40 protein-coding genes (1 of these 40 only partly in view) are annotated in these 49,987 nt (G+C 46.4%); 7 read left to right on the top strand and 33 right to left on the bottom strand.

Features of this window, described 5'->3' with window-relative positions:
• Nucleotides 1–356 precede the first annotated feature (356 nt).
• From AC787_RS29055 to AC787_RS28970, 19 genes are all read right to left on the bottom strand, one after another.
• A complete protein-coding gene (locus tag AC787_RS29055) occupies nucleotides 357–2,405 on the bottom strand; it encodes an alpha-glucuronidase family glycosyl hydrolase (RefSeq protein ID WP_054028450.1) in 2,049 nt (682 codons plus the stop codon).
• A gap of 28 nt (nucleotides 2,406–2,433) precedes the next feature.
• A complete protein-coding gene (locus AC787_RS29050; RefSeq protein WP_054028449.1) occupies nucleotides 2,434–3,453 on the bottom strand; it encodes an endo-1,4-beta-xylanase in 1,020 nt (339 codons plus the stop codon).
• An 18-nt stretch (nucleotides 3,454–3,471) separates the two neighbouring features.
• A complete protein-coding gene (locus AC787_RS29045) occupies nucleotides 3,472–4,416 on the bottom strand; it encodes a carbohydrate ABC transporter permease (protein WP_082361249.1) in 945 nt (314 codons plus the stop codon).
• Nucleotides 4,417–4,431: 15 nt separating this feature from the next.
• Entirely contained in the window at nucleotides 4,432–5,388 is a 957-nt protein-coding gene (locus tag AC787_RS29040) for an ABC transporter permease (RefSeq protein ID WP_414731011.1), read from the bottom strand.
• A gap of 210 nt (nucleotides 5,389–5,598) precedes the next feature.
• Nucleotides 5,599–7,308 (bottom strand): ABC transporter substrate-binding protein, encoded by a 1,710-nt coding sequence (locus AC787_RS29035; RefSeq protein ID WP_054028447.1) that lies wholly within the window; start codon nucleotides 7,306–7,308, stop codon nucleotides 5,599–5,601.
• 136 nt (nucleotides 7,309–7,444) lie between these two features.
• Complete coding sequence (locus AC787_RS29030; protein WP_054028446.1) at nucleotides 7,445–9,220, bottom strand: sensor histidine kinase; 1,776 nt, start codon at nucleotides 9,218–9,220, stop codon at nucleotides 7,445–7,447.
• Between the two features lie 47 nt (nucleotides 9,221–9,267).
• A complete protein-coding gene (locus AC787_RS29025) occupies nucleotides 9,268–10,851 on the bottom strand; it encodes a response regulator (protein ID WP_321166182.1) in 1,584 nt (527 codons plus the stop codon).
• Nucleotides 10,852–10,871: 20 nt separating this feature from the next.
• Entirely contained in the window at nucleotides 10,872–11,666 is a 795-nt protein-coding gene (locus tag AC787_RS29020) for a Nif3-like dinuclear metal center hexameric protein (RefSeq protein WP_054028444.1), read from the bottom strand.
• A 636-nt stretch (nucleotides 11,667–12,302) separates the two neighbouring features.
• Complete coding sequence (locus AC787_RS34580; protein ID WP_054028443.1) at nucleotides 12,303–13,328, bottom strand: InlB B-repeat-containing protein; 1,026 nt, start codon at nucleotides 13,326–13,328, stop codon at nucleotides 12,303–12,305.
• 39 nt (nucleotides 13,329–13,367) lie between these two features.
• On the bottom strand, nucleotides 13,368–17,789 hold the full coding sequence (locus AC787_RS29010) for an S-layer homology domain-containing protein (RefSeq protein WP_054028442.1): 4,422 nt from the start codon (nucleotides 17,787–17,789) through the stop codon (nucleotides 13,368–13,370).
• 377 nt (nucleotides 17,790–18,166) lie between these two features.
• A complete protein-coding gene (locus AC787_RS29005) occupies nucleotides 18,167–20,296 on the bottom strand; it encodes a right-handed parallel beta-helix repeat-containing protein (RefSeq protein WP_054028441.1) in 2,130 nt (709 codons plus the stop codon).
• A 41-nt stretch (nucleotides 20,297–20,337) separates the two neighbouring features.
• On the bottom strand, nucleotides 20,338–21,153 hold the full coding sequence (locus AC787_RS29000) for a carbohydrate ABC transporter permease (RefSeq protein WP_054028440.1): 816 nt from the start codon (nucleotides 21,151–21,153) through the stop codon (nucleotides 20,338–20,340).
• On the bottom strand, nucleotides 21,150–22,043 hold the full coding sequence (locus tag AC787_RS28995; protein ID WP_054028439.1) for a carbohydrate ABC transporter permease: 894 nt from the start codon (nucleotides 22,041–22,043) through the stop codon (nucleotides 21,150–21,152). The genes AC787_RS29000 and AC787_RS28995 overlap by 4 nt, the downstream gene beginning before the upstream one ends.
• A gap of 60 nt (nucleotides 22,044–22,103) precedes the next feature.
• Complete coding sequence (locus tag AC787_RS28990; protein ID WP_054028438.1) at nucleotides 22,104–23,471, bottom strand: ABC transporter substrate-binding protein; 1,368 nt, start codon at nucleotides 23,469–23,471, stop codon at nucleotides 22,104–22,106.
• A 112-nt stretch (nucleotides 23,472–23,583) separates the two neighbouring features.
• The gene (locus AC787_RS28985; protein WP_054028437.1) at nucleotides 23,584–24,912 is read right to left on the bottom strand and encodes an ABC transporter substrate-binding protein; all 1,329 of its coding nucleotides are present in this window, start codon (nucleotides 24,910–24,912) and stop codon (nucleotides 23,584–23,586) included.
• Nucleotides 24,890–26,455 carry a response regulator transcription factor gene (locus AC787_RS28980; RefSeq protein ID WP_054028436.1) on the bottom strand — a complete coding sequence of 522 codons (1,566 nt, stop codon included), beginning with the start codon at nucleotides 26,453–26,455 and terminating at the stop codon, nucleotides 24,890–24,892. Before AC787_RS28980 ends, AC787_RS28985 begins: the two co-directional genes overlap by 23 nt.
• 3 nt (nucleotides 26,456–26,458) lie before the next feature.
• Entirely contained in the window at nucleotides 26,459–28,291 is a 1,833-nt protein-coding gene (locus tag AC787_RS28975; protein ID WP_054028435.1) for a sensor histidine kinase, read from the bottom strand.
• Nucleotides 28,292–28,471: 180 nt separating this feature from the next.
• Nucleotides 28,472–28,675, bottom strand: a complete 204-nt coding sequence (locus AC787_RS33905; protein WP_152970795.1) for a hypothetical protein — start codon at nucleotides 28,673–28,675, stop codon at nucleotides 28,472–28,474.
• Between the two features lie 53 nt (nucleotides 28,676–28,728).
• Nucleotides 28,729–30,702, bottom strand: coding sequence for a glycoside hydrolase family 127 protein (locus AC787_RS28970; protein ID WP_054028434.1), 1,974 nt, complete (start codon nucleotides 30,700–30,702; stop codon nucleotides 28,729–28,731).
• A 137-nt stretch (nucleotides 30,703–30,839) separates the two neighbouring features.
• Between AC787_RS28970 and AC787_RS28965 the strand changes: the two genes are divergently transcribed.
• A complete protein-coding gene (locus AC787_RS28965) occupies nucleotides 30,840–31,712 on the top strand; it encodes a helix-turn-helix domain-containing protein (RefSeq protein ID WP_054028433.1) in 873 nt (290 codons plus the stop codon).
• A 1-nt stretch (nucleotide 31,713) separates the two neighbouring features.
• On the opposite strand, the gene AC787_RS28960 is transcribed toward AC787_RS28965, so the two are convergent.
• Nucleotides 31,714–32,736 carry a dienelactone hydrolase family protein gene (locus AC787_RS28960; protein WP_054028432.1) on the bottom strand — a complete coding sequence of 341 codons (1,023 nt, stop codon included), beginning with the start codon at nucleotides 32,734–32,736 and terminating at the stop codon, nucleotides 31,714–31,716.
• Between the two features lie 144 nt (nucleotides 32,737–32,880).
• Between AC787_RS28960 and AC787_RS28955 the strand changes: the two genes are divergently transcribed.
• Nucleotides 32,881–34,089, top strand: coding sequence for an aspartate aminotransferase family protein (locus AC787_RS28955; RefSeq protein WP_054028431.1), 1,209 nt, complete (start codon nucleotides 32,881–32,883; stop codon nucleotides 34,087–34,089).
• Nucleotides 34,090–34,205: 116 nt separating this feature from the next.
• Here the strand turns inward: AC787_RS28955 and AC787_RS28950 are convergent, their stop codons facing one another.
• Nucleotides 34,206–34,931 carry an SDR family NAD(P)-dependent oxidoreductase gene (locus AC787_RS28950; protein WP_054028430.1) on the bottom strand — a complete coding sequence of 242 codons (726 nt, stop codon included), beginning with the start codon at nucleotides 34,929–34,931 and terminating at the stop codon, nucleotides 34,206–34,208.
• 109 nt (nucleotides 34,932–35,040) lie between these two features.
• On the opposite strand from AC787_RS28950, the gene AC787_RS28945 reads away from it, so the two are divergent.
• Nucleotides 35,041–35,283, top strand: a complete 243-nt coding sequence (locus tag AC787_RS28945; protein WP_054028429.1) for a hypothetical protein — start codon at nucleotides 35,041–35,043, stop codon at nucleotides 35,281–35,283.
• A gap of 26 nt (nucleotides 35,284–35,309) precedes the next feature.
• Here AC787_RS28945 and uxaC read toward each other — a convergent pair whose 3' ends face one another.
• Together uxaC and AC787_RS28935 are read right to left on the bottom strand one after the other, a co-directional pair.
• The gene (gene uxaC / locus AC787_RS28940; protein WP_054028428.1) at nucleotides 35,310–36,716 is read right to left on the bottom strand and encodes a glucuronate isomerase; all 1,407 of its coding nucleotides are present in this window, start codon (nucleotides 36,714–36,716) and stop codon (nucleotides 35,310–35,312) included.
• Between the two features lie 21 nt (nucleotides 36,717–36,737).
• Complete coding sequence (locus tag AC787_RS28935) at nucleotides 36,738–38,030, bottom strand: Gfo/Idh/MocA family protein (protein WP_054028427.1); 1,293 nt, start codon at nucleotides 38,028–38,030, stop codon at nucleotides 36,738–36,740.
• A 129-nt stretch (nucleotides 38,031–38,159) separates the two neighbouring features.
• Between AC787_RS28935 and AC787_RS28930 the strand changes: the two genes are divergently transcribed.
• From AC787_RS28930 to AC787_RS28915, 4 genes are all read left to right on the top strand, one after another.
• The gene (locus AC787_RS28930; protein ID WP_082361243.1) at nucleotides 38,160–39,014 is read left to right on the top strand and encodes an AraC family transcriptional regulator; all 855 of its coding nucleotides are present in this window, start codon (nucleotides 38,160–38,162) and stop codon (nucleotides 39,012–39,014) included.
• A gap of 159 nt (nucleotides 39,015–39,173) precedes the next feature.
• Entirely contained in the window at nucleotides 39,174–40,178 is a 1,005-nt protein-coding gene (locus AC787_RS28925) for a Gfo/Idh/MocA family protein (protein ID WP_054028425.1), read from the top strand.
• A gap of 41 nt (nucleotides 40,179–40,219) precedes the next feature.
• Nucleotides 40,220–41,167 (top strand): helix-turn-helix domain-containing protein, encoded by a 948-nt coding sequence (locus AC787_RS28920; RefSeq protein WP_054028424.1) that lies wholly within the window; start codon nucleotides 40,220–40,222, stop codon nucleotides 41,165–41,167.
• Nucleotides 41,168–41,200: 33 nt separating this feature from the next.
• A complete protein-coding gene (locus tag AC787_RS28915; protein WP_054028423.1) occupies nucleotides 41,201–42,280 on the top strand; it encodes a Gfo/Idh/MocA family protein in 1,080 nt (359 codons plus the stop codon).
• Between the two features lie 86 nt (nucleotides 42,281–42,366).
• On the opposite strand, the gene AC787_RS28910 is transcribed toward AC787_RS28915, so the two are convergent.
• From AC787_RS28910 to AC787_RS28865, 10 genes are all read right to left on the bottom strand, one after another.
• A complete protein-coding gene (locus AC787_RS28910; protein ID WP_054028422.1) occupies nucleotides 42,367–43,062 on the bottom strand; it encodes an SDR family oxidoreductase in 696 nt (231 codons plus the stop codon).
• A 66-nt stretch (nucleotides 43,063–43,128) separates the two neighbouring features.
• Complete coding sequence (locus AC787_RS28905; RefSeq protein WP_054028421.1) at nucleotides 43,129–43,587, bottom strand: VOC family protein; 459 nt, start codon at nucleotides 43,585–43,587, stop codon at nucleotides 43,129–43,131.
• 252 nt (nucleotides 43,588–43,839) lie between these two features.
• Nucleotides 43,840–44,889 (bottom strand): LacI family DNA-binding transcriptional regulator, encoded by a 1,050-nt coding sequence (locus AC787_RS28900; RefSeq protein WP_054028420.1) that lies wholly within the window; start codon nucleotides 44,887–44,889, stop codon nucleotides 43,840–43,842.
• Between the two features lie 246 nt (nucleotides 44,890–45,135).
• Nucleotides 45,136–46,350 carry a GTP-binding protein gene (locus AC787_RS28895; protein WP_054028419.1) on the bottom strand — a complete coding sequence of 405 codons (1,215 nt, stop codon included), beginning with the start codon at nucleotides 46,348–46,350 and terminating at the stop codon, nucleotides 45,136–45,138.
• Between the two features lie 179 nt (nucleotides 46,351–46,529).
• Nucleotides 46,530–47,024 carry a shikimate kinase gene (locus tag AC787_RS28890; protein WP_054028418.1) on the bottom strand — a complete coding sequence of 165 codons (495 nt, stop codon included), beginning with the start codon at nucleotides 47,022–47,024 and terminating at the stop codon, nucleotides 46,530–46,532.
• Between the two features lie 40 nt (nucleotides 47,025–47,064).
• Nucleotides 47,065–47,628 carry a hypothetical protein gene (locus AC787_RS28885; RefSeq protein WP_054028417.1) on the bottom strand — a complete coding sequence of 188 codons (564 nt, stop codon included), beginning with the start codon at nucleotides 47,626–47,628 and terminating at the stop codon, nucleotides 47,065–47,067.
• Nucleotides 47,629–47,720: 92 nt separating this feature from the next.
• Nucleotides 47,721–48,209, bottom strand: coding sequence for an NUDIX domain-containing protein (locus AC787_RS28880; protein ID WP_054028416.1), 489 nt, complete (start codon nucleotides 48,207–48,209; stop codon nucleotides 47,721–47,723).
• Between the two features lie 57 nt (nucleotides 48,210–48,266).
• Nucleotides 48,267–48,674 carry a VOC family protein gene (locus AC787_RS28875; RefSeq protein ID WP_235561153.1) on the bottom strand — a complete coding sequence of 136 codons (408 nt, stop codon included), beginning with the start codon at nucleotides 48,672–48,674 and terminating at the stop codon, nucleotides 48,267–48,269.
• The gene (locus tag AC787_RS28870) at nucleotides 48,661–49,050 is read right to left on the bottom strand and encodes a tautomerase family protein (RefSeq protein WP_054028414.1); all 390 of its coding nucleotides are present in this window, start codon (nucleotides 49,048–49,050) and stop codon (nucleotides 48,661–48,663) included. Before AC787_RS28870 ends, AC787_RS28875 begins: the two co-directional genes overlap by 14 nt.
• Nucleotides 49,051–49,142: 92 nt before the next feature.
• Nucleotides 49,143–49,987 carry the 3' portion of a PLP-dependent aminotransferase family protein gene (locus AC787_RS28865; protein WP_054028643.1) on the bottom strand. It continues 559 nt past the right edge of the window, so 845 of the gene's 1,404 nt are visible here — the last part of the coding sequence; the start codon falls outside the window, past its right edge; it ends in the stop codon at nucleotides 49,143–49,145.

The raw sequence follows: 49,987 nt of genomic DNA, 5'->3' as shown, positions 1-49,987 counted from the left end.
CTCTTTAAGAACATATATGTTCTTAAAGACCGTTATCTGATGCTGTTACACCGCTATAGCAGCAAATAAGCACGTATATGTTCTTACAGACTCCAGACTAACCCTGCTCCGCATCTTTAAGAACATATATGTTCTTAAACATTGTCATCTACGAGTTACTTCCCACTTTTGGAGCATATAGGAACCTATGCGTTCTTACAGCCTGCAATCCAAGCCTGCCACGCCACTTTAAGAACATATATGTTCTTAAAAACTCCAACTAGATACGAGTTACTTCCCCTGTGTCCGCCGCTTTGCTCGTCTATCAAATACAAAAACGAGGTGAAAGACTTCTCCACCTCGAGAATAAAAATCAATTAAAATATCTTCCGACCAAGCACATCTGAGATACCCGATTTCCGGTAAAAATACGTATTGATCACATCGCGCCAATGCTTGGCATGATTAGCTTGAAAGCCCAATCGCTCAGCGACATGAGCAAATCTTTCATCGTCGATCTTTCCGACCAAGCCAGCCCAGTCCCGCTGCATCTGTTCCGCTTCATTCGCACCCGTGAAATGAGTATCATAAATATGCTGAATGACCGTTTTTCCAGATTGGAGCACATGGGTGTAAGGCACATGGTGAAAAAATAGAAGCAGCTCGTCCGGGCAAGTCTCAATACAGTCGAACTGCGAGCTGTTTGGTTCATTATACTGAGCGGTATATCCAGTTCCCCTCGCCTGCGTCCGATCAACGCCGATACCGTCCCGATCTGCAAAATGATAGGTTCCCCATCTCGAATACTCGTAGCCGTCGACATCCGGACCAAAATGATGATTAGGTGTGACCATCCAGCCGACGCCAAGCGGTGCCGTATAGCTTTCATACATTGGCCACGACCTCATCAACATTCTACTAATCGTGGCTACAACCACAGGATCATTCCCGAACGTTGCTATTGTCCAATCGCAGGAAATCTCCTCGGCTGTAACATTCGGGTTCCACACCAACCGTCCAAATCCGTAAAGATTGGCTTGAGCTAAAATATGGCCCGTCCAGCTTTCTTCATTACCGATATTGGATACGGCAGCAATCCCGCTATGCTTCATGCCAAATAAAGTCCCATCCACGACTCGCTTAACTTCAGTCCCTGAACCTTCCGCATAAGTATCAAAATCCAATACCTGCTTCCATTGCGGTACGAGGTAGCACAAATGCTGCTGCTGTCCGGTATACTCTTGGGTAATTTGAAACTCCATCATCTGATTCGTTTTTTTCATTGCGCCAAACAGCGGAGAAACGGGCTCACGAACCTGAAAGTCCATGGGTCCATTCTTGATCTGCAGAAGTACATTACTCCGAAAACGACCATCTAACGGTTTAAAATGATCAAATGCCGCACGCGCACGATCTATCTTCCGATCACGCCAATCCTGCATGCAGTCATAAACGAAGCAGCGCCAGATGACGATTCCATCATGAGATGCCAGCGCATCAGCAAGCATGTTCGCTCCATCTGCATGATCACGTCCATAAGCGAAAGGGCCCGGCCGATGTTCGGAATCTGCCTTCACGACAAATCCTCCGAAATCGGGTATGAATGTGTAGATCCGCTCAGCCGTTTCTTTCCACCACTTTTGCACGCCAGCATCTAGCGGATCTGCTGTGGGCAAACCTCCATTCTGCAGAGGTGCTGCAAAGTTTACACTCAGGAACAGCGTAATGCCATATCCGCGGAAGATGTCAGCAATATACGCTACAGACGGAAGCCTTTCTTCTGTGATGAACGTAGACTCAATCTCATGAACGTTCACATTGTTGATAGAAATCGCGTTAAGACCGACCGATGCGAGCAATCGCGCATAATCGATTATTCGTTTTCGATCACTCGTTATATCCCCATTTTCATGAAAAATTGAACGTCCCGCGTATCCTCTCTCGACCGAACCGTCAGCATTATCCCACTGATTAATCATTCGAAGCAACATGGCTGGGGATTCTTTAACATTCAGCTCTTTCATGGGCTTCCTTGCGCCTAATAGACGCAGCAGATGAAAAATACCATACAAAACAGCTGCATCCGATCCTCCCGTAAGGGATAAATAGACATGATCTTCACCATATTTATACTGAAGTGTATAGGCATCTTTCCCTTGCGCCCATTTCTCCGAGTCCATGATTACGGAATCCACTTTGATGTGAAAGAAGCTGCAAGCCTCAGGCTCTGGCTTTTCCTTTACTTCTGGGGTTATTCCAATTAACGTATGAATGCCATTTTGAAACTCTTTTATTGCGGTTTCCAAAACAACAGATGTTTCACCATCAAAAACGATCTGTCCGAAAAGAGCTGAATAATCTTCTATTAATTGTCTATCCTCAATCGGCAGAGGATTCAGCCAAGCCTTATACGTATGACTATTCATTAAACAAAGTGCCTCCTTATAAGCTGACTTACGACTGTGAGGGCTGCTTAATGACGCTCCAAAACGAACCTTTAGGCTCGTGATTCTCATTAAATAGCAGCGGCCAATTTTTCCGTCCACGAACAGGAAAATCGCTCAACCACGTATAATCATCCGCTGCACCCCAGAAAGTGACGGCATCAATGTGGTCCTGATACTCCGTCAGCAGATGAAAAAAGGCTTCATATCGCTTCGCCTGCTGCTCCAGCATCTCCTCGGTAGGATGAACTAAATCTGTACGAAGGTCATCATGACGGAACATGGAAACATCAAGCTCCGTTAATTGCAGTCGTAGACCAAGCGAAGCATACTTCTCGATAGCGGCCCGAATTTCGTCCAAATGAGGACTATATAAGCTCCAATGCGCTTGAAGACCAACCCCATGCACCGGCACATCCTGCTCCAGCAGCGATTTGACCAATTGATAGATTTTATCGCGCTTTAGAGGATTGGATTCATTATAGTCATTGTAGAAAAGCTGAGCTTTAGGATCTGCTTCATGTGCGAAATGGAACGCTTTGGCGATATATTCCGGTCCAGCAATATCAAGCCATTTGGTAGGTCGCAGCAATTGTGAGCCTTCGTCAGCAATGACTTCATTGACAACATCCCATGCATAAATATCGTCTTTATAACGACCAACAACAGTATGAATATGAGTTCTCAATCGATCAAAAAGCTTCTCGCGGCTAACCGGGCTGCCATCCTCTTCTTCAAATACCCAATCGGACGTCTGATTATGCCAAACTAGCGTATGCCCTCTCATCTTCTTCCCATGCTCTCTTGCAAAAGCTACGATTTTGTCTGCCGCTTCGAACGTATAGGTATCTTCCGCAGGATGCAAGCTCACAAATTTCATTTCATTCTCAGCGGTTAAGCTATTATAATGGGTGGCAATTAGATCGCGAGCCTGAACGATTGTACTTGGATTAACTGCTGCCCCGATATCGAATGACGTTTGAAATGCCTCGTATAACTTTGGAATAGGATTAGCTTCAATGCTGCTCATTATATTCCCCTCCATCTATTAACCTTTCACGCCGCCTACCGTCATACCTTTTACAAAATATTTCTGTAGAAACGGATACACCATAATGATCGGCAAGGAAGCCACAATGGTCATCGTTGCCCGGATTGCAAACGGCGTCACTGTATTTGCTCCTGAGTTCGCAGAATTGGCGAATGCGTCGCCCGCCGTCTTCGTCGTCAAGGAAGCGTTGGAGTTCTGTAGAATTTTTTGCAGCTCATATTGCAATGTGCTGAGATCGATATTCGAGGAATTGTATAAGAACACATCAAACCACTGATTCCACTGATACACCGCCGAGAATAGCGCAACAGTCGCGAGAACAGGTACACAAAGTGGCAGGACGATGCTGTAAAACATTTTGAAGTCGCCAGCTCCGTCTATTCTCGCAGACTCCAAAATACTCTCAGGCAATCCTTCAATAAAGGAACGAATGATGATTAAATTAAACACACCGATCAAGCCTGGGAAGATGTATACCCAAAAATTATTAAGCAAACCTAAATCACGGATTAATAGAAAGTTCGGAATAAGTCCGCCGTTAAAATACATCGTTAAAATAAACGCAATGGTGACGAATTTCCTAAGAACGTACTCTTGTCTAGTAATCGTGTAGGCCACCATCGCTGAACAAAAAACAGTAGCTATCGTTCCGATCACCGTTCGAAGAATCGAAATCAGCGTCGCATGAAAAATCGTTGCTTCCCTCAACACATAAACATAATTGTCCAGCGTCCATATCCTCGGCAGCAAATAAATGCCGCCCTTAATTGAATCCGTCGCATTGTTAAGCGATACAGCGGCTGTATTCAAGAAAGGATATAAGGTTACAACCATCAGTAAGGTAAGAAAGATATAATTGCAAATATCAAATATGAGATCGCCGTGTGACGAGCGGATGCGGCTTGATTTGTTAGACACAGCTTCCGTTGCCGAATGACTCATGTTGTACCCCTCCCTCTAAAACAGTCTGGACTCGCCCATACGCTTCGCAAGATTGTTCGCTGCGAACAATAAAATGAAGCTGATAATTGTTTTAAACATGCCTGCTGCTATGGATAGTGAGTAGTTGCCTTGCGCAATTCCGTATTTTAGAACAAATATGTCAAGGTTTTCCGAAAAATCGACGTTCATGCCGTTCCCCAGCAAATACTGCGGCTCGAAGCCCGATTCCAGCAAATACCCGATATTCATAATGAGCAATACGATAATAACCGGTTTAATACCCGGAAGCGTCACATACCACATCCGTTTAATTCGGCCTGCTCCATCCATCTCTGCTGCTTCATATTGCGCAGGGTCAATCATCGTCATTGCCGCTAGATAGACGATTGTATTCCAGCCTACATCTTTCCATACAGAGCTTGCTCCAAAAATGGTCCAGAATTGCTCGGGTATTCCGAGAAATAAAATTTCCTCGCCCTTTTCCACCAAGCCGGTCCAAAGCAGCATTTGATTGATGATGCCATCTGGAGATAACGTTGTTTGAATAATGCTTGCCGCAACTACCCATGAAATGAAATGGGGCAAATAACTGACCGTTTGAACTATGCGTTTAAAAGCAACCTTGCGCACCTCATTTAATAACAGCGCAAGTGTAATCGCCGTAACGAAACCGAGAATCAGGTTGATTCCGCTCATCGCTATCGTATTTCTTAAGACGCGAAGAAACCGTTCATCCTGAAACAAAAATTTAAAATGGTCAAACCCGATCCATTTTTGCTCACTGAAGGTTTTGGCTGGCTTATAGGCTTGAAAGGCGATGGTCCACCCCCATAGAGGCATATATTTAAAAATAAACAACCACGCTAGAAACGGCACAGACATAAGAACAAGCACGCGCTGCTCAATGAGCTTTTTCGCAAAATTCTTCAGTCCTGACGGCTTCTTAGGCAGCACCAGGGCGCTCGATGACATATCGGGCTTATGTTCCATCTTGATTCTCTCCTTCCGGACTGAATGATGCTGGATAGCAAGTAAAAACGCCTTCGGCGACCTCAGGACGCTGAAGCAGCTTTGAAGGAGAAATATAAGCCCTTTATAAGCTAACAAACTTATAAATTCTTATATTTGAAGAAAGGCCGGCATTTTGCATGCGCAAGCCGGCCTTCACCGATCCTTCTATCTTTATTGTTTGGATGCTTCGATCAATTTTTCCACTTCATCTGTCGTCCATTTCTCGTAAGCAGCTGTATCCAGCTTGTTGAATGCATCTGTGTATTCTGTCCATGCTTTTTCAAAATCGGCAGGCTTCGCAAGGACAAGCTTAGGGAAGTATTTTTTCGTTAGCTCGTCTTTTTTCGTTTCCCATATTTGCTGCGGGGAGCCTTGCTCCTTCGCAATTCCCCATGACGGGTACCATGGCCGATCATCAGGAGCGGCGAACATCTCGGCATACGTCTTAACGCCATATTTCTCAAGGATCGTTTTATCAGCATCCGTTAAGCTCATTTGGAACACTTCAGGCTGCAAGCCAGGAGCAGCGGAGTTGCCATCTGGAAGCGATGATCCATTACCGTACAACGGCCAGTTCCATGAATAATACTTGAAGCCGAACGATACGTTAAAGTCTTCGTTGATCTTCGTGATTTGTTCAGCGGTACGATACATCCGGCCCTTATCGTCTACCTCGAACGTATCGCCTTTGATACCCCATTTTTGAAGAATTTGGTTCTCGTCTGTCAGCAAATTATCCAAGTATTGAATAATGCGAACGGGATCTTTGGCACTAACGGTAATGCCCATACCGCGGTTTTTAACGAAGCCCGGAGGATCCAAGTATTGATCCTTCTGCCCGTCAAAGGTTACCGGAAGTGGGAAATATACAAAATCGTCTTGCGTGGGATCTTGCTTAGCAGCATCCTTAAGCGCTGCTTGCGCATTATTGAACTGCCATCCATAATCAAAGAATCCAACAACTTTATGAGAAGTTAATTTCGCCAAATATTGATCGTAGTTGTCTACGAAAGATGCTTTATCAAATAAGCCTGCAGCATTCATATCATTCAACTTTTGCAGCCAGCGCTTCGTATTGTCGTCCGCTGCATATGTTTTCGCTTCAAATGTGTTCATATCGACGATGACATTGCCGTCATTCGGGTAACCTGCCAAATGGTTCGGCGGATTAGAAGTAGCGAAAAATCTCCAGTCATGCGTCAAAGAAACCATACCCGTCAAATCTTCATCCTTATGCTTTTCCACGAAATTTTTAATTAAATCCATGTAAGCATCAAGTGTCGTAATTTTCGGATAACCTGCTTCTTTCAGCACGCGTCTCTGTATCCAGAAGGCGCCTTGGTTAATGTTCGGATCTGGAATATACTCGCCAACCGTGTTTGAAAACGGCAGGAAGTAAATTTTACCGTCCGCAGCTTTCATTTGGTTAAAATACTTACCGTATACGCGTTTAATGTTCGGACCGTATTGTTCAATAAGGTCGTCCAGAGCAATAAATGCACCGGCATCTAAAATTTTGTCAATTGCAGCATCCGGAATCATAACATCCGGATATGCGTTTGATGCGATCATCGTTCCAACCTTCGTATTCAAATCCCCAACCAAATGCTCGATTTTAAAGTTGACACCTGTTTGATCTTCTAAAATTTTGCCGATTGTGGTTTCATTGGAGTTCGTATCCTTGGCCGCCGCAACGCCGTTGAAATAAGTAAAGGTCACTTTCTCAACTGGCTTCTTCTCCTCTGCGCCGTCGTTTGCCTCAGTGGTAGGACTGTTCGTGCTGTCTGTCGGCTTTGTTTCTCCGCCATTGCCATTGTTCGAGCATGCAGCAGTAAAAATCATAAAGGCAGTCATACAAATTAATAATATTTTCTTTGTCACTTTCCCCAGCCCCTTTCGAGTACAACTTTATTTTGTAAGCACTTTCATTATAAATAATACAAAATACTTTGTTTACCCAATAAACTATAGTTCAAACTTTAAAAACCATATACGATAATCACTTTAACGAGCACCGCTACATTTCTACGGGTACAGCAACCCGAATAAATGTACCTTGTCCAGGCTCGCTCTTAATTAATAGCTGAAAACGGTCGCCATAAATCAGCTTCAAGCGATAAATAACGTTTTGAACGCCAATTCTCTCGCCCAGCTCTTCATCGCTTTCCAAATATCCATAAAACTGTTTTACTTTTTGCTCGTTCATGCCAATTCCGTTATCTCTGATCGAGAAGATTAACGTGTCCGCATCACGTTCAACTTGCACATGAATGCTGCCTCCATGCCTTAGCGGTTCAATACCGTGTATGCTGGCATTTTCTACGAAAGGCAAAAACATCATTTTCGGCACCATACAATCTTTAGCGGATGGGTCTATGTGAATGTGATAATTCATCCGATCCTCGAATCGATACTTCTGAATTTCGAGGAAACACAAAATAAATTCAATTTCTTCACTAACCATGACGCGATCCTTGCCCCAAGTGAGCGAGGTTCTAAATATTTTCGCCATATTGTGTATGATCTTTGCCGTCTCCATCTCGTCCTTAATTAGGCTTCGCATTCGAATGGTTTCCAGCGCATTAAACAGAAAATGAGGATTAATCTGGCTTTGCAGCGCATTCAGCTGCGCTTTCCTCCGTTCGAGCTCTAATGTTTTGGTCTGAATATCCGCAATATAAACATCATCAATCAAACTTTTCACTTGTATCGTCATTCGATTGAATTCGCTCGTTAATTGTCCGATTTCATCCAAGGATTCACCTTGCTTAATCGTATCGAAATTCTGGTTTTTCACTTTTTTCATATGTCGCAAAATACGAACTAACCGTTCATGCAGTGAACGAGAAATCCATAATATAATCAGTGTCGGAATGAAAATATTTAAACAGGCCAACACGATAACAAATTCTCTGGATTGTCTTACGTCCTTAAGCACCTCTTCCTCCGAAATCGTCCCTACAATTCGCCAATTTTCCAAATAACTCACATAGGCATTCGTAGAAGGAAACTCAATTGAATCCTTAGGAAAAGCTAATTCATCAAACGCAACCGATTCTGTAATCCAGTCCACCTCAGGGTCTGTCGTATACTCAACTTGACCTTTATCATCAATTAAATAAATGTTGCCTTGGAGGTTTTGATTTCGAAATATTTGATCAATCGTGCTTGTTTTCAAATCGATTTTCAAAAACTTTTCCCAATTATTTTTTGATTCAAAATAATCCATCTCGCGTATAATGCTGAACGTATTCCGGTTGGTAGACTTATCGCTTTTCAGATATAAATCCTCTTGCTGCGTTCGAATGAAAATGGGGTACGAATTGTTTCTTTCTTTGAGCAATTGATACCATTCAGACTGCTTAATTTCATTCGATAAATAACCAACGCCGCCCGAATGCAGCATCGTCGGATTTTCCACGAAAATTTTGATGTTCTGAATGGAGGCATAAACAGGCGTGTAACTATTCAAAATTCTTCGAAAATACGTATCGTAGGCTTCAACATAAGCAGCCGGCTCTTGATAGTCCGTTTCTAAAATTTCATTTAAGTTATAATCTGTATAAAACACAGAAGAAATCGTAACGGCGTCCTCGACTTCAGACCGGAATTCGTTGTTGATCTGTTCTACCGCTCGTGAAATATCCTTCATCCGCTGATTTCTCACATTATCCGTCGTCACATTATAAAAAATAACGTTGGTTAATACGATTGGAAGAAACACCGAAAAAATATAAAGAATGAGCAGCTTATTTCGTAGACGAACATTATTGAGACTTAGGCTCAGCTTCACGGATATTCTCCTTTTCTTCAATAAACGGATGGTTTAAGCGCGCAAACCTACAAGAGCTTGTTCCGGTATTCTGTAGGTGTCATATGCTCAATCTTCTCAAATTGCGTGACAAAATAATCGGCGTTGCTGAAGCCAATTTTCTCCGCAATCTCATAGATACGCATGGTTCGTGATTGCCTCAGCAGCTTTTTCGCCTCGTTGACCCTAAGCTGGAGTAAAAATTCATTAAAATATACACGATAAGTCTTTTTAAACAATTGGCCTAAATAGACGGGATTGACGTAAAATAGCGCAGCAATGCTCTTCAAGCTGATGTTTTTCGAATAATTCGCTTCAATATAGCTTTTGATTTTCTGAATATCGCTCTTCAGCTGTTCCTTTCTAAGCTCAGCAATGCTTTGCCCACTCTCTTCGATAAATGCAATAAACAGTTTCTTTAGTTCGCTGAGCGACAAATGAGAATCATGCCAATTCAGCAGCGGTCCCAGCGCCGTCAAGGAATTTTCGTCTCCTTCCATATTACGGATGGTTTTCAAAATACCCATCAAGCACAGCTGAATGTTCATCTTAACAGCTTCTGGAGCATATCGTTTCTCGCGAAAATCAATAAACCATTTATCGACAATTGTTTTCACTGCACCCAGCTGAAGCTCTTCCATCTGCTCCATAAACAGATTAAATTCAGCCGGATCAAATCCGATATAATTTAGCCTCTCCGTCTGTATTTGATCAAAGATAACGATACGACTGTCCTCGTTAATATATTTATATAAACTCGCTTCCTTGGCGGTCTTGTACGATTCACGAATCTTAGACAAAGCGTGAACAGCAGATCCCGCATAAAGAAATACGCCTTTTCCCAAATGAGCATCCAACGCTTCTCGAAAAACAATCAATAATCGCTCAAGTTCCCCACCCCATCGTGCTAGCAAATAACTAGGCAGCAGAATACCAATACGATTGCGATGCTCATTTAAGCAAATAGGTTGGTCTGCTGAAGTAATACGAATAAGCTCTTGTTGAACGAGCTCCTTGAAACGTGCGTAGGAAACTTTCTCCTCATAAGGATGCCAGTTGTAGTTATCGTTCAGCTCAGCAAACAAATAATATAAACGATCAGCTTCTCTTAAGTTCAAGCGATGCTCCCATTCTGCAATGGACGTTTCACTTGCTTCACCGAGAATCAGTGATTTAATCATTTCGCCGCCCAGCAGCCTATCATTTCTAACTTGCTCCTCTTGTTCGAGCTTAAGCTTGTCATTTAATTTGGTTAAGGTAGCGGCAAATTCAATCTCATCCACCGGTTTAACCACGAAATCATGAACACCATAACGCATCGCTTGCTGAGCATAATTAAAGTCGTTGTAACCGCTTATGATAATAAAATAGGGTACTGCTATATTTTCCATCATGACGCATCGAATCAGCTCAAGTCCATCAATGACCGGCATACGAATGTCCGTTATGACAAGTTCAGGCTGCACACGCTTGATCAGCTCTAGCGCATCCTCTCCATTATCGGCCTCCCCTACGACCTGAAAGCCGCAGGCTTCCCAATCGATCAGCTTCATCAAGCCTTTGCGGGTAAATGGTTCATCATCAACTAGAATTGCACGATGTAAATGCATCATTTTCCTCCTCTTATTGGGGGTTACATCACTTTGAAAACAGGATCTACAGGCATATAATGAACTGGAATACTTGGATATTTTTTGCGGAGCCGATCAGCTAACAGCATCATGCCTGGCTGCTCGCTTTCCGAATGTCCAAGAACGACAAGTGCATGATGCCTTCCCATATAGACTGCATCTCTCACATACTCTGGAGTCTCCCACTCAGGACCTTCACCGTAGAGAATTAAATCTAATTGGTGTTTTGCAAACAATGGAATCGCGTTTTCCCCTGCTCCTCTGTAGCCGGCCAACAAACCAATGCGGCTGCAATTCATTGATAAATCACCCGATATACGAAGATAATGGATTCCCAGTTTTTCTTTGATATGTTGAGTGACTTGTTCGAGCTTCATAGGTTCAATAGTAATAAGTGTTGCGATTGGCAATTGCTCCGTAACATAATCTTCCCAAGCTAAGGCACGAATAAGCCCCTCCATAACGCCATCTGGTTTGTAACGATGCCAATAATCGTGAAAGCGATAAATAGCTAAACCGTTCTCCTCAATAAAGCGGCTTTTAGCCATATAAATAGGATCATGTATATACGATGATTCCTTAGAATCATGGTGGCTGAAAAATGTCCCCTCATGCGTAATGATTAGATTCGCCCCTAACTCGACGGACTGTTCAAGTACTTCCTGAGTAGCCATAAACGTAACAGCAATTCCCTTGACTTCCGTTAGAGGGTTTCCAAACTTTAACGTATCCACACTGCCTACAATGGGATGAATGGGAGCCATCAACTCATCAATCACTTGGTGTATTTTTATCATCTTTTATATCCACCCCAATAGGTTTTATTATGACATGTAATTAAATAAAAACATGAAATAAAGCGTATTCATGATTAATTTAATTGTAATTTCAAAAAATAATCTACACAATGTAAAAAATATAGTGTCAACCCTATAAACTATATATATTGCAACAAAAATTCTACACCATCCACTTGTTCTACTTCGGCGGATCACCTAGCTTGGTTAGTCTCATCTTTTGAAAGCTTGGGCGGACTAATGCTTTGTGTAGATGAGCTTTACTTACGGTGATATTCATATTTAACCCCTCCAAGTTTTTGGACAAAAAAAGAGGAGACGCAAAAAACACACATGTCCCGTGTGTATCTTTGGTCTCCTGTACGCGGCAAATGCCGGTGAAAGAGCAAGCTCCTTTTCCCAATTACCTTTAGCTCCGCCATTAACGTTTCTATTTCCTATGCCGTTACTATTCGCGGCTCCGGCTTCCAGCACCTCCAGTCGGTGCAGACATGAGAACTACCGATACGCAGAAGAAAAGAAAAAAAACGCATCAGCGGAAACGGGCGCGACATGAATGGATCATGTCCCGCCCGTTTGATTGCATTTCATTCTAGTTTCCGTTGTCAGTCACCATATCGTCAGCTATTGATTACTTTAATTACTAATTAATTCTTCTAGTTTGTCCTTACTTGGTATCACTCTCATTTTATAAAGCGCGTATTTAAGATTATGATTTGCTAAATCAATATCCTCTTGAAGTGCACTCGGGTTTTCGGATACTTCTTCAGCATTTGCAAGAGCATCTAAGAGTTCTGCTTTTCCTGTTTCCAGATAATGATCAAGATTCAGGTTTTGGGAAAATTCAATATGGGCAACAAGCCAAGCTTTATTCACTTCGGAAGAACTTTTCAAAGAAAATTTAGCGTATATCCATTTAGCGTAAAGCGTTGTGTTTTCGTTTACTCGCGTTATGTTAGTAAATTCATGGGCATAAGTATTGTTGTCCGTATACCAGCCCAAAAAAACATATCCATCCCTGGTCGGCGGAGGCGGCAGCGTAATGGTCGATTCCTGAGGTATTGCTGTAAGCGGAGCTACTGCACTGCCTCCGTTTGAGTTAAAGCTAACCGTATTCTTGACTGGCTGAGCTTCTTTCGTATTATAAACCTCGAATTCGCAAATGCTTGGAAAATCCCCTTCAGCTTGTACAACAAACAATCGCACTTTTTGGGCTTGTACCGATTCAAACGTAAATACATTAGACCCTTTGGCAAAGCGATCTCCCGTCTTTATCGTTTTCCAATCTGAACCGTCAAAGTACTCAAGTCTCCAGTTTCTAATCGTTTTAAGATAATCAAATTCATAAATATCGATTTTGTCAAAAGTGACGACGGATCCAAAATCCACTTCTAGCCACTGGTCATTAAATGCTTTGGCAGCCCATCGACTGTTTTCCCAATCTATACGATCTCCATCAAAAGCCTTGCTAACCGGATAAAGAGGATCTTCCGAGCTCGCTTGGTATGTTACGCCTGATTGTCTTGCAAGGTTTTCATTCGATGTTGTTTGTATTTGCATCTCGGCTTGTTTATCTTCGGCATATACAGAAAAAAAACTCGGAAAAATCGCTGTCATCAAAATAACCATGGATAGCAACGTGCTAATCATTTTTATTTTCACTGCATTCACTCCCCGTAAATTTGTTCCGAACGTTGGCGGTCACCTATTATACAAGTTATAAAGCACCACAGCTGCCTGCGCTCTGGTTGTTGTTCCTTTCGGATCAATTCCACTTCCGGTGCCCGATATGATTCCTTCTCTCACCAATGACGCTACGCTCTCTAATGCATATCGAGATATTTCCTCCACATCAGCAAATGAATCTAGATCAGACTTATCCCCTAGGCTAGGCGCTTTTCCTGCAATCTTCAGCGCTCTATCTATCAGTACGATCATATCCTGTCTGCTAATCTCGGATTCCGGATTAAAATGATTGTTTCCTACACCGGACGCCAAGCCAAGCGCCTTGGCTATCGCAATCTGCTTATAATAGTGTGCATCCTCAGCCACATCATGAAAATTATTTTTGGCGTCTGCGCTAAGCTCCAAGATGTCTACTAACAGCTTCAAGAAGTTTGCTCTTGTCATACTCTTTTCAGGCGAATAGCTAGTTTCACTTGTTCCATTTATGATGCCTTTGGATGCAAGTACCGATATCTGTTTTTCAGCCCATTTAACGTTTGATGTATCGTCAAATGTCTTTTTCACAAAACCTACCGCATAGATTGCATTTGCTTGTCCTGATACTGTAACTGTTCCGGTTGCCGCATCATATTTGCCATTAGCTACAATGGCAATTGAACCGTCTTTCGCCACTTTATATACTACAATATGTTCAGAATCAGCCCGTTCCTTTTCATTTGGAGCATAATTTATGAACACTTTTGCGGTTGCATTTATTTTTTTATTATTTTGCAAAAGTTTCACATCTACAATCGGTCTATCTCCTACAAGTCGCTGTGTCTCCTTCGTCCATTGATTTTTGTCAGAACGACTTATAATTAGATCAATCTTGCTGTTTTTATCATTTGCCAGCTCTTTTACGACATGATTCAGTAATGAAACGCTGCCCATTGCTGTCTCCAGCACAATATCAACCTTTTCCTTTGCTGCCGTATCTAAAGGAATGGTTATCGTATATTGTTGTATATCTTCCTTGCTGTTAAGTCGTACTGTTATTTGCTTACTTCCATCTTTTTTGATTTCTGCAGCTTTTATAGCCGCATCCATATCCAGCTCACCGATCAGTACTATTGTATTTCCGTCATTGTTCGGCTTTAGGTTTTTAAAGATGATCCCGTCTTTCGATATTTCTGGTGTTGATGGTGTCGGCTGTGTCGGCTGTGTCGGTGTATTCTCTACCCATCTCGCATGCAGAGTCATGTTTCCCGCTACTTTATCCGTTGAAAAATTCCATGCGGTTTTAAATGTCGCTTCTTTGTACCAACCGTTAAAGGTATATCCTGTTTTGGCAGGAGTATTAGGTGCCGTGATCGTGCTGCCGCTAGTAACATTGGACAGGTCAGAAACATCGCTACCGCCATTGCTATTGAAAGTTACGGTATAGGTGGCTGGCGCTATCGTCCCCAAACGATCGATTGCTCTTTGTAGTTCGTTTTTTGCCAGATCGATTTCAGCCTGTAATACATTCACATCAGCTAATGTATCCTTCGCTATCGCCAATGCCGCCTGAAATACTCCCCATACTTCGTCAGGCACATCGCCTTGTGCGAGGTCTTCATGTAAGTTATACAAATGGCTCAATTCCGTCTTGTTGCCTGTAAAACTCATTAACTGCACTTTCGCAAGAAGGTTTTCATAAGCTGCCGTGATTTCTGCTTCGGATGCATCATCCTTCATATAGATGACATATGCTTCTTCCAGCGCTTTTTTGATAGCTTCCTTGACCACAGGTACGAGATAGGGATAATCCAGCGTTAATTTTTGTTCTTCAACATAATCGATTAAATCTTTAATCTCCTTTTTGTGCGTAGATGGACTATTAACAGATTCTTCTATTCGGAAAGAATACACTTCTACATAACTATTCGACGACGCTTGATTTTTGCTGTCCTGCACTTCAATTTTGATCGTGTGCTGACCGCCTCCCAAATCTTCCGAACGGAACAGCAAAGCTCCGGTCTCTCGGCTCGTCGAATACAGATCTACGTTCGTCACATATTGGCCGTCGATATAGACATCGGCAATGCCATGATCGTCGCCGATAACGCCATACCATTCGATGATATTGCCCATAAAGCTGTAGCTGGCCGTTGCGCCCGCCTCTGTTGAATCGATCGATTTATTGGTAGCTCTCGTTGTCCACGTGCCCTTCTTCACGACATCCGGGTCGTTTCCGTAGACCGTTGTCACTTTCGGCAGCACTTTGATCGTAATAAGCTTCTCTGCAACGATTGCCCCATTTGATTTGGATTTGGCAATAACCTTAACCGTTCCCGTTGCCTGATTGGATGTCAGCAATCCGTTGCTATCGATCGCGGCGAGAGTTGTGGTACTACCGTTAACATCCCCGACAGACCATTCGACCGACTTGTCGCTTGCGTATTGCGGGATGACCGAAGCCGTCATTTGCATAGACGATGATAATCCCATCTCATGGCTTTCGCTGGAAATCAGCACATTTTTTACAGGATAATCGTCTTCTGGAGGCTGAGTCGTATTGTTATACACTTTAAACGCATCCAATTGCGCCTCTTGGGCTCCGGACTTATACACCACTTTGATTTTATGAGGCCCGTATGGCAGATCCGTCTTTTTGTAAGCCTCGAATCTATTTTGTTCGGGGCTGCCGTTAAAGGCCCCGCTGCCCGTAATCGTGCCCGTCGCGATATCTCCATCGATATAAACGTCCACATTCGCAGACCATGACGCTTTATTGCCGATCACGCCGATGCCGGTACCCGTAAACTCAAATTCGACGGACGGAGATGCCGCCGTACTTTTGGAATAGTGGGTGTCGTTGTTATGGTAGCCGCTGTAGACGTTCGGGCCATAGGTCCAGCCGGTATTCTCGGAGTACCTGATCCGGGCGTCGTTATCGTTCACCAACACTTCCGGCTCTGGCTCTGCTTGACGGATCGCTTTCTTCAACGCAAAGAGAGCTTGAATCGTCGAATCCCCGGTCATGCCTCCCTCCCACATTTTGATGTTAAGCGCTATTGGCACCTTTCTCTCCGATGCGCTCTTTACATTGGCAATCAATGTATTCGTATTGACTGTCAGATCAATCGTTTCGTTCTGGCTCGTAATGCCCCAGTTGTCGTTATTCAACATCGGCATCCCCACTTGCTGCAGGCCTGCTTCTCTGCCCACCTGGAATATACCGTCCGCCGTAGGCTCCGTAATGTCTCCCCAAGTGCCTTCGCCAAAAATCATATCTTGGAACTCGGTGATCTTCGTCCCTTCCCAGGAATTATAAGATACAATCCGATTCGGATTGCCCGCCTTCGTCGCGAGGGCCATTCTCTCGAACGGCGCAGGATAATAGACACAGCCATCGTCGAAAAACCAGCCGTCCAAATTCGTTCCCAGAGTTGTGCCTATTTCCTTAACGACTTTTTCCCAGTTATCAACAAATGTACTGCGATCTCCGACTCCGTATTTTGTAAAATCGTTCGGCCAATTTTGTTTCGACTTCCAAGCCGGCTCCTGCTGAATACCTTGGTGGTAATACAAATAAAAGTCGATGCCTCTGGCCTTGGCGGCAGCTGCGATTTCACCCACCAAATTGCGTTCCGTCGTCAGTGAAGAATCGCCCATGATGTCATCAACCGCCTGCACAGGCATTTGCATTCTGTACTGCCACCATGTGATCGACCAGATGACGAAGCTTGCGCCCGTATCTTCCAGCATGTCCACAAACGCTTCGACATCAAAATCATTCGTGGAATCTTCCGCGTTCTTTTTCGATCCGAATTGCGGGTACCCCCATGTGCCGTACTGGAAAAACAAACCGTAGCCGGAATTGCCGAATTTGGCCCGTTGCTCGCTTCCCGCGGCTTTATAAGAGGTTGCCCTGTCCAAGTATGCCGCCTTGTCGGAGTGGCGGATCATATCGAGTCCCTTAATGGAGATATTCTGATCAGCGCTCGTCACCTTCGTAAGCGTGATCGTGCTTTCCCCCGGCGGGATTTGCAGTGCGCCGACTTCCGCTACTTCCCAACCGTTGTGCTCTTTGGTGAAATTCGTTTCGGTAGAGGATTGATTTTGCGTAACGGTCAGTTTGAACTGCGTACCCGCCGTTGCTTTCAAATGCAGCCAAGCAAAATAATCGGTTGTTTCGTTCAAATCCGAACGCACGGTCCATTTCAAATAGTCGCTGCTTCTTGCACCAAAATTGTTGATCCAAAAATATTTCGGCACCCCCGCGTTAAATATGGTGATCGCATCGTCCCGTTCCGCCGCCGCCGCCGGCAGCATCTCCAAATTATCGATCGTTCTTGCCGGGTTAAGCACAAACGTTCCGCCTTGCTGGGCTTGTGCCGACACATTCGCCGCCGGCAGGAAAGGAAGTGCCAAAACTAACGCCAATACCATCGCCAACCACTTTTTTGCTCTCATTTTTCATTTGCCTCCCTCTTATTTTTCACTCATGATAGAAGCTGATCCTTTATGGCATAACGGTTTCACCTCCTTTTCGTAAGGTCGAAAGCGCTTACATTTAATGCTATTAAATTCCCCACTTAATAGTATTAAGCAGGGGTATGGTGAGAACGTCTCAATGCTTGGCCTTCGTGCTGATAGGACAGGGGTTTCGTTATTTCAAAAAATATGGCCTCGTCACCACCTTCAGCGGACATCCATTCCGTTATTCCAATGAAATACGGGTTCGATCTTACAAAATACACTCGTTAGCGGAACGGATGTCCGGATTCAATCGGAAACGGGTAGATTGACTCGTAATAACGGATCAGATGTCCGCGTCTTCCTCTCAGAAGTCAGCCGAAATCAGGGAAGTCATCTTCCAAGCCGAATTGATCCATCGGGAAGTTGCGGAATCCAAGCGCCAGCGCGGGGGAATCCGGTCTAACGCGATAATCGCCTCCCTCGGGATCGATGAACAACGGGTCGCCGAATACGGAATGGGCGTCCCAACCCATCGCCTGCCAATCGGACCATTCGTACGTCTCGGTCCGGCTCCCTAACGGACGGTAATGAACTCTAGCAAGAAACCGTCCCACATCGCTGTAGAACACATTGCCATCCAGCTCCCGCACCCATGCGCCATGAACGGGAGGGCCGATGAACTCATATAATACGCCTTTGGACACGCCTTTCTGGAAATCGATGTCGACCTCGGGGTTGTCCCATTCGCTGTCCGCGACGACGATGTTCCGGATGAACCGGTCGCTGTTCCCCTCGTATCCAATATGGATGCCGGGAGGATTGGCCCCGTTCACGAAAATATTATTTTCGACCGTTCGGTGATCGCCTTCCCGCAGTTTAATCGATACGCCGATGCACAAGTTTTCCCGCACGACGTAATTGGAAGAGCCGTCATCCAGGTCGATGCCCCATCCTTTGCGATCGCGGAACCGATTGTTGCGGATGACGACCGGCTTCCTGGCATCCAGAAAGACATCCCCGGCGCCATGCGACGCTGGTCCGTGGGACTGGGACATGCACCAGAATCGGTCTCGTCCCCATGAATTGAAGGGGCCGTGATCCCCGGTCTCCCTAACCGTGTCGTAGATATCGTTAAACTCAATGACGTGCCCGCCCCAAGTGCCGTCGTTTATGCAGATAGCAGCTCGCGGCAGCCGGAATATTTCGTTATGGCTGACGATATTGTCCCGGCTGACCGAGATGAACACGCCGGCTGTCTGCTTCCCGTATACGCCGATATCGTGGATTTTGTTGTTGCTGACCGTAATTTCAGCAGGGTAAGCATGCTGGCTACCGAGCGTGAGCGGCTTCGAGCCGACCAGACAAACGCCGCTTTCTCCGATGTCATGCATCCAGCAGCCATGTACCCGGTTCCCCCGGTTGTACAGGCTCATGAACACAGCATTTCCACCCACGGCGTCGAAGCGGCAATACGCGATCTCGCAATGCTCCGCCCCTTCCAGTAAGACGGCTCCTCCTCGGTGGATCGTCCAGTCTCCAAGCGATGGCGCCTCGTAAGCTTGAAGGTAAGTCGGCGCCGCATGCCTAAAGGTTAGTCCGATAAACGATACATGCCGAACGGGATTCCGTTGCGTTCCCCTGCATAAGACGATACCATCCAAGACCGGCACTTCCACGACGGCAGCACGGAGATCGAGGCCGACAGGCGGATAATAATAGAGATGTCCACATTCCCGGTCCGCATACCATTCGCCCGGCGCATCCAGCTCCTCGAACACGTTCTCGATGTAATAATCGGAACGCTCGTCGATGCCGGTGCCATCGGCCCCTTGCATAATGTCGTTAATCTGATTGCCGCCGTCGCCGAGATGTATGAAGCCCGCTTCACGGTCGACTTTTTTCACGCGCCATTGCAGGTTGCCCCATCTGGTTTTGCCGAAGATGTGTACGACCGCTTCTTCCGGGTGCGCCCAATCCTTGCCGGTAAATGTGACGGGGTCGAAGGCGAATTCGGCATGAGGCCACGTAGCCGGTTCATGGAGAGGACGCAAATAAGCAGGTTCGCCATTTAAGGTATTCGGATAGCGGGCCCGTATCTGCCTTGCGCCGTTCACGTACAGCTCGGTGAACAAGCTCTCCTTCGAGACGCCTCGCCACTCTGGGATTTCGCATACCCAGATGCCGTCCCGGTACGGTTCCCATTTCCCGTGAATCCGCATACCTCCACTAACGACGGGACGCTCGCCGGGGTAGGCCCGGTAGCGAATCGGAGCTTCTCCCGTCCCGGAATCCTCCGCCGTCAGCGCGAACGTCACGCCCACGTAATGCGTGCCTTCCCGCAGCCATACCGTTGCCGAGCGCACCCCCGCGGTTCCCGTACTTCTAAGTTCCCTTCTTGCCCGATCCAAGGTGGCGAACGGCTCTCTCTCCGTTCCCGGGGCGCGGTCGTCCCCATGCAGGCTAACGTAATAATTGACCTGCGTCTGTTCTTCTTGTCGCATTGTTCCATCCTCCTAAACGCTTTGGCTTCGCTAGCATTTACCTAATCTTTGACTGCTCCAGAAGTAATTCCACTTGTGATGAACTTGCGCGCAAACGTAAAGATGACGACACCCGGCATCCCCAGCACAACTAGCGCTGCGTTGAATTTCCCCAGGTCGGCGGGAGAAAAGCCGAACAAGCCTTTTAGCGTATTGACGGCAACCGTAGCCGTCAGCACGGACTTATCCGTCAGGAACATAAGCGGCAGTAGAAAATCTTGGAACGACCACATGATCGAAAGCACCCCGAGATTAATTAACGCAGGGATGGATAGCGGCAAATAAATGTGTATGAACGCCTGCAGCTTGGAAGCACCGTCGATCGAAGCCGACTCCATCAGCTCGGGCGGCAGATTGTCGTAGTAGTTCCGCAGCATCAGGACGGCGAACGGCAGCGTAAGAACCGCTTCCGAGAAGATGACGGCCCAAAGCGTATTGTAGAGATCCAAGTTTTTCAAAATATAATAAAATGGAATCAAAATGACGACGCCAGGTACGGCCAGACATAGTAGAACCGATACATAAATGGCTTCCTTCGCGAAAAATCGAAGCTTGGAGAAGGCGAAGGCAGCAAGCGCGCCTATCGACAGCAGCAGAAACGTCGAGCCGATAGCAATAAGCGCCGAGTTCCAGAACGTGCCTATAAGCGAAATACCGTTCAAATCGCTGGTGAACAAATCGACGTAATTCTGAAACCCGTTCACTTTCAGCGAATTGCGGATTGCGGTATAAAACGGAAACAGCCAAATAAGAGCGAAAGCATATAAAAATACGCTAATGATTCTCTTCTGCTTGCGGTTTGCGAGAGCGAAATTCATGCCCGTCCCCCCTTTCCCGTCCGAGGACGATAAGCGATAAGCTGGATGACGGATATCCCCAAAGCGATAAGGAGCACGATGACGGATGCCGCGCAGACGTAACCGATATTCGCCCCGGCGGACCGGGCAAAGGAATAGATATAGACGCTCGAATTTTCCGTTGTGCCCGCCGGACCGCCTTGCGTAAGCAGGAACACCCTTTCGAATTCGCGGAAGCTCCCGAGCAGCGTAGACAATATTATCGTTTTATGAGCGTTCTTGAGCAGCGGAAACATAACGCTCCACAGCATACGTCCAAGTCCCGCCCCATCGATAACGGCCGCTTCGAGTATGCCGGCATTAATCGTCGTCATATCTGCGTTATAGTACATCATGGGTAGCCCGATTAGAAACACGGAGATGGAGATGATGGACATGTAAGCGAGCGTCGGATCGCTTAACCACCGTTGGGCAAGGAAATCGAGACCGATGCCGTGCAGCAGCTGATTCAGCGTGCCAAAGCGAAACTCCAGCATGATGGAGAATACCATCGCGATCAGAGCCAGCGGCATGAAAGACGGGATAAAAAACAGCGATCCCAGCAGCTTAGAGCCTCTGATCCCCATGTTCAAAACGACGGATACCAAAAATCCGACCGACAAGCTGATGAGAATGGCGGCCGCCGAATAAGCCAAATTGTTGACAATAGAGCGCAAAAATCGGTTGTCCGACAATGCGGTGACATAGTTGTCCCAGCCCACGAACGTCGCATCCCTGAACGAAAGCGTCTGGTCGTAGAAGCTGGCATGCACGATAAAATAAAATCCATAAACCAAAAAAACGGAAAACAAAAGCAGCAGCGGCGCGATAAACATAAACCCGACTACATGTTCCCTGCCTGTGATTTTCATAAGATGCACACTCCCTCCTTAGCAGGACAGGAGCAGCGACATGCCGCTCCTACCGGGCTATCATTCGTTCGGGTATTTGCCCGTCTGAAATTCTTTTTCAATCGCTTTGGCCGTCTCTTCAGGCGTCTGGCTGCTTATGAGCAGCTTCTGAAGCTGTTGGCCCGCGACATCGGAGAACGGGGAATTGTTGTTCCGATCGGCCGTCGGGAAGCTGAGCAGATCGGTTAACGTCTTATAGGATTGCTGCGCCGTCGGTGTCGTCAGAAGAGAAGCATCCGGCGTGAAGCCCGTCTTGTTGGTCGAGAAGGCGAACGTCGAGGCGAGCATGTCGTTGCCTTCGCCGAATACGAGGAAGTCGATCAGCTGCATCGCTTCCTTCGGATGTTTGGAATGCGCCGGTATGCCGATGCCGAGATCGATGAAGGATCGGATTGACGGTTTGCCGTTTGCTTCGATGGCCGGAATAGGCAGGACTCCTACGTCGCCCACGTCCACTTGGTTGGACTTGCGGAAGCTCTCCAGCAGCAGGTTCGCCTCCCAAGTGCCTTGGATAAAAAACGCCGCTTGGCCGGAAGTAAAGGCGGTACGGGAAGACGTATAGTCCATATCGAGTACGTCGTCTTTGCTTATGATGCCGTCATCGAAAATTTTCTGGAAGCTAGCAACTGCCTGCGTAAACTCGGGTCCGTCCAGCTTCTTGCCATTGTATCGCCACTGGTTGAACAGGTCGGATTGCTGACCGGCGATCGCCCAGACTAGCTCATCCAAAATCCATGCGTCCTTGCCGCCGACGGCTACGGACAACTTGTCGCTCTTCGTCTCGCCAAGCTTATCGGATACGTCCTTCCACTCCGCGTAGGTTTGCGGTGCCGGCAGACCAAGCTCATTCAAAATGTCTTTGTTGTAATACATAACCATCGAGCCGACAGAAGCCATCGGTAAGAACTTCAGGCTGTCCGCCTGGGACTTCGCTTGCGCGACGCTGTTCTCGCTAATGACCGATTGCCAATCTGGCCGCGCTTCGGACAGCAGACCCTCCAGCGGCAGCAGATCCGCCTGAATTTGCTTCGGCATCGCCCCGGTCTGAACGCCTACGACATCCAGGTCTTCCTGCGTGCTGAGCGCCATCGGCATCTTCGTCTGGAAGTCTTTGCTCTCCATGACCGTAAGCTCGACTTTAATGCCCGGATGCGTTTCTTCGAATTTCTCGATAACCGGCTTGTAAAGATCCGCGGACGGATGCCACGTCCAAAATTTCAAGGTGACGGACTCCTCGCCGCTCGCCGTCGCGGACGGCTTGCCGCTTTCAGCCGGCGTACTGGCATTTGGCTCGCCGCCCCCGTTCGATGTGCCGCACGCGGCCAGCGTCATGGCAAATACGAGGAGCACGCTTAGCAACGAATTAGCTTTGTTGACTGGTTTCTTCATGATTAAACCCCCTTCGAGCATGTATAAAGCGCTTGCAAAACAAGCATAACATGCTCCGAAGGGGGCACCCATGGACATTCCACATGAGTCGATATGGAAATCTTACATCGTTTTAGCGGGGATATTGGAACTCGGGGATGCCGCGATCAATCGCGGCTTGCTTGCGGTAATTGTCCATACCGGTGAGCGCTTCCCGGGTCGTAATGGCGCCTGTCATCGCTTGCCGGACCCACTTGGCCATCTCATACTGGCTGTAGCCTATGATAAACGGAGTGACGGAGGGAGAAGTGTGACGATCGATCTGCTCCTTGTTCTCCACATATTGAGGGGTTGGCTGATTCGTCGTCACGCTGTAGAAATACGTTCCCGTCTTCAGATCGCGGTAAATGTCATTCAGCATGGAGGGCTGTGCAAGGAAACGGATGAACTGCATCGCCTCCTCGGCATGACTGCCGTTTTTGTTGACCATAAGCATAGCTGCATTCGGTCCTTCGTACAGCTTGGCGTCCTTGCCGCCTACGAAGAGGGGCATTATCCCAAAATCGCCTGCCAAACCGGGATATTTCTCCTCCAGATCGGAATACAAATAATCGTCCCATGACATGACCATAGCGTAATCGCCGCTATGCAGCGCGGTCGGCAAGCCGTCCCAGTTGTTGCTGGCCGAATCGCTACCGAAATACCCGTGATCATACATCGTCTTGTACCAATCTACGACTTCCTGGACAGCCGGCACGTCGGCCAAATTCACTTGGTTCGAATTCAGCGCTTCCACCAATCCCGGCGTTCGTTTGGCTGCATAATCCATGCCGAATTGAGGCATTAGCGGCCATACGTCTTTGCTAGCCAAATAGACCGGAACGATGCCTGCCTCGAACAGCCTCTCGCACAAGGAAAAAAATTCCTCCTGCGTCTCAGGAACCCGCAAGCCCAGCTTTTCAAATATGCGTTTATTATACAAAGTCCCACTGGTGGAAGCCATCCATAGGGGCAAGCCATACAGCTTGCCGTCCTTCGACAGGCGCGGCTTCACCTCTTCAGTCAGGTCTGCCACCCAGTCCTCACCGCTCATATCGACGAAGTTACGCTCTGGATGCAAGTCGCTGAGCGCAGCCCCTCCGAAGTGCATGACCAAGTCCGTAATTTCGCCAATCGCGACCCTCTTGCTGATTAATGTATCGACTGTATCAATCGGAAGAGCCTGCAGCTCGATCCGGTTGCCGGTCTGCTCCTCGTAGAGCGCGATAGCCCGCTTCAGAATCGGCTTGACCGTCCAATCCTGGTTGCCCATCAGCGTTAGCGTAATCGCCTGCGACTTGCTCAGTGCAACCTCCGTCTCATTATTTCCTGTGCTGCATCCGAAGAGGAGCGCAGCGAAGATGAGCATCAGTATAACACTCGTACGGATGAACTGCCCGTTACATGCCCCCGTTCTGCCCATCCTTCGCCCTCCTATCCTTGTATTCCCTAGGGCTGATCCCCGTCGCGTTTTTGAATACCTTGCTGAAGTACAGACTGTCTTCGTAACCGACGAGCTCCGCGATCTGGCGGAGCGACAGCTCCGGCCGTTCATGGATGAGCGCGATCGCTTTGTCGATGCGGAGCTTCGCCAAATATTTTCCAGGCGGCATGCCGACTACGTCGCTGAACACGTTTGAGATATACGTTTTGTTATAGCCGAACACTTGCTGAAGCCTGTCGCTTCCGATCGGCTCCATGAAGTGTTCGTCCAAGTAACGCCGGACGCTTTCCATCAAGTCTTTCGCCGAACGGTCCGGGCGGCTCTTGGCCAAAGCCGCATATCCTTCCTTCATATATCCGCAGAACTGCTTTACCGCTTCATCCAGTGTTCGGCAGACGGATAAAAGCTCGTTGGCATCAAAAGCGGCAATTGTCGAAGCGATTTCCTTCGGCCAATGTGCATGGAAGGAACGGACGATCGCTGCGAATAAGCTCTCCACCTCGGGCTGCCCATAGCTTTCTTTACGCCACTCTCTGACCCATCCTTGCATAGCCTTCTCGAACGATTCATATTCGGCCGAATGAGTCAGACTGCGGCAGGCTTGATCCAGCTCAGACGACAAGACGAAGCTAGGACGCCGCATATCGCCTTGCATCCATACACGCGCTTCGCCGAATCTCGTCTCACGGGCCAATGCTTCCCTGAGCGTACGAAGCGTAACCGCGAGATTCTCCTCGGCAACAGGCTCGGAGACGGCCATATTAACAACCCCTTCATCCGCTTTCGCATGGGATGTCCATGCTGCCAGCATGGATTCCGCAGCCTCCCGGTGAACGGTTCCCGATTTGGGGCCCATTATGGCGCGAACCGTGATTCTCTCATTCGACGCCCATCCGCTCATCCACCATACGGGATCCACTTTCCATTCGGGGCTTATCGCCGCCTCCATGGCGTCATCATCCCATTGGCTATAGAAGTCGCCTGGCGAAGGCAGCCGATCTTCCCAAGCGCCTGTCCGGTAGGGTCCTCTCCTTATGAGCAGCAGCTGATAATGCAGATACCCCGGATTAGCGGGTTCCTCTCCAAAGTCATCGGAGAGCTGCAATGCCCGCTTTATATAGGCTCGTTCCGCTTTAGATTTGCGCTTGCGAAGCATGACGGAAGCTTTGGCCAGCGCTTGCTCCAGATGGTCTTCTTTTAGCGGCTTAAGCAAATAATCCCATGCGTTTTGCTGCAGGGCTTCGCGGGCGTAGTTAAAGTCGCTGTATCCGGACAAGATGATGCAAGGGATCTCATACCCTCTACCGGACAGCTCCCTCATCAATTGAAGCCCGTCCATAACCGGCATCCGGATATCTGTCACGATCAAGTCCGGCTTCGCTCCGTCCTCCAGCAGCTTTAGCGCTTTCGCACCGTTGAACGCCGTATGCGATACGGCAAAGCCTTGGGGAGAAGACTCGATCATTCCCTTAATCATTTGAAGGATGGGCGGTTCGTCTTCAATGAGCATAATTCGGTTCATGCCTTATCGCCTCCCCGTTATCGTAAATACCGTGCCGCCGGCCGGAGCTTGATCCACCCGAACCTCGACGGCCTCGCCGTAAAATAAGTATAGTCGGGCAACCACATTCGCCAGGCCGATGCCATTGCCCTCGCGTATCGACAAACCGCCATCCGCATCTGCCACTTCAGCAAGACGATCCGTTTCCGCTCCGGGGTCGTCTCGGAGTCGCCCGATTTGCTGTCGTACTCTCTCCAGCAGCTCCGGCGACAAGCCGATTCCGTTATCGGCGATAGAGACGGACCACGTGCTTTCGCCGACCGTACCCGACACGGCAAGCTTCCATGGCGGTTCGATTCCCGCGAATCCGTGCTGGAATGCGTTTTCGACGAGAGGCTGCAAAGATAATCGCGGAATGGAAACGGGACCGATCGCCTGATCAATGTTCATTTCAATCTCCAGAAATCCTTCGTACTTGCTCCGCATCAACGTTAAATATTGCTCCACATGTTCCATCTCCGCCCCGACTGTGGAATCCTTTCGGTCGAACTTCATCGTGTAGCGAAGCATATCCGACAGCGCGATGCACATCTCCACCACCTTCGGATTGCCCGAACTTCTGCCGTTGGCCGCGATTACCGTCAACGTATTATGGAGGAAGTGAGGATTGACCTGCGCTTGCAGCGCGTTCATCTGCGCGACCATCTCTCGTTGCTTAGCCACCTCCTCTTGGCGCATCGTCCGCTTCAGCTCGTCGAGCAAGCCCTGAAACGCCAAGCCGAGCAGTGTAATTTCGTTGCGGGTTCTCAGCTTCGAGGGGAGAAGCTCCAGCTTCGCAAGATCGACATTAGCCAGAGAATCCTTCAGTCTACTTAGCGGTCTTGTCACACGGCTGGTATAGAGATAGAGCGCCAGCAACAATACGGCCATCACCGCCAAAAAAATCGTAACGGAGCTATAGCGCAAATACGCGATAGGCCTGCGGTAAACGGATACGTCCTCGATCAGCAGCACCGTCCAATCAACCTCCGTCAGCTTCGAATAAAACACCATCTCGTCTGTCCCGGAAAACTGCATCTGAAAATGCCCGAATTCTTCATCCAGCAGCATCTTCGAGCGGTCGTTCTCCTCAATATTGCCGGCAATGTCTAGACTTAAGCTGCTGAACAATTCGCTGCGGTCTGGGCCGAGAATAAGCACGTTGCCGAAGGACAGGTCGTTGCGGAAGAAAAAGAGGTTTTCCAGCTCTTTTACCGAGTAGCTGACCTCCACGTATCCGTACACATTGTAGTTATCCCTAAGCGGACGTACGATCGAGACGACCTTATCTCCCGATTCAGACCACGGATCAGGATGGGGCGGTAAAAACCGTTTATAATCGTCCATGCCCAAGTATTCTCGAAACATAGGCATGGCGCGAACTTGGAATTTGTCGGCTTTCAGATTGTCCATCTTATTGCTTAATCCCAAATAATCGCCGAAGCGACTGACGATGCTAATTCGTCCTTTGAGCGGCTGCAGCGACGTGAAGGATAGCAGTGTATTGCGCACTTCCGCACTAATTTCCGGGTGTGTGGTGAAGTAGTTCTCCTCGGAATTGGACGCGATCCCCTTCAGCACACCCAAAATCGAGTCGGATGCATTGACGGAGATTGAAAGCTTGTCCATTTCCTCCAGCATGTCGTCGACTTGCTCCTGAAGCTTGATCGTCGTCTGCTGCTTGTTTTGCGCCATATCGTTTTCGATCAACGATTCATTACGAAAATAATGAATGACGTTAACGATCGTAATCACGGAGAACAGGAAGATGGACAATGTCAAAAATATACTAGTCTGATATCTTAACGATCCGAACATGCCGCCCCCTTGCCGCGCAAAAAAGTAAGCGCATTCTATATTGCTTCTACTAATGTAACAAATATGGAGTGTCGAGTGAACAGGATAATCTACAGATGGCGGTATGGAAAATTTACGGAGCAGAAAAAAGGCCATCAAGTCGGGTTTCCCCACCGTGAATGGCCTTCTCGCTATCTAATCTTATTCAATGCCTTGCTCTTTCGCTTTCGCGTTTACTTCCTCGATCATTTTGTCTAGACCTTTGGCCTTGTAGCTGTCTACAATCTTCTGCCAATACTGCTCTGCGGAATCCTTAGACAATATGATGTTCAGCAGGTCGTCATGGTCGAATACGGTCAAGCTGTCTCCATAAGCGATTACTCCCGAATAAACTTCGGTTAGCAATCGCCAAGTTATGTTCTTATTTTCCGTTCAAAAATGCTGGAATTCCAAGTTGTCTATATTCGCTCCTTCACCCATACCGCCATCTCGCCTTTGCCGCGATTCGCCCATGCGTAATATGGAATGAACGTAACATCCGCCATCTCAAGAGCTGTCTCTGCGTTGGAGCGGTATAGCTGCGTGCCCCAGTCCTCGAATTGAAGCTTCAGCGCTTGCGCCTTAATCACTTGAATACCACCAATCAGATGATCTACAAAGGTTTCTTCCAACTGGGCATCCTGTGGCAAAAGCAGCTGCTGAAGCTGCTTTCCGTTATCCGCTTCTTCTATGCAATACACGAGAGGACCTCGCTGAAGCGCCACCTTACCGGCATTCTGCTTCACGAGCGGATGACTTCTTACTCGCAATATAGACATATCGAGCGTAAGCTCTACAACATCGCCGGACGTCCACTGCCGATCAATCCGAGCGTAGCCGTCTACGATTTGATTCGTAATGGAATAGGCTTCTCCGTTTACGAATACCGCTGCTTCAGAAGACCAATCTGGTATCCGCAGCGCCAAAGTGAACGCTGCAGGCTCATCAAGCGTCACCTCAAAGCGTGCCGATCCCGTCCATGGCATGCTGGATTGTTGATTCAGCTTGATTTTGGCATCTCCCAATGAAAGCTCCATATCTCCGCCAATATATAAATTCAAATAAATGGTATTTCCTTTCGTCGAATATAAATACTCGCCTAACGATGCAAGCAAACGAGCAATATTCGGCGGACAGCATGCGCAGCCGAACCACTCTTGGCGAACTGGCTTCACGTGGTTAAAGTTTTTGTTTCTGCCCTCACATACATCCGGCGTTACCTCTAGCGGATTAACATAGAAGAAATGTCTACCGTCGCGCGACATGCCCGCGATAACCGTATTGTACAAAGCACGCTCCATGACATCAGCATAGCGGCTGTTAGGCTCAAGCTGAAGCATGCGATGGGCGAAGAAAATGAGGCCGATCGATGCGCATGTTTCTGAATATACCGTATCATTGGGCAGATCATAATCAAACGAAAACGCCTCGCCATGCGCCATCGAGCCGATGCCCCCAGTAATGTACATCTGCTTCGAGGCAATATTGTCCCATAATCTGCGACATGCCTCAAGCAAAGACTCGTCACCAGTCTCGCGTGCCACGTCAGCCATGCCCGCAAGCATATAAACGACACGTACCGCATGGCCGACCGCCGCTTCCTGGTCACGAACAGGCAAATGTGCCTGGAAATATTCAGGTTCAATATGGATCTTATTATTGCTCCAATGCGAAGTTCTACCTCTGCGGTCAGCTTCTTCTTCGAAGAAGCTAGGCTGTTGTCCACGCTTATCAATAAAGTAGCTGCTAAGCTCCAAATATTTGCGATCGCCAGTCGTCTCATATAACTTCACAAGTGCCAGCTCCACCTCTTGATGACCATCGTAGCCTGCTATTTGCCTTGGCCCATCACCAAATACGACAGCAATATCATCCGCAATGCGGCATACGATCTCAAGCAGCTTCTTCTTGCCTGTTGCTTTATAGTAAGCCACACCAGCTTCGATCATATGGCCAGCAGTATAAAGCTCATGGCACTCCGTCAAGTTTGTCCACTTCTTGCCCGGCTCTTTAATGGTATAGAAGGTATTCAAATAACCATCAGGCTGTTGAGCTTTCCCAATAATATCTATCATTTCGTCGGCAATTTGCTCAAGACCAGCATCTGGCTTTGTCTCAAGCAAATAAGCTACAGCCTCCAGCCATTTGGCTACATCGGTATCTTGAAATACGAAGCCGTAAAAATCTCCTTTTTCTAAACCTGCCGCAATCTTGAAATTACGAACCGCTCCGCTTCGTTCTGCTCCCTCTACTCGGTCATTTATAGCATCCCATTGATAAGGAACAACGACATCTCTTACTAGGTTAATATAATAATTCCAAAATGAATCCTGAATATTGACCTGCTTAAGTGATACGGGTGTGGCATGGTCCTTGCTTACGGTTTGCTCCATCGATTAAGACCTCTCCTCCGTAATAAATAACTTTCATACTGCTGATCTCTATTCTATGGGTTAAAATGAAACATAAATACAAACGAAAATAACTAAATACTTATAAAATTTCACACAAGCTGGGAGTGTAAACCATCATGATAGAAGCATCGGAGCATGTTTATTTTGCAGCGCCTCCGCTTCCTTATTACTTAGAGAGCGGCGTTACCAATCACGAACGAGGCGATCAGCATCCAAACCGTAAGCAGCTAGGTGTATTTGATCTTCTTATCGTCGAATCAGGCTGCTTATTTATCGGCGAGGACGAGCGTAAATGGCAACTGACTAATGGGCAAACACTGCTTCTGCTTCCTGATCGCTATCATTATTCCGTAAAACCTTCAGAGGACAAGACTCGCTTTTATTGGGTTCATTTTCTAGCAGTGGGGGAATGGCAGCAAACCGAGCTCGATCGCTCCAGCATAAGCCAAGAGGGGCATTATAATCGGTTTCTAACGTCTCCTTATTCGCTTCATCTTCAAAAAGCATGGACGCTCCCTTATCCAGAGCAAGCGTTTCGCTTAATGCGAACACTGAACAAAGCTGGAGGAGAGCGCCAATCGAGTGCTTTCTGGACGCAGCAGCAGACGTTCGAGGAGCTGCTGCGCATGATGGACTTACGTCAAAATGACAGCTATACAAGCCCTACTGTCACCCTAGCAGAAAAAACCGAGGCTTATATAAAAAATAACTATCGATCCGAAATTTCAAGCAAAACGATGGCCGAAGCTCTCAATTTTCACTATAACTACATTACCCGCTGCATGAAGCAGGTTTATGGCATGACTCCCATCGATTATTTGTCCAAATATCGGCTTGAGCAAGCCAAGCTGCTGCTGCTCAAAACAGAATGGCCTATCGCAGAAATCGCTCAATATGTTGGCTTCGAGAACGTTCCGTACTTCTCTAATTGCTTTACACAGCAAATCGGGTTGCCGCCTACGAAATTTCGCAAGCAATATATGACGTAATTTATGAGGATAACGTCCGCTTCAACCAGTCGTAAGCCAGTCGACCGCTTATTTCATGCTCGCCTGGGAACACGTCCGTTAGAAGCTTATCGCCTGCTCCTTCCACCTCATAAATGGCCTGAATATCCGCTGCCGCCTTTCGAAAACCTGCCATCGGGAAAATAGGATCATTTTCACCCGATTCAAGAAATAACGGGCGCGGGGCAATCAATCCGATCAATTCCGGCAGCTCGGCGTGAACGAGCAAGCTTGGCGTGTAGTTGTCGATGCAATGATGAACGGCAAAGATGCTGTCTTGAACGGTGTTAGCGAAGCCAGTCAATACCGTCGCATTTATACGCGCTTCCAGCACGGCTGTAACAAAACCAATTAAACCTCCGCCTGAAAAACCCATTAGGCCAATCCGATTAGCATCAACCTCTTTACGCGTTGACAAGTAATTAAATGTTTTTAACGCTTCAGTTACGCGCAGACCGGTCAATGTCTTGCCAAGCATCATCAGCTGCGTTGACAGGCGGTAGCAGGAGCTCGACACATCCGGATTAAGCGCGAGATCTGCTTCTAGTCTGCGCTGACCGAATCCGATCACATCAGGTGCGATAACGACCATTCCCCGCTTAACGAGCTGTACCGCAAAATGCTGATGGATGCCTGGCTCCGCCAAATCTGGAGATCCATCTTTCAGTAGACCAACAATTTCCCGGCTCCCATACCCATGACCATGTAGTGCCAGCACACTTGGCAGCGGCCCTTTCACATCACTCGGAATAAGCACATAAGCGGCAAAGGACAGCCCTGGCGTAGCCGACAGTTCCACCCGTTCTCGGATATATCCATCACATTGAACGCGCTCCAGCACCTTAGGTGTATGTGCGGGATTAGACTCGAACTGGCCCATCAGTTCGCGCAGCGCCGATTTTAGCTTCGGTCTGCGTTCGTTTCGCAGCTGCAGCGTTCGGAGATTTTGATGCCGAGCAATCGCTTCGTCATATAGCTTCGTTAAATAAGAATCCCCATTCCACATCGCGATCTCTCCTCTTTGTCGGCGTTTTTCGAGCCTTCTTCCATCCGTTCTGTTTCCATAAAGAAGATTTAAGTAAAGTGGTTGAATTTTTATTCTCTCTACTGTATATTTATACAATACAATGAATAACCGGGAGGTACGTAAATGATTCAGACGGAGACAACAAAAGCTTTATTAGAAACGGCGGAGAAATCGGTTCTTTTTACGGCGCACCGACCGAGCGTCGTGATGGAATACGGTAAAGGCATGTATTTGTGGGATACGGAAGGAAATCGCTACTTGGATTTTGTCGGCGGCTGGGCGGTTACGAGCTTGGGGCATTCCCCTGCTGTATTGCAGGAGGCATTGTCACGTCAGGCTTCGACGTTAGTACACGCAAGCCCTGGTTACTATAATAAACCGATGATTGAGTTCGCAGAACTACTAACTAGCGTTAGCGGTATGGATAAAGCTTTTTTTGCAAGCAGCGGTGCAGAGGCGAATGAAAGTGCAATCAAGCTGGCAAGAAAACATGGCTCCGTTAACTTGAATGGCGCATATGAAATTATTACCTTAACGAACAGCTTCCACGGACGATCGCTGGCTATGATGTCCGCAACTGGGAAAGCAGCGTGGAAAGATCTTTATGCTCCTAAGGTTGAAGGCTTTAAACATGTCCCTATTAATGACCTTGATGCTTGCTTTGCTGCGGTTACGAACAACACCTGTGCGATTATGGTCGAGCTCGTGCAAGGGGAAGGCGGCGTTCATTCCGTAGATGAAGCGTATTTGTACGGACTGCGTAAAATATGCGATATGTACGGCATGCTGTTAATATTTGATGAAGTACAGACGGGGATGGGGAGAACAGGCAAGCTGTTCGCTTATGAGCATTACGGTATTTTGCCTGATGTCATGACCTTAGGCAAAGGCATTGGTGCCGGCTTTCCGCTATCGGCAATGCTGACGAAGAACAATTATGATTTATTTGAACCTGGAGATCAAGGCGGAACCTATACAGGAGCCCCGCTTGCCATGGCCGCAGGTTATGCCGTGCTTCAGGAACTGCTGGAGCAAAACTTGGCAGGCAATGCTAAGTTGCAAGGTCAATATCTAGAAAGCAGCCTTCGTAAGCTTTCCTCTGAATTTCCAATTTCAAATATCCGTGGCAAAGGGCTTCTGCTCGCATTTGACATACCGAAGGACACAGCCGCTGAGCTTGCTGCGATTTGCATGCGCGAGGGATTGCTTATTAACGCACTTCATTCATCCACCATTCGTCTCGTTCCACCGTTAATCGTAACGCAGGAGGATATCGATCACATGATATTCATACTGCGCCGCTCTTTCCGTCAGCTGCTTGCTGTAAAATGATCCTCTCTTTCAACAGGCCAGTTGGTCCAGCAAATGCTGAATCGGCTGGCCTGTTGGAGTGAGCTCTAGCTCCTGCTATAGTCGCAGCTGCACAATCGAAGCTGCGCTTCATCCTTCTACCAGTTCAGTGCATTTCCTGCATAATCCACGTATTCACAATCTGCCTCCGCAGCATCCAAGCTTAATCGGTCTTCAACTAGCTTTAAGATCGAGGAAGCCGATTGCTCCGGCGTAAGCGTCGCTGCAGCATCTAACTTGCCCTGCATATACGTTTGCACCCAGCCTGGGTGAACAACCAGCACACGGCCTCCGAGCTGCTTAATACCATTATGGATCAGCTTAGACTGCATGTTCAGCGCTGCCTTCGACATGCAATAAGCGTACCAGCTGTCACGGTAACAATCTCCTATGCTGCCCGCCTCCGACGAAATATTGAGCAGAAACTTCGATTCTCCCTTGAGCAGCAGTGGCATAAACGTCTGACTCATCCGCAAGCTCCCAAGTGTATTCACATTAAAAACATCAAGCATCTCCGCATAATGAAGCGGATCAAGCACCGTTGCTGAAATATCTCCTAAAATCGCTCCGTTATTGATTAATAGGTCTAGCTGATCCGTCCGCGCAGCTGTTGCTTCGAACGCCCTTGCCACACTCTCATCACTCGATATGTCCAGCTTCAGTACCTGCAGCCGATCTGCGTGCACAGCCTTTAACTCTTCTAGCTGGGGTACATTATCCGCGTATTGTCCAGCAAAAACTTCATACTCTTGTTCAAGCAAACATGTCACTAAGGCAAAGCCTACGCCACGATCTGCTCCGGTTACGAATGCTGTTTTCTTCAACAATTTCCCTCCTAGTATTATCTTTTAAATCATAGCGAATGATGGATAAGCTGCTCTGCATAATCTAGTTACGGTTGTAATGCGCCTAAATAGCAGGAGGGCTCCCATTTTGCGTACACGAGCTGCCAAAAAAGATGAATTTAAAATATACGTTGTTCCCGCTTGGAAATGGAAGGAGTTCTTTGCCTTTGAACTCATCGGCGGCATGGCATTTTATTTACTTTGCCGAAAAACAGCTCATTCCGAGCTCTTCGGAATTGCCGCCAATATAGCCGGTCCACAGATGCTCAAATTTTTGATGGCCGCTTATCGCTTGGATACAAAAAACGTTCCACAGCCCCCGCCGAGCTAGCGGAAATGTAGAACGTTTCATACACGCTAGAAGCCGAAGTAAGCTTTCGCGTTGCGATAAGAGATATTTTGAACCATTTCGCCTAGCAGCTCCATATCTTGCGGCGCCTCGCCATTTTCGACCCATTCACCAAGCAAATTACAGAGCAAACGTCTGAAGTATTCATGCCTGGTGTAAGAGAGGAAGCTGCGGGAATCAGTCAACATACCGACAAAGCGGCTAAGCAGTCCCTGATTAGCAAGCGTATTCATTTGGTCTAGCATACCATTTTTTGTATCGTTGAACCACCATGCAGATCCAAGTTGAATTTTCCCAGGCACCCCGCCGCCTTGGAAGCTTCCAATTATAGATCCGAGTACATCATTGTCTTTGGCATTCAGCGAATATACGATTGTTTTCGGAAGCGCATCGTCCATATCCAGCGCATCAAGCAGCCTCGTTAACGGGTAAGCTACAACGCTATCGTTGATGGAGTCAAACCCCGTATCCGGTCCAAGCTTGCCAAACATGCGCGAGCTGTTGTTCCTAGCCGCATTAATATGGAACTGCATTGCCCAGCCGCGCTCGGCATACAAACGTCCCAAGAAGAGCAGCGTAAACGTTTTGTATTGCTTCTCTTCTTCCATCGACACCGTTACCCCATTCAAGGCTTTGGCAAAAATAGCGGCAGCTTCGGCCTTCGTAGTCTCTGCATAAGCAACATAATCAAGCGCATGGTCAGATACTTTGCAGCCAACCTCGTCGAAAAACTTCACTCTTGCAGCAAGCGCTTCAAGTAGAGCATCATAGCTGTTAATTGTCATTGCAGCAGCTTCGCCAAGCTTGCCTATCCATTCTAGAAACGTAGCGCGATTGATTTCCAATGCTTTGTCTGGTCTGAATGAAGGCAGCACCTGTACGTTAAAATCTTCTAAATCTTTAATTGCAATATGATATTCCAGCGAATCAACAGGATCATCTGTCGTGCAGATCACCTCCACATTAGACATTTTGACCAAATCACGCGCTTTAAATTGACCTGTCGCGAGCTTCGCGTTAACCTGCTCCCAGATGAATGGTGCATTTTTTTCATTAATAAGCTCATAAACGCCAAAATAACGACGAAGCTCCAAATGCGACCATTGGTACAGCGGATTGCCGATCGTTTGCGGAACTGTTTTGGCCCATGCTTCGAAACGCTCGTAATCGGTTACACCCTCACCGCCTGTTACGTAACGCTCCTCTATCCCATTCGCACGCATAGCCCGCCATTTGTAGTGATCGCCATATAGCCATGCCTCCGTAATGTTCTCAAAGCTTTTATTCTCAAAAATTTGCTGCGGACTTAGATGGCAGTGATAATCAATGATCGGCATATCCTTCGCAAAATCATGATAAAGCTTAATCGCCGTTTCGTTTGATAACAAAAAATGGTCATCCATAAATGGCTTCATTCCAGCTTCCTCCTCCGCAACCTATTTGTGAAACTTCACAAGGTCATCAATTTGTACGGCTAGTCCCGTCTGGATCGAACGGTTCGCTGCGATGCCCGTTAGAATCGATCTAGCTCCATCTATATGATTAGCCGCCCTTTGGAATGGATCCTCTACAGGCGTTCCGAACAAATCATTCAGCAATACCGGATCGCCGCCGCCATGACCGCCAACGCCTTCCTCTACTTCCACCCCGTACGGAGCAGCAAACATCGGAAACACCTTAATCGTCTGCTCTTTAAGCGCACCCTCTTCGGATTTTTCTCCTCCGGAATTGACATACGATTGCTCCACGATATTCATCTCTAGGCGTCCCTTTGTTCCATTGAATGCAATGCGGTAGCCTTCCCATGGCAAGTAAGCGTTTAAGGAGTACGTCAAAATCGCATTGTTTTTGTAGCGCACAAGCACGCCCATCGTATCTTCAATATTAATGCCGTCACCGAACACGCTTTGATCGCGGCGATAGCCATCCTCATGCTCCGCATCCAAATACATGGCTTTCAAATGATCGTTTTTGTCCAAGTGCAGCGCAAATGGATCATTCTCAGCAAGCGGATTTCCCGTCGCACGCTCATAAAATTGCGTCTCACCGCGCTGCTCCGCATTTTCACGTCCGTAAAACAAGAGGTCTCCAAAGGCAAATACCGACTCCGGCTGCGAGCCGATCCAAAAGTTGACGAGATCAAAATGATGCGTCGATTTGTGCACCAGCAAACCGCCGCTGTTCTGCTTGTTACGATGCCATCTGCGGAAATAATCGGCACCATGCTGCGTATTCAGCAGCCACTCGAAATGAACAGAAGTTACTTTGCCGATTGTACCGTTAGCAATCAACTCTCTAGCTTTCGTATGATGCGGCGCATAACGATAGTTGAACGTCACGCGCACATTGCGGCCCGTTCGCTCAACCGCATCCAATATTTGTTGGCATTTCTTCTCGTCAACCGTCATTGGCTTCTCAGTTACGACATCACACCCAAGCTCAAGCGCGCGAATAATGTACGTATGGTGCGTCCGATCCATGCTTGTAACGATTACCGCATCCGGCTTCTCAAGCTCGATCATTTGGTCAAATTCATTCGATTTGTACGTTTTTACAGCCTCGTGGTTATATTTATCAACTAATATGCGATTCGCATAGTCCATCCGAGTTTGGTTAATATCGCAAAATGCGAGCAGCTCCGATGTCTCTCTGAAATCAGTTGCAAGAGCACCGTAGAAAAATTCTGCCCTGCCGCCGCTGCCTACCAATACATATCGTTTTTTTGCCATAATCATTATTCCTCCTTTAATTCAACTACCTTCATATTACTGCATGATAGTGATATAATTCTCTGCATATCCTGCTTAATTTCCATCAAACACCGCTTATTTTGCTATAAAATCAAAAGGAGCAAATCAATGATGAGCATTCAGCCTGAAATTTGCAGCTTTGGCTCTACATCCGAGCTATATATCGAGTATACGAAACGGACAGCGCCCTTTACGATGGAAGAAAATCATTACCATGACTATTATGAAATCTATTATATGCTGTCAGGGCAGCGAATTTATTTTATTCGTGATCGTTCCTATTCTGTTCAGCAAGGCGATCTCGTCTTTATATCTAAGCATGAGCTGCACAAAACGATGCAATCCGGCGATGCCTCCCATGAACGAATTATTATACACATGGATGATGCAATGTTAGGCAAATTAGCAGGAACGCATGTTAGCTTCTTATTAACACCATTTGAACAGCAATCTCATATTATACGTTTGCCCATGCAGGAGCAGCTGGCGACAGCACAATTAATGAGTAGAATGCTGGCGGAGATCAGACAACAGCCTGCTGGCTTCGAGCTTTTTCCCAGCTATGCCGTAACCGAGCTCCTACTGACCGCAGCTAGATATATCCAGCAGTCTGAGCCAATGCCTCTGCACCACGCAACACCCATGCATGCCAAAATTTCAGAGGTTATCCGCTACATTAACGCTCACTTTGGAGAGCCGCTTCGACTTGATGAGCTTGCAAAACATTTTTTCATCAGTCCTTACTATTTAAGCCGTATGTTCAAGGAGCTGACAGGCTTTACCTTCTCCGACTACATCATTCTTACCCGTATGAAGGAAGCTCAGCGTCTGCTTCGCGAGTCAGATATTAGCATTACCGATATCGCAGCTGCGGTCGGTTTCGATAACTTCTCTCATTTTGGAAAAACATTCAAAAAGATTACTCATGTATCCCCGCGTCAATATCGTAAGCAATATGTGTAAGTGAATTTACTTAAATCATATTTTGTCGTAATATCGTACATAATTGGTCATTAAATTACACTAAAAATACGCATAAAACTATGTTAAATTATAGCTGTTGTCATAAATTTATATATGCAATGCAAATTCGCTAATAGATGCCCAGGGAGAGATGAACCTATGATTCGAATCGGTAAAATTAGTTATTGGCATGTACACGCATGGGATTATACGAAACAAGCTCAGGAGCACCCTGGTACGGAAATCGTTGCAGTATGGGACGAAATCGCGGAACGCGGACAAGCAGCTGCCGAGAAACTTGACGCTACTTTTTATTCAGACCTTGATGAAATGTTGAATCGCGACGATATCGACGCTGTTATCGTTGACGCTCCAACTTCAAGACATCAAGAAGTTATTGTAGCAGCAGCTAAAGCCGGCAAGCATATCTTTACAGAAAAAGTAATTGCACCAACCCTAAAAGAAGTAAATGTTATACTAGATGAAGTAGCTAAAAATAATGTAAAATTAACAGTATCGCTGCCTCGTCTAAATGACGGCTATACACTGGCGATTCGCAATATTTTGTCACAAGGCGTTCTTGGAAAAATCACATTGGTTCGTGCTCGTCTCTCTCATAACGGAGCAACAGCGAACTGGCTGCCTGAACACTTCTACAACCTAGAGCAATGCGGCGGCGGTGCATTAATCGATTTGGGTTGTCACCCTATGTATTTGACTAGACTCTTCTTGAATGAAATGCCTAAAGAGGTTTCTGCTCATTTTGGTTATGTCACTGGCAAAGAGGTCGAAGATAACGCGGTAGCAGTATTGAATGCGCCATCTGGAGCGATCGGAATCGTAGAGGCCGGCTTCGTTAACAATCATTCACCATTTACACTTGAGGTGCATGGTACTGAAGGAACGCTGCTTTACGGCAATCCAGAGAGCCAGCTGCTGCTTCGCACTTCTACTCCAGGTGACCAATCATCTGAGCAATGGACGGCACAAGTTATTCCGCCGAATAGAGAGAGTGCTTTTGACCAATGGGTACAGCATATCGAGAACAATACATCCGCTGACGAAAATGTAAGCCTTGCCACTGATCTAACGAAGTTGATGGAAGCTTCGAATCGCTCTGCTCGTGAGCACCGTGCAATCCGGATTGATGAGCTGAGCGAGTAATACTACAAACTTAAACTGGACTACTCCAAGGGGTGATCAGCATGCCTAACTTCCCTTATGAGGTCATGCATGAACGCCAGGATGCGCTTGAACGTCTGGAGCTGTGCATCAGATGGGGGCCTTACGACATCCATGTACTGCGCTTTCATCTGACGCAATTCCCTCCCGGCAGAATCATTGGATTCCATAAGCACGCGGAATATGAATTGCATTTCATACCTCAGGGCAAAGGAAAGGTCATTATTAGCGACCAGGAGTATGCTTTAAAGCCTGGCATGCTTTATTTAACCGGACCTGAGATCATGCATTATCAAGAAGCAGACGCGCTTGAAGCAATGAATGAGCTTTGTCTGCATGTTGATATCATTGATCGAACAGAGCAGGATAACGGCGAAGATGCTCATTCCTATGACGACTGGGAAGCTGCTGAAGCGCGAAATTGTATCGATAAGCTAAAAACACTTCCATTGTTTCCGACAATGGATCTGCATCAAGCGATGCCTCGCTTTCTTGAAGCCTATCAAGCTTGCAACGATAATTTTGTTGGCAGCTATACAACCATTAAGCAGACGGTTATCCAAATTTTGATGCGAGCGGTTCGTGCTTATGACACAGCAAGCGAACAGAAACAGTTTCCAACGCGGGATATGAAGGCTTATCGTTATCGGCTCGCCTTGGAGTATATTTATGCTAACTATGACGGCTTCATCACGCTCGAGGACGTTGCGGACAAGCTTAATCTAAGCTCGCGACAAATTCAGCGTTTATTCAAGGAGCTGCATCATGGACATACATTCAGTCGTATTCTTGAAGACATTCGACTGGCTGTCGTATGCCGTGAGCTACAGGAAAGCTCGCATTCGGTGGAGAAAATAGCCAAGTTATCCGGCTTTGCCGGCGGCAACTATTTACACGCTGTGTTTCGCAAGAAATTCGGCGTCACTCCTTCCGAATATCGTAGGAATGCTCGTCAGACCGTTTCTCAATAACAAATTCAACATACTATTAGGAGGCTTTATCACATGTCTAAAGTATATAAACTAGCTATTATTGGCTGTGGCGGAATTGCAAACGGTAAACATCTACCAAGCTTGAAGAAACTTAAAAACGTTGAAATCGTCGCATTTTGCGATATCGTTGAACAACGTGCTATTGACGCAGCTGCCCTATATGGTGCTGAGGACGCGAAAGTATACACGGATTACACTGAACTGTTGACCGATACTTCAATTGAAGTCGTTCATGTATGTACGCCAAACGACTCGCACGCGAACATTGCAATTGCTGCACTTGAAGCTGGCAAGCATGTTATGACTGAGAAGCCTATGGCCAAAACAGCTCACGATGCACAGCGTATGGTTGATGCTGCTCGCCGTACTGGCAAGAAGCTTACTGTTGGTTACAACAACCGTTTCCGTCCAGACAGCCAGCACTTGAAGAAATTGTGTGAGGCTGGTGAGCTAGGTGACATCTATTATGCGAGAGCGCATGCTGTTCGTCGCCGCGCAGTGCCAACTTGGGGCGTTTTCCTTGACGAAGAAAAACAAGGCGGCGGACCGCTTATCGATATCGGTACTCACGCACTTGATTTGACGCTTTGGATGCTCGACAACTACAAGCCTAAAGTGGTGCTTGGTACTTCCTACCACAAGCTTTCGCAACGCGAAAACGCTGCAAATGCATGGGGACCTTGGGATCCTGCGAAGTTCACTGTTGAGGATTCCGCATTTGGTATGATCGTCATGGAGAACGGCGCTACAATCGTGCTTGAGTCCAGCTGGGCACTTAATACGCTTGAAGTTGACGAAGCAAAATGTACGTTGTCTGGTACTGAAGGCGGCGCGGACATGAAGGATGGCCTTCGCATTAATGGCGAGAAGCATAGCCGTCTATTTGCAACTAAGATTGATTTGAATGCAGGCGGAGTTGCTTTCTACGATGGCAAAACAGAAAGCGACGCTGATCTCGAAATGAGAATGTGGCTGAAAGCAATTGAAGAGGACACTGAGCCTGTTGTAACGCCAGAGCAAGCTTTCGTTGTTTCTCAAATTCTTGAAGCGATTTATGAATCATCCAAAACCGGCAAAGCCGTATATCTATAAGCAATAAAGAAGGAACTGCCTCGCTCGGTCTACGAAGACCTTGCTGGGCAGTTCCTTTTTTATCGTTATATTGAATAAAGGTCATCTTATAGATTCATAGGGGCGCCATTATGATCAATAAAAAGGGCTTTCGCTTCCGTTTTCCGCTCGACAATGTTCATAATGCCAGCTGCTGCGACTGTCGCATCTCCAGGTGCCTGCTCGCCCCCCATATCTGTTTTTATCCAGCCGGGATGAAGCGCATGAACGACGAAGCCCTGCGGTGCAAGCTCGCTCCGCAGCTGCGCGGAGAACATATTCAGAGCAGATTTAGACAGCGCATAGGAATAGTCGCCGCCATAAGCACCAGTGAAGCTGCCTGCTTCCGAGCTAATATTAATAATGCTTTGCTGCTCTCCTTGACGAAGCAAAGGTAAGAAATGCTTGAGTACCACGATAGGCCCGAATAGATTGGTCTGGAACGATTGCTCCACCTGCTCCAAGTCGAGCTTCTCCAGCTTCTGATCCCGTCCCAGCAATATCGCTGCGCTGTTAATAACAGCATCCAAACTGCGTACTCGGCTTTCCGCCTGTGCGGAAGCGTAGCGAACCGAATTCTCATCCGTAACATCAAGCGGCAGTACCGTTATTTGACTTGGAAATCTCGTGATCAGCTCTTGCAATCCCTCTGCAGAAGAGCCGGGGCTGCGAACCCCAGCTAACACGTGATGTCCTCGTACGCATGCTTCACTAGCAAGCGCTAATCCCAGACCTCGATTGGCACCTGTAATTAATATGTTCATGCCATTCATTCCTCCTGTTTATTCATTACAAGTAGATGACAGCTCGTTATCTCACGCATCACTCTGTTAATTCTTATCGTTTTCCAGCAGTTCCAACATTATTTTCAAATTTTTAAAAGTGTCCATATAGGCATAACGTCCGCCGGTATACTCACCCTTTTGAACCAATGCCATACCGTTTTTCTCCATGGATGCTACAATTTCTTTCATGCCGTCAACGACGAATGCGATATGATGCGGACCTTCACCATGTTTGTCGAGATGCTCTCTCCACGTACTAGGATGTTCATCCGGCTCGATGAGTTCAAGCTGCAAGGATCCCATATCAAAAAAAGCAAGCTTGGCACGAGCCACTGACGATTGCCCGTTATATTCCGTTTGCGCCTTATCTACCTTATCTGTCCAAAACCAGTTCGGCTTCTCGATCCCAAAAAAATCTGCATACGCCTGCGACGTTGCATCTATATCGTTAACTAATAGTCCAATTTGAGTTATCGTCCGTGTTCCAATCAAGTTTTTATCCATGCCTATTTTCCCCCTGGAGGTTGATTTCATCGTTATGATTGCCGTATATGCCGCACAAATAAAAATGCTATCTCTTATTCTTCAAGTAAATGAATATCTACCTGCTGCATCCGCATCCCCCCTCTCAAAAAAAATAATCGTTAGTGAACACGTGTTTATTTCGTTGTAAAAAATAATGTGTGGTTTAAACCTAATATTAGAAGCCCTTATGCAGCCTATAAGGACCTCTAACTATATCGTTCTTTCTCTTAACTATGAATCTTCCCTTGCGCTTTGACAGGAATCACGGACAACGAGCTCAGTGCTTACCGCAACCGGATGATAGGCTTCAGCACCATTCTCAATGCTCGTAATCAAGGTCTTAGTCAATTTGTCCATCATGTCTGCAAAATCAACCCGGATCGTCGTTAATGCCGGTCTGGAATGCGCGCTTAATATGTGGTCGTCAAAGCCAATAATCGATACATCCTGCGGGACTTGAATACCCGATTCCTTCAGCGCACGAATAGCTCCGAAAGCAACGCTGTCATTCGCTGCAAATATGGCTGTCGGCAGCTCCGTCTTGGCTTTCAAAAATTCTTTAATGGACTGGTAGCCGCTGGATTCGTTAAAATCACCCGGCAGCATCCATTGCTGCACAAGCGGTAAATGATGCCTTGCCATCGCAGCTTGAAAGCCTCTCCACTTGGATGGTCCAGAGTATCTGTTCATGTCCCCATTAATCATACCGATTCGCTCATGCCCCAAGCTTACTATATAATCAATCGCTTGCCCTACACCCGTTTCGTTGTCAAAGTTGAACACAATACGGTTTGGTTCCGTACGTCCCGGCAAATGCTGATCCACAATCGCAACCATAAACCCTTCAGCAATTAGCTCCTCTATGAGCGGTTCATGATTAGCCGCTCCGATGAACACACCTCCATCGATTCTACGCTGATAGAAGCTCTCCTTAATCATGCGAGCCTCATCCTGATCTTTCATATCATGAACGATATGTGTCAGCACATAATAGCCATGTGAAGAAGCACTTTCAATAACCCGTGCAAGCAATAAGCTCGAAATGCTGTCGCCGGATACTCGGCCGGAATCGACCATGAATAAACCAATCGTTCGCGTACGCTTGCCTGCCAGCACCTGAGCCGATAGATTTGGGTAATAATTGTATTGCTGAATGACCTTTAATACCTTTTGCTTCGTCTTCTCAGGGACATTCGCATAGTTGTTAATTACACGGCTGACCGTGCTTCTAGAAACACCTGCTAGCTTGGCGATTTCCGTGCTGTTTATCTCTTTGCTCAACCTAAGCCCCTCATTCCGTAAACACGCGTTTATGGAAATAATGTACCAATGTTCTGAAGCGCTGTCAATTCATAATTAGAAGATGATTTTAAATAGAAGCTGCCTCAGAGAATACCCCTGAGACATCTTCTACCATAAGAACAGCTAATTCCTGCGATTGCAAAATGAGCGCTCTCACTCATATCGTTTCCTCGTATTGCGAACGTATATCACTTTAACTCGCCTCTCCCATTAAGCTTCTTGCTATTAATGAACCGCTGAGTCCATCTGATCATTTATAGCATTCGGAAACTCATCCAGGAACTCGTTCCAGTTCAGCGACAGCTCCCCATCACTAAGCAAGCAGCTATCTAGAGAATCGGTCAGCTTCATCCGGTTCATCGCGATTCCGATCAGTACAAATTTGTTAACACGATCACCGTATTCCTCATGCCACAAGCTTGCCAGCTCGGGGTCCTCCAGCAGTAAAGCCTGTCGCTCCGCTTCGGGCAATGCAGCAGCCCAAAGACCTGCAGGTCCAAACTGTATGGATGGACCTGCTTGGCTCAAGCTTTGAGCATATTCATTACGAGTAGCAAGCCATACGATACCTTTGGCTCGGACGACTTCCTCCGGCCAACGCTCCATCCAATCTTTAAGACGCTGCGGATGAAATGGCTTCGCGCGCTCATATACGAAGGATGATATACCGTACTCCTCTGTTTCCGGTATGTGTGACGGAGCTTCCATTTCTTTTATCCAACCTGCCGAACGACTAGCTTCGTCGAAATTGAACAACGACGTGTTCAAAATATGTTTTGGATTAACTTCACCATTGGAAGTGCGAATGAATTTGGCACGCGGCTGCATCGTACGAAGCACTCTCTCCAGTTCCGCCAATTCCTCGTCATCTACAAGATCACATTTGTTCAAAAGAAGCACATCGCAAAACTCGATCTGATCGATAAGCAGATCAACAACCTCACGTGTGTCATCATCGCCAACGGCTTGACTGCGATCAAGAAGTGTCTCGCCTGATGCATAATCATGCCAGAAGCGGTAAGCATCTACGACCGTTACCATGCAATCAAGCCTGCAATATTGTGTTAAATCAATCCCTTGCTCTTCATCGATATAGGAGAAGGTTTGAGCTACTGGAACAGGCTCACCAACACCAGTCGACTCGATTAGAATATAATCAAATCGATTTTCTTTCGCCAAGCTCTCAACTTCCTTGAGTAAATCTTCCCTAAGCGTGCAGCAAATACAGCCATTGGACATTTCTACAAGCTTTTCTTCTGTTCGTGACAAGCCGCCCCCATCTTTGATAAGACTTGCGTCTATATTCAATTCGCTTAAATCATTTACGATAACAGCGACTTTCAGTCCATCGCGATTATGGAGTACATGATTCATAATGGTCGTCTTGCCAGCGCCTAAATACCCGCTTAATACAGTTACAGGGAGTTTTTTTACAGTCATCATTGGCACCTCCGGTTTATTTTCGCTCCACTTAAAGCGTAATCATTACGATTATGTAACAAATAAAAAAGGACTATCTTTTAATAGTAATCGTTACGCTTAATGAGTATAACCATATCTCGTTTACTCGTCAAGATCGTATTCATTACAATTAAACAGCAGTACCTTTTTTAAAATGCTTATATATCCCTGTTATCATTCAACACTAATAGTTTATTGCTATTCGGCTCTAATAGCTTAAAAATTTGCAGTTTTTCCTTCTTGTTATGATTATAACTCCACCGATACATCCTCCATAACATGGAAAAGGTTTGTTTGTAATTCCCTTTTTCAAGTCCGAGCTTTTGTATAATAAATCTTTTTAATATTCGATAATTTCTTTTCCAAATAGGGGTATCCAAATAAATAATGAGCTCTGCATGCTCGAATCCTTGTGTTGTCCATGTGTAATGTACGCCTTCAATGATCCATTTATCAGACGCAATCGTATCATTTAGTAATGAGTCTCTTGTTTCAATACTATTTCGTATATCTCCATCCTCTGTTCTTCTCCAAACCATGTTATCCAATTCATAGTATGGTATAGACAGCTTTTCCGATAAATGTCTAGCTAATGTAGACTTCCCGCTTCCCACTGATCCAATAATATGTATCTTATTTGCACGAATGCACACTAGCGAGCTCCCCCACTATTCATTTCATTCTCTCGTTTCCTCATTCATAACCGCCTTCCGCTTCTGGCAGTTTTTGATAAGCCTCTTTACCTACAACGATCTCATGAATGAACTTTCGCAATTCCAACAATTGCTTTGCATCGCCAGTTGGGTCGCAATATTTTTCTGACCAAGTAAATGTCTTTGATTGCCCGTTGATACTTACTTCCCAACTATCTTCACTATAAGGAACGCGTTCGCAGGCCACGACGACTGGCACTAATTCTTTTGTTCCCATTATATTTATTTCTCTCATTTTCTCATAAATACTGCGCATCTCTTCTATCGTAAACGAAATTTTTGCTGAAGCAGTCCCATTCAAAATTAAATCTTTCGTAGCCGTATCCAAAAAAGTATTGATTTCGTTTTTATTCACTTCGCTATATCCATAACGCACCATGAAATCAAAATCATTTGGCATTTCTTTAGGCATGTTGTTTTGTTTTTCAACGATCTCATTTGTTGGTTGATTCTGAACAAGAGAGTTTACCTCTACCTCCGTTCCCTTACTGCAACCACTAGCGATAACTGCAAATACGAGTAAAACTGAGCATAAGCGTTTCATTTTAATGCCCCCCAATTGTATTTATGCAAAGTTAAAGACGCAATTGGGAGATATTAGTTGCATCTGGAATAACACCAATCTGATAGTCATCCTCATATTAAGCCGTAAACATCGTAATTTAAGTATGGATTATTCGTTTGAATGTTGACCTGTACCTTACTTAACCCGGAGTATGGTGATGCGTCTAGATATGAACGTACAAATTGCTTAGATAAATCTATAACTAGCGGATCGTTAAGCACATCATCTATAGGTCTAAACCCTGCATCTGAAATCTCAGAACCATCAGCAACTAAAACACCTGAAACATAGTCCATCTCAAAAACGAAGTGCACAACATGCTCTTTTTCATTGTTAAACGGTTTAATTCCTGTTCTAACTCCTATTAGCCTTTTCGTAGTAGCATTAATTCCTGTTTCTTCTTTCAATTCTCTAATTGCCGCTTGCTCGAAGGTTTCCCCTTCTTCAACCATTCCGCCTGGCAGCATCCAGTGACCCTTATTGGCTCCATAAGTAACTTTTACAAGCAGCACATTGTTTTCCTTAACAATTAATCCTCCAGCGGAACAAGAAATTCTCATGCGAATCCCTCCCAACCATTTTGGGAAAACATATCACTGTTACGGGACTCATCGCGTCTATTCAATCAGCCGCTTGCCGATCTCCCAATGATAGCCAAACCGATCTACTACACGACCTATACGCCAGCCGTGCTCTTCATTTATTGGAACAATTTCTGTTGCTCCCGCAGCCAGGGCCAAATCGAATAGAAAATCCGGGTCGTTGACCGTTATGATCATGCGGAAGGAACCTCGGCCTACCATCTCCGGGATGGCGTCAGCCTCTTCTTGAATCCAGAAATTCGCTCCTCCGACGGAAAGCTCAGCGATCGCTACCTGCCCATCTCCCTCCTCTAATCGATACAGTTCAACCGCGCCAAATGCCGCTTTGTAAAAATTTATTGCATCAACTGCGTTGCTGACTGATAGCCATGGTGCGATACTAGCCTCAAATGACTCCGATCTCCGCGAACTACACATTAACATTATAGGTGAGTTGCAGTTCATCTCCAGGCAGGCCGCGAATGCCCCAGTTTGATTTTGGACTTTCAAAAATTGTTATTTCGATATCTTCAGAAGTAATATGTAATTGCGTTTGAATATGTTCAAAGAGCGACCGAATGAGCCGTTTTTTCGAATCGACGGAACGTCCTTCAAATACGCTTATTTCGATAATCGTATAGGCTTCAGTTCGTCCAGGCGCGTAATAAAAATCTTCTTTCTCCATTGCGAAAAAACGATGAAACTTCTTATCGACCGGCATTTTAAATGCATCCACTACACATGAATGAATAATTTGTGATAATTGTTCTTTTATCGGATTCAAGTTATCTTTAAGGCCAAAAATTTTCACTTGAGCCATTCTTCTAATCTCACCTTTCTTATCTCAATAGTTATCTGTGTAATCTTGTATACTTAGCAAAATTATAGCATATGCGTTCGGAATATATCAGCCTACGCTGAGCCAAACCAAACATTACTCAGCAAACAAATGCCTTCTTCAATTTCGCCCTCACTCATGCCACCAAATCCAAGCAATACAATAGATGTCGGGCAGCTCTCACTATCCATCCAATGAACATTAGGAGAATATACTCTTACTCCACTTCCAGCTGCCAGTTCGATCAGATGACCGCTTTCTCTGTCCTTAATATCAAGCAATAAATGCAGCCCTGATTTGCTCCCAATGATATTCACACGATCACCCATATACAGAGAAATCGCGTTAACAAGGGTTTTATGCTTCGCTTGGTACAGTCTTCTCATTTTGCGTATATGCCCAGAAAAATGCCCTCGATTCATGAACAAAAACACAGCCTGCTGAATGATTGGTGATGCCGGTTGATTGTAGACGGAAAATATATGATCCAGCTTTTCTAATATGGTTGTTGGTAAAACCATATAGCTTAAACGGGCAGCCGGCAAAAACGATTTTGAAAATGTTCCTAAATAAACGACGCGTTCTCCTGAATCCAATGCTTTAAGCGAGGGAATAGGTTGGCCTACATATCGAAACTCACTATCGTAATCATCCTCGATAATGATTGCGTCGTTTTGGCTTGCCCAATGGAGCAGCTTCATTCGTTTCTGTATAGACAACACCATACCTAATGGGAATTGATGTGATGGTGTCACATACACCGCATTGACTTCACTTGATTGCAGTTCTTCTATATTTAAACCGTCATAATCGACCGAAATCGGTGTAATTTTGCAGCCATGATTTTTCAAAACCGTTCGAACACCGTTATAGCCGGGTTCTTCCATCGCTATGTTTTGTCCCCCTAGAGACAAAAACT

The sequence above is a fragment of the Bacillus sp. FJAT-28004 genome (assembly GCF_001280845.1).
In the GTDB taxonomy this organism is placed as follows: Bacteria; Bacillota; Bacilli; order Paenibacillales; family Paenibacillaceae; genus Pristimantibacillus.
The sequence above is the reverse complement of the archived record's forward strand: the minus strand, read 5'-3'. Positions and strand labels throughout refer to the sequence as shown.

What these genes read in the sequence shown, in the direction of transcription:
- AC787_RS29055 (WP_054028450.1), bottom strand. Translation starts at nt 2,405, where the DNA reads ATGAATAGTCATACGTATAAGGCTTGGCTGAATCCTCTGCCGATTGAG.
- AC787_RS29050 (WP_054028449.1), bottom strand. Translation starts at nt 3,453, where the DNA reads ATGAGCAGCATTGAAGCTAATCCTATTCCAAAGTTATACGAGGCATTT.
- AC787_RS29045 (WP_082361249.1), bottom strand. Translation starts at nt 4,416, where the DNA reads ATGAGTCATTCGGCAACGGAAGCTGTGTCTAACAAATCAAGCCGCATC.
- AC787_RS29040 (WP_414731011.1), bottom strand. Translation starts at nt 5,388, where the DNA reads ATGTCATCGAGCGCCCTGGTGCTGCCTAAGAAGCCGTCAGGACTGAAG.
- AC787_RS29025 (WP_321166182.1), bottom strand. Translation starts at nt 10,851, where the DNA reads ATGATGCATTTACATCGTGCAATTCTAGTTGATGATGAACCATTTACC.
- AC787_RS29020 (WP_054028444.1), bottom strand. Translation starts at nt 11,666, where the DNA reads ATGATAAAAATACACCAAGTGATTGATGAGTTGATGGCTCCCATTCAT.
- AC787_RS29010 (WP_054028442.1), bottom strand. Translation starts at nt 17,789, where the DNA reads ATGAGAGCAAAAAAGTGGTTGGCGATGGTATTGGCGTTAGTTTTGGCA.
- AC787_RS29005 (WP_054028441.1), bottom strand. Translation starts at nt 20,296, where the DNA reads ATGCGACAAGAAGAACAGACGCAGGTCAATTATTACGTTAGCCTGCAT.
- AC787_RS29000 (WP_054028440.1), bottom strand. Translation starts at nt 21,153, where the DNA reads ATGAATTTCGCTCTCGCAAACCGCAAGCAGAAGAGAATCATTAGCGTA.
- AC787_RS28995 (WP_054028439.1), bottom strand. Translation starts at nt 22,043, where the DNA reads ATGAAAATCACAGGCAGGGAACATGTAGTCGGGTTTATGTTTATCGCG.
- AC787_RS28990 (WP_054028438.1), bottom strand. Translation starts at nt 23,471, where the DNA reads ATGAAGAAACCAGTCAACAAAGCTAATTCGTTGCTAAGCGTGCTCCTC.
- AC787_RS28985 (WP_054028437.1), bottom strand. Translation starts at nt 24,912, where the DNA reads ATGGGCAGAACGGGGGCATGTAACGGGCAGTTCATCCGTACGAGTGTT.
- AC787_RS28980 (WP_054028436.1), bottom strand. Translation starts at nt 26,455, where the DNA reads ATGAACCGAATTATGCTCATTGAAGACGAACCGCCCATCCTTCAAATG.
- AC787_RS28975 (WP_054028435.1), bottom strand. Translation starts at nt 28,291, where the DNA reads ATGTTCGGATCGTTAAGATATCAGACTAGTATATTTTTGACATTGTCC.
- AC787_RS28970 (WP_054028434.1), bottom strand. Translation starts at nt 30,702, where the DNA reads ATGGAGCAAACCGTAAGCAAGGACCATGCCACACCCGTATCACTTAAG.
- AC787_RS28965 (WP_054028433.1), top strand. Translation starts at nt 30,840, where the DNA reads ATGATAGAAGCATCGGAGCATGTTTATTTTGCAGCGCCTCCGCTTCCT.
- AC787_RS28960 (WP_054028432.1), bottom strand. Translation starts at nt 32,736, where the DNA reads ATGTGGAATGGGGATTCTTATTTAACGAAGCTATATGACGAAGCGATT.
- AC787_RS28955 (WP_054028431.1), top strand. Translation starts at nt 32,881, where the DNA reads ATGATTCAGACGGAGACAACAAAAGCTTTATTAGAAACGGCGGAGAAA.
- uxaC (WP_054028428.1), bottom strand. Translation starts at nt 36,716, where the DNA reads ATGAAGCCATTTATGGATGACCATTTTTTGTTATCAAACGAAACGGCG.
- AC787_RS28935 (WP_054028427.1), bottom strand. Translation starts at nt 38,030, where the DNA reads ATGGCAAAAAAACGATATGTATTGGTAGGCAGCGGCGGCAGGGCAGAA.
- AC787_RS28930 (WP_082361243.1), top strand. Translation starts at nt 38,160, where the DNA reads ATGATGAGCATTCAGCCTGAAATTTGCAGCTTTGGCTCTACATCCGAG.
- AC787_RS28925 (WP_054028425.1), top strand. Translation starts at nt 39,174, where the DNA reads ATGATTCGAATCGGTAAAATTAGTTATTGGCATGTACACGCATGGGAT.
- AC787_RS28920 (WP_054028424.1), top strand. Translation starts at nt 40,220, where the DNA reads ATGCCTAACTTCCCTTATGAGGTCATGCATGAACGCCAGGATGCGCTT.
- AC787_RS28915 (WP_054028423.1), top strand. Translation starts at nt 41,201, where the DNA reads ATGTCTAAAGTATATAAACTAGCTATTATTGGCTGTGGCGGAATTGCA.
- AC787_RS28910 (WP_054028422.1), bottom strand. Translation starts at nt 43,062, where the DNA reads ATGAACATATTAATTACAGGTGCCAATCGAGGTCTGGGATTAGCGCTT.
- AC787_RS28905 (WP_054028421.1), bottom strand. Translation starts at nt 43,587, where the DNA reads ATGGATAAAAACTTGATTGGAACACGGACGATAACTCAAATTGGACTA.
- AC787_RS28895 (WP_054028419.1), bottom strand. Translation starts at nt 46,350, where the DNA reads ATGACTGTAAAAAAACTCCCTGTAACTGTATTAAGCGGGTATTTAGGC.
- AC787_RS28885 (WP_054028417.1), bottom strand. Translation starts at nt 47,628, where the DNA reads ATGAAACGCTTATGCTCAGTTTTACTCGTATTTGCAGTTATCGCTAGT.
- AC787_RS28880 (WP_054028416.1), bottom strand. Translation starts at nt 48,209, where the DNA reads ATGAGAATTTCTTGTTCCGCTGGAGGATTAATTGTTAAGGAAAACAAT.
- AC787_RS28875 (WP_235561153.1), bottom strand. Translation starts at nt 48,674, where the DNA reads ATGTTAATGTGTAGTTCGCGGAGATCGGAGTCATTTGAGGCTAGTATC.
- AC787_RS28870 (WP_054028414.1), bottom strand. Translation starts at nt 49,050, where the DNA reads ATGGCTCAAGTGAAAATTTTTGGCCTTAAAGATAACTTGAATCCGATA.